This window comes from Catenuloplanes atrovinosus, assembly GCF_031458235.1.
GTDB classification, from domain to species: domain Bacteria; phylum Actinomycetota; class Actinomycetes; order Mycobacteriales; family Micromonosporaceae; genus Catenuloplanes; species Catenuloplanes atrovinosus.
In genome coordinates, this window is sequence record NZ_JAVDYB010000001.1 from 1721587 (window position 1) to 1776663 (window position 55077).

The following is a 55077-nucleotide window of genomic DNA, read 5'->3' on the forward strand; positions in this document are numbered from 1 at the left end:
GTCCGCCCGCTTGCCGGTCGCCGGGTCCAGCCGCACCGTCTTGATGCCCGACCAGAACGACCCGAAGCTCAGCCACCACGCGCCGCCGGCGTCCACCACCAGGTGGGGATCGATCGCGTTGAAGTCGTTGCCGGTGTTGCTCTCGATCACCAGCCCCTGGTGCGTCCAGCTCCCCGACGCGCCGGTGGTGGAGGTGGCCAGGAAGATCGCCGACCGGTTCGAGCCGAACGTGGAGGCCGAGTAGTACAGGTAGTACCGTCCGTTGCGGTAGGACAGGTCCGGCGCCCACAGGTTGCGGCTGCCCCCGGTGTAGGTCGTCGTCCACGACGCCCCGTTCGGGAAGACCTGCCCCGCGTTGCGGAACGTGGTCCGGTCCGCCGACGTCTTCAGCGCGATGTTGTCACCGGTGTGCGCGACCAGATAACCACCGGCCGGCGTCTTCACGATCGTCGGATCGTGCACCCCGATGTCACCGTTGACGACCCCTGGATTCGGGTACGCCGCCGGCGGCACCGTGGGTGTGGCCAGCACCGACGGCATTTCCGCCGCCTCGGCCCGCAGCGTGGCGAGCCCTCCGGTCGACAGCGCCGCCGCCGTGGCGGCCGCGAGCAGTCCCCGGCGGGCGATCCGGGACATGGGCATGGGTTTCCCCTCTCGGCCCGATCAAGTCCTGCGCGCCGGGTGGAGACCAGCCCGCCGGATAATCAGGCTCATCGATGTAATTGCCGCATGTTAGCGCTCACTTACGCGGGCCTGTCAAGGTTTCGGCCGTGTTGAGGCGCCATTCAGGCGATGCAGAACTCGTTGCCCTCGGGATCCCGCATCACCAGGTGACCGAACGTCCCGCCGTAGCGCTCCTCCCCGGTGACGGTCGCGCCCCGCGCGACCAGCCGCTCGGCCAGCCCGCGCGCCGCCGCCTCGTCCGTCACCGGCCCCGCCGGGCGGACATCCAGGTGGACGCGGTTCTTGGCACTCTTCCCCTCGGGCACCCGGAGGAAGGCGATCGCGGGTCCACGCCCGTCCGGGTCCACGATCGAGGCACCGTCGGCACCCTCGTACCCGGGCTCCGCGACGTAGCCGAGCGCCACCGCCCAGAAGGCGGCGAGCCGGTGCGGATCGGCGGCATCGAAACAGACGGTCCAGGGCGTCGCCATGTGCCCGACCATAGCGACCCACCGGGCCGGCCCACACTGGAAACCGCGCCCCACTCCCGTTTCCACCTCGCGGCCCCGGCGCCCGGGTGGCCGGTCGCGGCTGACCGCCGCCCGCCCCGGCCGCGCCCGCCGGCCACCCGCCACCCGATCTAGGCCATATTCGCGCGCGGAGATCAGAGCGCCGTGGTCGACGCGGATGGTGACGGCGAAGGGCGCCCCGCGGGACCGTGCGGGGCGCCCTCCGTCGGCGGCCGTGACCGTTGCGCTAGGGGAGCGTGTCCAGGTGCGGGCCGACCGTGTTGGCGAAGCCGTTGCCGTTCGTCACGTCCCAGTTGATCGACCACGTCATCGCGCCGCGGATGCCGGGGTACGTCCGCGGGGGACGGAACGAGCCGCAGTTGGTGGCGCGGGCCAGGCAGTCCAGGGCCGCGTTCACCACGGACGGTGACATCACCCCGCCGCTCGCGGCGCCCGGTCCCGCCGGGAGTCCGAGTGCGACCTGGTCCGGCCGGAGCCCGTTCTCCAACTGGATGCAGGCCAGCGCGGTCAGGAAGTTGATCGTGCCCTGGCCGTACGCCGCCATCTGGTCACATCCGAGCATGGAGCCGGAGTTGTAGAACTGGGTGTGCACCACCGTCAGGATGTCCTTGATCGCCAGGGCCAGCGCGAAGTAGGACCCCGCGGTCGACTGCATGTCGATCGTCTGCGGCGCCATCGTGATGATCATGTTGGCGCCGATCCGCGACCGGAGTGACCGCAGCGCCTGTGCCATGTACGTCGGGTTGAGCCCGTTCTCCAGGTCGATGTCGACCCCGTCGAACCCGTAGCTCTGCATGATCGAGAACATCGTGTCGGAGAACCGCGTCGCGCTCGCCGCGTCCGCGACGGACACCCGGCCGGCCTCGCCGCCGACCGAGAGGATCACCCGGGTGCCGCGCGCCTGCAGGGCGCGCACGTCGGCCCGGAAGTCCGCGTCGGAGTAGCCGCCCAGCGCGGTGGACAGTTGCGGGTCCACGCCGAACGTCACCGCGCCCGGCGTGCTGGTCGCCTCCGCGAACGAGACCGCCACCAGGTCGTACTGTGCCGGCGTGTCACGCAGCCGCAACTCCACCGCGTTGTTGACGAAGTTGTGCCAGTACCCGGTCAGGAAGTGCTTCGGCAGGGGCCCCGCGGGCGGGGGAGTGGTGGTGGGCGGAGGCGTGGTGGGCGGAGGCGTGGTGGGCGGAGGCGTGGTGGGCGGAGGCGTGGGCGAGGCCGTCGGGGAAACAGGGGGCGTCACCACGCCACCGCCACCGCAGGAGGCGCCGTTGAGCGTGCAGTTCGACGGGCTGCCGGGCCCCGCGCCGATCAGGCCGAACGTCAGCGACGCGCCGCCCGCGATCGTACCGTTGTAGGACTTGTTCCTGAACGTCCATCGGGTGCCGGCGGCGCTCACGTCCGCCTCCCAGGCCGAACTGACCGAGGTGCCGGCGGGCAGGTCGAACGCCACGGTCCACGAGGTCAGCGGCGTGGTGCCGCCGTTCGTGACGGTGACCTTTCCCTCCCATCCGGAACCCCAGTCCGACGTCTTCGTGAACGTCGCGGTGTTCGCCGCGGCGGACGCGGGACCGGCCGTCCACATCACCGCCGCACCCGCCAGAACCAGCGCGGACGCGGTGACCAGCGCCGCAAGCCGGGACCGTCTCATGACAGCCTCCCATGATCAAGGCGGTTGGGGGTCGACCGCCGTCACGGGAATTATTAGGAAGGTTAACAGTCAATGGGAAGACCGTTATGGATTTATTAGGGTTAACGGAAGATCTAGACGCCAGATGGGTACGCCTCCAGCTCGTGCACGTCCGAGTGCAGCGTGTGCAGCGGCCGTACGCCCCGGGTGGTGGCGAACCAGGCGAGATGGTCGTAGCGGTCGGCCAGCACGGTCGGCACGTAGTTGCCGAACGGCTCGCGCTCGGGCCGGTAGACCACGCCGATCGCGCGGTGCGGAATCGGGTCGGTGAGCAGCGCGGGCGGATCGTCCGGCGGGAACGGCAGCACCGCCTCGGGCGGCGCGTGCCGGGCCAGGATGCCCTCCAGCGAACCCTCGCGCCCGGCCGGGACCGGCAGTTCCTCGGCGGCGCCGCCCCACGACCGCCCCGCGATCACGGTGCCGGGACCACCCGCGACGCCGATCAGCGCCACCTGATCCGCGCCGAACCGCGCCCGGGCCAGGCCGCCGATGGTGACCTCGCCGGCCGCGGCCATGTCCGAGCCGCGCTCGTCCCCGACGTGCGTGTTGTGCGCCCAGACCACGGCCTTGGCACCCGCGCCGTAGTGCGCGAGCAGCCGGGCCAGCGTGGCGTCCATGTGCCGGTCGCGCACGTTCCACGAATCCGGGCCGCCGCGGACCATCGCCCGGTAGTAGGCCTCGGCACCGGCCACCACCTCGGCGTTCTGCACGGCGGCGAAGTCGGCGCCGGCCTCGGAGCGCAGCCGGGCCAGCAGCGAGACGACCTCGTCCTCGCAACTGGCCGGCACGAAGCGGGTGGCCATCGCGTACCGCTGCGGGTCCTCGCCGAACGGCTGAAAGCACCGGAACGCGGAGGCCGCCTCCGCCAGCGCGTCCGGCGCGGAGCGGCGCAGGTGGTCGAGGATCTCGCGCAGTGACTCCCACAGCGAGTAGATGTCCAGGCCGTGGAAGCCGACCCGCGCCTCCGGCTCCCGGGCGGCGTTGTGCCAGCGCAGCCAGCGGCAGAAGTCGGCCACCTCCTCGTTCGCCCACATCCAGGTCGGCCAGCGCTCGAACAGCGTCAGCGCGGCGCGCGGATCGCTCAGCCCGTCGTCGTGGCAGCGCACCGAGCGGTCGATGCGCGCGCAGTCCGGCCAGTCGCCCTCCACGCCGACGAAGCTGAACCCGTACCCGGCGATCAGGCGTTTGGTGATCTCGGCACGCCATCGGTAGAACTCGTGCGTGCCGTGCGTGGCCTCGCCGATCATGACCACCCGCCGGTCGCCGATCCGCTCCAGCAGCGCGTCCGTGCCCCCGCCCACGGCCAGCCGGATGACGTCCTCCGCGTAACTCATGCCGCCGGATACCCGCCGGGTGGGGCCGTTAACTAGGGTCATCCTTCGGTGAATCGGAGGACGGGATGAAGTTCGCGGCCAGAGGTCCGGCATGAGCGAGCTTGCGAGCGAATCATCGGCTCAGCGCCGACCACGCCGGGACCGCGGTGTGGCGGGAGGTTCGGCATGAGTTACGTGGTGACCGGTGGGGGCCGGGGGATCGGGCGGGCGATCGTGGAGCGGCTGCTCGCGGACGGGCATCCGGTGGTGGTGATCGAGCGGGACGCGGTGGAGTTGCCCGCCGGCGCGGTGGCCGTGATCGGGGACGCCGGAGCGGACGAGGTGACCGAGCGGGCCGCCGCCCGCGCCGCCGAGTTGGCGCCGCTGCGGGGCTGGGTGAACAACGCGGCCGTGTTCCGCGACGCGTCGCTGCACGAGGTGGGCACGCGCGAGCTGCTCGACCTGGTCACGGTCAACCTCGGCGCGGTGGTCTCCGGCGCGCGGGCGGCCGTGCGGGCCTTCCTCGCGGCGGGCACCGGCGGCAGCATCGTCAACCTCTCCTCGCACCAGGCGCGGCTGCCGGTGCCCGGATGCGCGCCATATGCGACCGCCAAGGCCGCGATCGAGGGCCTGACCCGGGCGCTGGCCGTCGACTACGGCCCGCACGGCATCCGGGTCAACGTGGTGGCGCCCGGCTCGGTCGACACCGCCCGCTACCGGGAGTTCGCGGATGCGCGGGTGGAGGCCGAGATGGCGCGCCTGCATCCGCTGGGCCGGGTGGCCGCCGCGGCGGAGATCGCGGACGCGGTCGCGTACCTGCTGTCGGACCGGGCCTCGTTCATCAGCGGCGTGACGCTTCCGGTCGACGGCGGCCGGTCCGTGCGCGGCCATGATCCGGAGCCGCCGCGGACTGCCGGGTAAACGTGAATCTGCCACACTGTGCCGCATGGCGATCTTGGTGCGGCAGGCGGACGACTCGGACGCGGAGCGGCTGGCGGAACTGCTCGGTCAGCTCGGCTATCCCACCGACGGCGCCTCGGTGGTGGGACGGCTGGCGTACTGGGCGGACGAGCCGTCCGCGGCCGTGTTCGTGGCCGTGGCGGACGGCGTGGTGGTCGGCGTGGCCGCGGTGCACGTGAGCCCGCTGCTGGAGGTGGACGGGCACTACGCGCGCCTGGTCGCGCTGGTCGTCGACGAGACCGTGCGGCGCGGCGGGATCGGCCGCGCGCTGGTGGCCGCGGTGGAGGCGTACGCGACCGCGTTCCGGTGCCAGTTCATCGAGGTCACCAGCGCGCGGCGGCCGGAGCGCGCGGCCGCGCACCGGTTCTACCGCGGGCTCGGGTTCGAGGACCTCAACGACCTGGCGTACCGCTACCGGAAGGCGCTGCCGAGCTAGCGGCCTGCTCGGCCGCGCGGAGCACCCGCAGCACGTTGCGGCCGGTCAGCGCCGCCAGGTCGGCCTCGGGCCAGCCGCGGTCCGCGAGTTCACCGAGCAGCCGGGGGTACGTGGAGACGTCCTCCAGGCCGTCCGGCAGCGTGGGGCAGCCGTCGAAGTCGCCGCCGAGCCCGATGTGCTCGACGCCGGCCACCTCGCGCGCGTGCTCCACGTGGTCGGCGACCTGGGCGAGGGTGGCGCGCGGGCGCGGGTGGTCCCGATACCAGTCGGCCAGCCCGTCGTCCTCCGGCGCCGGGCCGGGCAGGACCGGTTCCTCGCCGGCCCGGGGCGCGGGCGGCCACGGCACCTCGTCGACCGGCAGGCCGCGCCGGGCGCGTTCCTCGTCCGCGGCGCGCTCCCAGGCCCGTACCTCCTCGGAGACGAACGGCGGCACGAACGTCACCTGCACCACGCCGCCGTTGTCGCGCAGCCGCCGCAGCACCCGGTCCGGCACGTTGCGGCCGTGCCCGGTCAGCGCGCGGCACGACGAGTGACTGAAGATCACCGGGGCGGTGGCGACGTCCAGCGCCGCGTCCATCGTGGCGTCCGCGACGTGCGCGAGGTCGACCAGGACGCCGAGCCGCTGCATCTCGCGCACGATCGCGCGGCCCTCGCCGGTCAGGCCGCCGTGCACCGGCGGCTGGGCCGCGCTGTCCGCCCACGGCGTGTGGTGGTTGTGGGTGAGCGTCACGTACCGGACGCCGAGCCGGGCCAGGCAGCGCAGCACCGCGGGCGACGACGCCAGGCTGTGCCCGCCCTCCACGCCGATCAGCGACGCGATCCGGCCGCGCGACATCGCGTCGACGACCTCGTCCGCGGTACGGGCGAGCGTGAGCTGCTCCGGGAACGCCGCGACCATCCGGTGCACCGCGTCGATCTGCTCCAGCGTGGCCACCACCGCCTCCGGCTCCGGCAGGCTGGACGGCACGTAGACGGACCAGAACTGCGCGCCGACGCCGCCCGCGCGCAGCCGGGGCAGGTCGGTGTGCAGCCGCGGCAGGCCGGTGTCGAGGCCCTCCACGGCGTACCCACGCTGCACCCGCAGCTGCCAGGGCAGGTCGTTGTGGCCGTCGACCACCGGGGAGTCCCGCAGCACGCGGGCGACGTCCGCGGTCATCGGGACACCGCGTCCACCAGCGCGGCCACCCGCGCCGCGACCCGGCCGAGACCGTCGTGCGGCGGCCCGCCCGGCTCGGTCATGTAGGTGTCGCGGCGGATCTCCACCATCAGCGCGGACACGGCGGGCTCCTTCCGGTAGTGGTGCAGCGGCACGTACGCGCCGGCGAACGGCGAGTTGATCCCGGCGCCGGGGAACGCCGCGCGGGCCCGCTCGACCAGCCACGGCGGGGTGTGGTCGTCGTCCACGCCGAGGCAGATCTCCGGGCGCGGGCCGTCGGCGTGCAGCTCGTAGGGGAGCGGATCGGTCTGGTACGAGTGGACGTCCAGGATGACCACGCGGCCCCGCGCGTCGAGCCGGCGCTGCACCAGCGCGGCCATTCCCGCCGCGTACGGGTGGTAGTGCGTGTCGAGCAGGTGCCGGTCGCGCCGCGGGTCGTCGTCGCGCAGCCGCTCGCCGTGCGCCGTGCGGGTGTAGACCGCGCCCATGCCGACGCGCGCCATCTCCTCGGTCTCGTCCGGGAAGCGCTCCGGGTCCACGACCAGCCGGGAGTAGCGGTTGGCGAACGTCCACGGCGTGACCTCGGCCCGCTCCGCCGCGCGCCGCGCGATCTCCCGGGTGTGCGCGTCGGTGAGCAGGTCCAGCTCGCGCGCGAGCTCGGCCTCGGTCAGCCGCAGCCCACGCCGCGCCTCGCCGGTCATCGCGCGGGCTCCGTGCGGCACGTGCAGCACGACCGGCGACGCCGGATCGCCCTCCAGAAGATCGAAAACCGCCGGGGGTACGTCGCCGGAGATCACCCGTCGACGCTAGCCGACCGGGATGCCCCCGCGAAATGAGCCCAGCCTCCTAGGATGCGGGAGGGGTTGCGCGAATGAATGTGACCGATCGGGCGGGAGTCCTTGCGTTGCGTAGTCGGGCGGCGGAACAGTGGGGGGTGCGGCAGTCCCTCCCCGGCCGTGCTCGCGTTCCCCGACCGAGGAGGTCCCACATGCGCTCACCCGCCATCGACCTGACCGACCGGGTCAAGCGCGTCCTCGGCCTCGCCCACGCCGAGGCGACCGCGGTCCGCAGCCCCGTCATCGAGCCCATCCACCTGATCCTCGGCGTGCTCGGCGCGCGCGGCCCCGGCGCCCAGATCCTCCGCGACCTGGCCGGCGGCAAAGCCGTCGTCGGCGACGCGGTCCGGCCCCTGCTGTCCACCGGCACCGCCCCGTCCCCGGCCAACCTGCCGTTCACCGCCACGTCCGAGGCCGCCCTGAAACACGCGATCGACGAAGCCCGCCGCTTCGGTGACCCCCGCACCGGCACCGACCACCTCCTGCTCGGCCTCCTCCGCGTCATCACCGACCCCTCCACCGCCACCCCGGCGGACACGGCCCTGGGCGCGACCCTGGCCGCCATCGGCGTCGACCACGCCGGCGCGGCCCGCTTGGCGGAGGCCCGCCGCAGCTGAGTGCGTGGTCAGGCGGGGTCGGCGGGTCGTTGTGGACCGCGCTGGCGCGGTCTGCTTGGCGGGTCCCGGCGCGGCTGAGTGCGTGGTCGGGCGGGATCGGCGGGGCCTTCCGGGTTGCTCCTCGCGGCGGCAGGTATCCCGCCTCCCGGCGTCGATCATCGTCAGCTCTTGGGGCGGGCCGGACCCGGACTGCCCTTCGTCCGCCGAGTTTCTCCACCCGGGCACCTGTGGGGGAAAGGCCGGGGCGGTGCGGGTCGGGGCGGGCGCTCCGCGCCCGAAATTTCGGTATATTGGGGACGGCATTGATTGTCCAATGTGACTATGTGAGCCTCAGGCACGTTATTCCAGCCGAATTACGTGCCTGAGGCTCACAAAGTGAGCGATCCCACCTGTCCCGGGCCGATCATGCTGCCGCCAGACGCGATGATCGCGCCCGCTGAAGACCCAGCCACCTCGCCATCTTGATGGTGCTGGCGAATCGCTGCGCTGGCATCGTTGCCGCCGCCGCCGCGGCTGCCGCTGTCGCTGTCGCCGCCGCGGCTGCCGCTGTCGCTGTCGCCGCCGCGGCTGCCGCTGTCGCTGTCGCCGCCGCGGCTGCCGCTGTCGCTGTCGCCGCCGCGGCTGCCGCTGTCGCTGTCGCCGCCGCGGCTGCCGCTGTCGCTGTCGCCGCCGCTGCTGTCGCCGCCGCCGCCGCTGCTGTCGCCGCCGCCGCCGCTGTCGCCGCCGCCGCTGTCGCCGCCGCCGCTGTCGCCGCCGCCGCTGTCGCCGCCGCCGCCGCTGTCGTCGTTGCCGTCGCTGCCGTTGCTGTCGCCGTCGTCGCGGCTGTTGCCTTGCCGTTGCCGCCGACTGGATTCGAGCGTGGTGCTGTAAAGGGCGGAGAATGCGGCGCAGTCGCAGCGGAATCGCAGTCGACAGCGGCAGTGGCCATCGCTCGCCGCTCCCGCTTCTCCCTCTTCGTCACGCCACCGCCGGGCGCCACGTCACGCAGCCCCGCCTGGTTCGCTGCCCCCACCGCCCCGGCGCGCCCACCACGACCGCCACCGCGGCCTCCCTCCCCGTCGATCTAGGCCGAAGTCACGTGATCGGACACAACGCACAGGAACGCGCCGTAGACGACGCGGAAGCGGGAGGGTCAGCCGAGGAGGGGGAAGGTGGCGATGGGGTCCCAGCGGTATTCGGTGCGGAGGGCGTCCTGTTCGACCTCGACCAGGTGGATCTCGTCCAGCGTGAACGGGGCGCGGCTCGGGCGGACCTTGCGGCGCAGGAGGCTCTGGACCCGGCCCGAGTCGCCGCTGCCGTTGGCGTAGCCGAGGGTCAGGTGGGGTGGCATGGCGTCGAACTCGATGGCCTCGACGCCGATGGTGTCCTCGACCGCGGCCCGGATGCGGGTGTAGATCTCGTGGAACGGCTCGCCGGGCAGGTCGCCGTCGATGTCCAGGACCACGGCGTTGCGGGTGGCCAGCGCGGGCCCGGCGGTGAGTGTCATCGGTCCGAGACCCTCCAGGTACGTGCCGACCGTGCGGATCAGGCCGCGCCGCTGGCGGTCGCCGACCTCCTCGGCGGCCACGCCGGTGACCATGTGCAGCGTGATGTGCAGCCACTCGTCCTGCACCAGCGTCAGGAACGGGAACTCGTCGAGCACGTCCCGGTAGTCCGCGATCAGCGCGTCGAGTTCACCGTTGAGGTCCAGCGAGGGGATGAGGTAGAAGTGCAGACGCGTCTGCTCGTCGGGCCAGATGCGAGACCCCGACATGAATTTTTCCACTTTCACCACCCCCTAGCTGGGAAAACATGCCCTCGATTGTGCCCGTGGGGGCAGTGCGGGGGCATCACGCCGGCTCCTTGCCTCACGCAGCGTATGAGCGATACCCCATGACGGGCGGTCCGGGCCTCGCGGAGGTCGCCCGCGTCACTGTCACCCTGCACGTTCATCGGGTGCCCGCTGCGCATCCTCGGCATCCGCGGCGGCGAGGAGCGCCTCAAGCTGAGCCAGGTGAGCGGCGGCCATCGCGCGCAGGTGCGCGCTGCGCCGCGGGTTGTCACGGATAGCGATGAGCCGGGCGACCCAATCGCCACCCGCCGTCTCCGGCCCCGCCCCGGCATCAGGCCCACCGCCCGCGAGGCCATCGATGGTGCCAGGCGTCCATCGGAGGGCGGATTCAACGCGGCCTAGGGTGTGATCCTCGGTGTCGCGGCTTCCCGCCTCGATGGCGATCCACGTGGAGCGGCCGATACCGGCATCGCGTGCGGCTTGAGCGACGGATACGCCAAGGCTGATACGGCGTTTGCGCACGTGCTCGCCGATGAGGGTCCGCTGGTCGGGTGTCACGCATCGAATAATGCCCGTTTCAAGCTGTATCACGGTAGTGCGCCGTACGCCGCGATACAGGTTTAGACAGCTTTGTCCTTTGAAACGCACTCGTTTGAGACCAATCTCTGTATAAATCTATATCATGCTGTATCGACGTGTGTCGTGGAGGTCGAGCACGCCAGCCCTCGCGTCGACGGGACCAAGCTATGAGACCTGCGCAAACGCAGGTTCCTGTTCGTGACCGCGTTCGCGGTCGTCGCCGGCATCTCCCGGCAATACGTCTTTCACATCGAGTGCGGGCACCGGCGCACCGTCTCGCCCGAGACGTACAAGCAGATCATCGACGCCCTCGGCGTCGACTACGACACCCTCATCAAACCCGAGCCTGCGGCGGCAGCAGCACGAGCCGCACCGGCGCTGTCACCGACCGGCCGAAGCTGCCGCTGTTCATCCCCGGCGCGCCGGCTCCGTTCGTCTTCATGTTGCCGCAGGCGCAGTCGGGTGCCGGTCGCGGACGGCTCAGCGGCCGTTGGAGATCTCTTGGGTGCAGTCCTCCCGCGCGGCTCGTCGCGCCAGAGGCAGATCTGGATGGTGATCGGCTGTCCGCCGATAGTGGTGGCGACCGCGGGCGTGTGCACGTACCCCCGCTCGAACTTCGCCAGCGCGGTGGCGCAGCTACGCCAGCGGCCGTCGGGGTGCTCCACCGGATGCGGGCGCCGCCGGCGTGCGGATCGAGATCGTCGGACCCGGCCCATCCCCATTAGTAGGTCCGGCCGCAGTGCCGGGCGTAGCGGACGGAGCCGTTCATCTCGTCGAAGTCAAGGGTGGGACTGAGCCGGGTGGCCTGGTCGTCATCGAAGAGCACCGGCGTGTCCGCAATGCCGTCGTCACCGGTGGCACCCAGGCGGCACTCGGCGTCCGCAGCCGACAGTTCCTCGCCCTTCTTGTCGTCGAGGACGAAGAAGGCGCCGACGCCGGCGAGCCAAGTGGCGCAGCGAGGCGGCCTGTCGGCGCCGCCTCGGCGGCGGTGAGCCCGGTGGCGGGGTGTAGGCACCGTCCCGGGCGGTCTATCCCACGGCCACATTGAGCTGGGAGGCCAGCAACTGGGCGGCGTGGTGGACCTGTTTCACCACGGTGGCAACGTATCCGTTGATGAGGTGTCCATCGATACGCATTGTGTCAACCAGAGCTATCTGCCGCGAGGGATTCAACTCGACAGCATGCCCCGGCGCCACCGGTGGGCGCTCATGCTGCCCGCCGTCGGCGACGACCCGCGATAGGGCGGCGGTAAGAGATCGGTGGCCCTCTCCCGGCTACAGAGAGGGTCACCGATCTCTACGGATTCGGGTCAGATGTGCTGGGCGATCGTCGTGCCCGAGTGCCGGGCCGCCGCAGCTTGGTCAGCCGGCGTAGCGGCCCGGGCACCGCACGGACCGTGGGACGCCTCGACTAACAGGGATAGGCGTACAGGGCGTAGGAGGTGTTCGGCCCGATCAGGTGGACACCCGGCCCCAGGTCAGGTAGTTGATCGCGCCAAGTCTTGCCGTGATCGTCGGAACGCATCTGGGCCGTGCAGTAGCCGGGACCGGTGTACCAGCCCCCTGTCGTGTTCCAGCCGAACTGGCTGTGGGACCACATCTGCGGCTGCAGTCGTTCGTCGTATTTCCCAGGCACCTTGTAGACGCCGTCCTTCTGACCGATCACACCGACGGCGATGATGCTCGAGTTGCCGACGGAGTTGGTGACGTAGGAAGGCAGATTCGGCGGGGCCGCTGCCACGGAGCGGTGGAGGGCGGCGCGAGCGAGTGATGCCGCTGTCGCTTTCGCCGGTGCCGCCGACGCGGGCGATGCCACGAATATCGAGAGAGCCAGCGGGAGCACGAGCAGGGTCAGGCGTCTGATACGGGTCACCACAACCTCCGGATACGGGCTTCCCCTGACAGGAAGCCGATGATGACGACATGCCCGCTCTGCGCGCCGGCCGTAGCACCACGGCAAGCCGCAGAACTGAGCTGATCGAAGCATCGGCAGAGCCGGCAACTACCACAACAGACATCTGTCCCCCCCCCAGCCTGCATTTCTGTCTCCAGAAGACACATACCAGGCGGTGATCGTGGAGAACGTTACGGACGCGCGTCCACGGCCGCGTTCCTCCTCGCGTTGGAGCACGCCTGGTCCGCGATCCGTGCGCAGCACCCGCAGGTTCCCGAGGCCGTCATCGTTCCGGTCCGGCGTGGTGATCGCCGCGCGTGCGGCACCGCCCGATGGAGTAGTACGGCTGCATCACTACCCGAGCGGGCCGCCCAACCGCCTGCAGGCGCTGGACAGCCGCACGCCGGCGTTTGATGGCGGCCTCCTGCGCCGCCAGGTTTCCCCCAGCCTGCTCAGGACCGACTCGATATCCGGGGCTGCAACAATGCCTACCCACACTGGCTCGACTGGTACAACTACCACCGACCCCACACCGCACTCGGCGGCCACCCACCCGCCCACCGCGTCACCAACCTGCCGGAACAGCACACCTAGCTGCCGCCGAGACCGATCAAGAGCGACGACCATCCGGGAACGCAGAGTGACCACCGGCGGCCAGATAGCTCCCCGCCAAGTGGCCGCCGCTGGGGAATTCCCACTGGCCGCCGACAGCAGCCGGCGTGTTCCTCCTGGTGGCGTTCGCGGCCTGGCTCGGGCCGGCGATCGGTCAGGGCGAGGACCGCTGGACGCTGATGGCCGGGCTGAGTCTGCTGACCGCCGTCTGGCTGGGCGGCCTCCGGGGCGCGTGGAGCGGGTGCGGGGTGCGGCTGACCGCGCACGGCATCGACTACCGAGGGCCGGCGAGCACGCTCACCGTGCCGTGGGAGGCCCTTGACGCCGTCCACCCGGTGGAGTCGGTCGAGCGATTCGCCATCAGGCTGCGGTACGCCCGCCCCGACCTGATCCGCGCCACCGGCGTCGCGTTCGACCGGCGGACGATCCGGTTCGAGGGAGCGGACGCGCACTTCCTCGCCGCGGCGATCGACTGCTACGCCGCGCACCCGCAGCGCCGTGCACGCATCGGTACCCGGGACGCCCTCGACGAGCTGCGACGAAGCGTCCCACCGGCGCCACCGCAGGGGCCCCCGCCGGGCTGGGCGAGCATCGGCGCCGGTGTCCTCGTCTTCGTCGTCGCCTTCGCGGTCCAGGGGGCGCCGGTGCCGCGCTGGGTCACCTGGATCGCCGGCGGCATCGCCATCATGGCGGCCGGTCACTCGGTCCCCGCCGCCTGGACCCGCCTGCGCGGCAAGGCCTCCGCCCGCCAGGACATGCGGTGATCCCGGCTGTGTCCGGCTCGTGAAGCCCCGCGGTCCACAGCACTTGATGAGGCACTTTCACCAGGAGGACCGACCTCGGGGTCTCGGTGCGCGCGGGGACCGGCTACCGCAGGCCGTTGTCCTGGACGGTGCGGATCAGGGCGGTGATGTGGGCCGGGGGCAGGTCGGCGTGCCAACCGGTCAGGCGCAGCAGCAGCCGGATGCCGGCGTCGGCGCCGATGCCGGGCAGCGCGCCGGTGAGCAGATCGGCAGGCGGCGCGATCGGCGCGCGGCCACGGCACGCTGCCAACGACATTCCCGTTCCAGCGTTCTTATGACGGGCGGAGCAGGCCGCTTATGGCACGGCGGGACCCACCCGTTTCACTGCGGTAAAACGGGGTGTGCCCTCCGGTGGCGCCCTGGTACCGGCCAACGCGAAGTGCCGAATCAGCTCGTCCGGGTCGTCGAAGCCTGGCGATGCCGCCGGTGGGCGCGCGCCTGCTAGCTGACTTGGTGTCCGGCCCGGTCTACCGGCGCGTGCCCCCGCAGCGCCGGCGCCTTCGCCGCCGCCGAACGCGGCGTCGTCGACGTCGTACTGGCCGACATCTGCGGGACCGGCGACCGGTGACCGGCGGCCGTGATCGTCACGTCGCGGTGCCGCAGACATCGGCGAACCGGCCGGCGTCGATGTTGCCGCCGGAGATGATGACGCCGACCCGGGACGGCAGCCGCCCGGCGGCCCCGGAGAGGATCGCCGCCAGGCCGGTGGCGCCGCTCGGCTCGACCACGATCTTCAGGCGGTCGAACGTGAAACGCATCGCCTCCTGGATCTGGTCGTCGGTGACCACCGTGACCGCGGAACCAGCCGCCGGTTGACCTCGAACGTCAGCTCTCCCGGGACGCGCGCGCCCTGACCGTCCGCGATCCTGCGCGGCACATCGATCGAAACACGGTGGCCCGCCGCCAGTGAGCGCCTGGTGTCGTCCCCGGCCGCAGGCTTCACGCCCACCATGCGGATGCCCGGGTTAGCGGCCACGCTCATGACACCGAAACATCATCGTCCGCCTCGCGGGGCCACGTCTACGATTTTCGTGCCAGAGCCAGTATTCCGTGGCCGCTGACATACATCGGTCCGGAGTGCTCTGGATTCTACCGTTAAGCGGAGAAAGGCACGTCGAACCGATCTCCACGATCTGATCGGAATGACAGCATGACGGCTTCCGGGCTTAGTGCCGGCTCGAACACTCGAGACATCACCAGGAACCTTTGGCAGTCGGAACCCTCGTCTGCCGTTTGCCAGTACTCTTTTCCTAGGTCATCTTGAGCGGACAACTTTATCTGTCCGTTTAAAATATCCACGACCGGGACGGCGGCATTCGGATATGCAAAGCGGAGACGAAAGGAAGTCGTCCAGCACTCCAAACTGATGAGCGTCGCCCGATAACCACCGAATTCGGCCTCCAGTCCCGCAAGCGTGTGCACGGCGACAAGCGAGGGCGTCGGGAGAGCGTTAGCCATTCAGTCTCCAGGATACGAGCATCTCTGGGGCGCTATCCTACCACTACGGAAGGAGCGTGGAATCACCGGTTCCGCGCTCCACTCTCTGCGCAAGGTCAGATGCTGACGAGTACGGTAACGGTGTTGCTAACGGCCGTGCAGCGAATGGCTGCCGCGGCGATGGAGATACATTCCGAAGGATACGTGGACCAGACCCACCCGGTGGGCAGGGTCAGAGTCGCCGCCCCACTGACCCAGTATGTTCCCGCGCACTGCGTGCCAGCGCAGATATCGGCACCGGTGGAGTTGCCCAGGTTGCAGGCCGAGCAGGTGAAAGTCGCACCCTGCGCAATGTTGACGCCGTTCAGCCACAGCGTCGAGGTCACCTGGATCGCTGCCATCCACTGCCCGGGCGCGGTCGTGGTGCACAGGACTTTGGCCGACCATTCGGATTCGGTTGTCACCAGCACACCGTCGAGATACTGGGCGTGAATGTTGCCGGTGATGTCATTGTAAGTGCATCCACCGCCGGGCGGGTCCGTCAGGTCGGCAGCCGGCACGGCTGTGAACGAGGCGCCGGATAGGCCTTTGGCGACAATGGGAAAGGACACGGCTTCGGTCTCGTCGGAACTCTTCACGGGACTTGCCGTTACGGGAGTAGCGACGCCCATTATGAGCATCGCCACAGAGAGCATGGCTACGGACAGTCTTCGCACTGTTCCACCTCGACAGGTTGTTGACAGCGGTGCGGTGCGGCCGGCCATCAATAACGGTAACGGATTGTCTGATATGGATACAGGCTTCTATCGTTGGTTGGCAATGTTGAAGGACCGCAGGCGTGACAATGTGTCGACCACTTGATCACGCCGCAGCTTTTGTCGTCGCCCCGTGTCCGGCCAACACATTCCCCGCAGAGCACTCCTCTCCAATCGCACAGAGTGATGTAAGGATGCTTGTGATGCGTGTCACAGTCTCTTGGATTGGACCTTTACGTTCAATGTCGAATTACCGCTGCAACGGGACGGGTGTAGTACGGCACAGGTGGCACCAGCGCTGACCCGGCTTACGTGAGTGAGCAGCCCGTCCCGGTGGCACCATCTCATCGCTGCCGATCAATCAAGGCCAGACGGGCTCAGCCGCGGAGGCGCACGGGTATTTGCGATCACTCGCCAAAGACTCTGCGGTTGCTCAAAGCTGACCAGATCGCCACGCGTCGGTTCTCGGGGTGCCGTTCCTGCCCTGGCCATGCTTTGCCGGTCGGTGCCGCGCTGCCATGCACTCGCTGTGGACCCCTGCGACGTGCCCCGTTCGTCATGGTTCGACCGGTCAGGTACGGGCGGCCTCGGCCAGGTCGCGGATGGCGTCCGCGAGCTGCTGCGGCGCCCGCTCCACGGGCAGGTGCACGGACAGGTTCTGGGTGCCGCCGCCGGACAGGTCCGCGGTCACCCTGATCGCGAGCCGCGGCCGGGTGTGTCTGCGGCGGGGGATGAGCAGGCGACGGCGAGCAGGGTTGAGGCGACGACGGCGTGGGACGGCTTGCGCACGGGGGTCTCCTGCCGGACTGCCGCGCGCCCCGCCGGGCACTCCGGAGCCGGCGGGGCGCATGAACAGTGAGCCTTCTCCATACTGCGTAGCGGTTGGTCTCGACGTGGTGCAGAACGAGGATGGCCTGCACGATCGCGGTTCGCTCGGCGTGGGCGGCAACGCAGCTTGGCTAGGATCTTCCAAGTTCTGAGGACGGCGATCGCTCGCTCGCCGCAGGCTTGAATCGTCGCGTGCGCCCGGTCGACGACTTCTGCCGGCGGGACAGCTTCGGCCGGAATCGGCGCCGTTTGAACGGGGTGCGTACGCTGTCGCGGGCACCTCGGTATGCCTTGTCCGTGAAGTTCAAGTTCCCGCGGCCAGCCGCGGCATGGTGCGGTAGGCGGCGGGCCGGCCGGGGTGTCGGCCGGCCGGCGCGAACGTGTCTCAGTTTCCCCAGAAAATGTAGTTGGCGTTGTAGGGGACGCTGGTCTTCTGGCCATCGGTGCAGGCAGCGGACGGGGCCACGCCGCCGAAGGTGTTCATCCGCTGGATGTGGGTCACCCTGCTGAGGAATCCCGTTCCGGTGCGGGTCTTCACCTCGAGCAGCAGCTCGGGGATCGCGCCGGGGACCGGTGAATTGGCCACCGGAGCGGCGGTGATCAGGGAGCCGTCCGAGGTGGACTGCCAGCTCGGGCCGCCGAAGTGGTGAATCTTGCGGTTGGCGCCGTCGTAGAGCTCGGCCTCGGGGGTCGAGGAGCCGGTGAATTTGCCGCCGGAGCAGGTGTAGGTCTGGGTGCCGTTGCCGACCACGAACTGGCCGATGATGGTGAGGCCTGCTGGTGGCTGGAGCGACGGGCCTTCGGCGGCGGAGGCTTGGTAGGTGACCGCGGAGACGCCTGCCGCGACAACGGCGGCTGCGACGAAGGCCATCTTCCGCTTCAGTGTGCGCATGCCCATGGGTACGCACCGCCGGCTGAGATGGATCAACCGCATGCCCCACAAAACGGCGATTTTTCGTAGAGCGTCGCCGTATCCATGGCTGGGTCGCCTGGCCCGCTCGGCCAGCCGGGTCCGCTCGGTGGTGCCGGAGCGACGGTGCTGGTGCACCGGCAGGACAGGGACGTGCGTACGGCCCCGCCGTGGTCGGACGAGATCGACCCGGTGAACGCGTCGGTGCGGTTGTTCGCCGAGAGCCTGCGGGCACTCGACGGCGCCACCTGGACAAGCTCATCGACGAATACCTCGACATCGCTCGGAAAAGGGGGCGACGTCAGCGGCGAACCTGGTCGCGCTGTCCCTCCACCCGGGACGTACGCATCGGGATGCTGCGTGGATCGCCGTCGCTGCGATCCGGAGGCTCGCCGCACGAGCCGACACAGACGGGTGACCTCGAACGCGCGATTTCGGACCCGGCCCGCACCGACCGGCCGATTCAGAAGACTCCCTCGCAACCTTCAGTCGTGGGGAGTCATCGTCGTGTCAGGGGACTTCGACGGTCGGCCACGCAGCTGCCCGCCGGCCGGTGCTCCTTGACCTGAGGGAGCCGCCGCGCTGCTTCGCTGGCCATGCGAGCTAGGAGCGACGGCCCGCGCTCCGACCTGAAGGTGATCGAGCAGTCCGTGGCCGTCTATTCGGAGACCCCCGGCTCCTGAGCTCGGCGAGATCGAGCGGAGCGGCGTCTATGGCCGATCGGTTGAGACCTGGCGGAGGGCGGTGGGCGAGGGCCGTCGCGGCGCCGCCACCACCGCGACGCCATCCGTCTCCCGCGATTGGGTCAGCGGCCGGCGGTTGGCGGGTCTGAGATCAGATCGCCGGTGTCGCTGACCAGGCCGGGGGCCATATTGCCGCCGTGGGCCTCCTGTGGGTGGGGCTCGTCGGAGTCCGAGTCCGTGGCGGTCTCGCCCTCACCCGGGGTGCGGTGGCGGTTGATGGCGGCGGCCACGCTGGGCGGTCCGGCGACGCCGCCGGTGGTGGTCATGACGCCCGTATCCGCCGTTCGGCGGGACGCCAACAGGATCTGCCGATGAGGATCGCGATATCGGCGCCTCCGAGATGAAAACCGGCGGTGGTGGTGTGGTGGGGTACGACCTCGGCCGAGGGACCGCCTCGCCGACGAGCGCGTGAGATTCCGCGTGCCCGCCGCGACGCTTACTCGTGCCCAGGGCGACCAGGTGTTTCCAAATAATGTCCATGATCGGGGAGTCCGGTGCCGGCTTGCGCTGCCCGGCGAGCCGGTAGCCCCAGCGCTCGTACAGGGCGCGGACCCGGGGGTGGTCGTGCTCGACGGCGAGGGTGACGCGCTGCTCGGGGCGACCGGTGAGCAGGGAGTCGGGGACGGCCTGGGACGCGCCGGTGCTCCTCCACGGGTGCAGGACCATCAGTTCGAAAAGCACGAACGTGCGCTGGCCGTCTTCGGTGGCGAAGCCGGGGTCGGGGACGGGTGTGACGGTGAACCAGTAGCCGGTACCGTCCGGCCGGGTCGCCCCGTAGGCCTAGCCGACCGGTGCCGCGCCGTCGTAGCCGACTACGGCCTCCCAGCCCGGGGCGGCGTGCTGGCGGAGCAGGTCGACGAACCGGGCCATGGCGAAGAACGGATCCGTCAGCCGGTCGGCATACACCTGTTCGCAGACCACCACGAGCAGGTCCTCGATCGGGCCGGGTCGGTGTGGCGGGTGAAGGCCACAGCCGCTGCAGGTAGTGAGCCTGCTGACCGTGTTATACGCCAACGGCACCCGTCTCGAACGCGACTGACTGCTCCGGACAGACATCACGGCGCGGGCCAGTTGCTCGGCAGCACCTCGCCGTCAATGGCGGGGAGTGTTCCGTGCTCAACCGAGAGAGTGCGCCACATTTCATCAGCTTTGTCTCGGGTCAGGAAGAGGATGAGCCGGTCAGCCCGAGTGAGCGGATCGCCGGTCGGATAGGGCTCGGAAGGGTTGATGGCCGGCGTTGACAACACTCGCAGGTCGGCGAACCCCTCATCGTCGCCCTTCCATCCGCGCAACCCAACGTTCGACACTGAGTACACATTTCCCGCAACACCGTGGAAGTCGGCAGTACCGACTTTCCTCCCGATATCGGCGGTGATGACAAACTGTGCTGCTTCAAGTGCGTCGGCCGGGGTCTCGGGTGCGGGAGGCGTGGACGGTACGGCACTCACGGGCACGCCATCTCCTGAAAGCGGACCACCTTCTGATGTCCCGCATCCAGCTGTTACCAATAGAGCCACCAAGGTGACCAGAACCCTTGCGTTACGCATCCGTACTCTCCTCGGTCGGTAGCCGGCCAGTGGGTAACTGGCCGGCGACAATGCGACGGTCAGCCCTTGGCCAAGGTTCCCATGTTGTAGGTGGAGGTATAGCCGATCCAGCTGAAGTGCTTGCTTGTGCCAACGACGGCGGAGTGCACGCCGCGGGCGACGTCGCCGGTAGAGGAGGAAGCGACCGCTCCCCCGCTGTCCCCAGCTGCGCTGGCGTAGTTGGCCGCAACCTAGCCGTAGACCGCGCAGCTGCAGGTGTTACTGAAGTGACTGGCGTTGGTCGAGCTGATGGTGCCGCATCGAGGGAATTCCGAATTGCGGCCGAAAAGACAGGCGGTCGCGCCAACGGCGCCGAGTGACGAACCTGTCACTGTTCGAGCTTTAGTCGTGCTGTGTTGGTAGAGCCAGGGCTGTGCTCCGCCGGGAATGTCAATGAAACGCATGTCCGCGTGCGTGCCTGCGGACAGGGCGTTGATGCTGTTGATCGATCCGTAGAACGCGCCAGAATTGACTGAGCCGGATTTTCGGTCCCAGGCGCAGTGTCCTGCGGTCACGGCGCCACGGGCACCATTTCGCGTGACGATCCATCCGACGCTGCAAGCACTGCCGGTCGGCATGGTGATACCAACGCCTCCCCGCCGCGGCGAGTCACAAACGTTCCGGCTGGTGCACGCCTCGTCGACCGCATCGGCGTACTCGATGCGTGCGTTGATGCCCCGAGCCTGCAGCAGGTTGGTGATCGGTGTCGCGTTTGCCCCGCGTTTGAGCGACACCACCAGGCCGTTCGCCGGCCCTCGACGTAGCAGCTGCCACATGCAGCTTCGCCGCCGACACTCCCGTGCTCATGGCCGATGGTTCCACAAAAGCCATTTCTGAGGTTAGCGTCGGGGACCTCGTGTACGCGGAGGACCCGGTTGCCGGGACATCCGGAGCTTATCGAGTCACCGGCCTCTGGGCACATGAGGACAGCCTCGTTGACCTCCACCTATCCGAAGGAACTCTAACCACGACCGAGGACCACCCTTCTGGAGTGTGACAGACCGGAACTGGCAGCCGGCGGCGGAGCTTACCCAGGGGGATCGTCTGCAGGTCGTGGGAGGCAATGCTGCCTCTGTCGTCGGCATCAGCAGCGAAACGCGACATACAGCCACCGCCTACAACTTGACGGTCGATTCGCTTCATACGTATTTCGTGGTTGTCCGAACTACGCCGGTACTAGTTCATAATGCCAACTGCGGTAATCTGTGGGGTGGAAAGCAGGACGGTTGGCAGCATGTTCTCCACGAACATGTGAATGGAAGCCCGGGTGTAGTTGCGGGGAACACTACCTTTGCGGATTATTTGGATCCTGACGATATTGCTGACTTGGTCGAGAGTGCTGCGCAGCAGCGTGGAATTCCCAATCATGGAATCAACCCCGCCACGGGGAAGGTTCGCGACGGTACAATACATCAGGAAACTTCGGGTATCCAGTGGGCTCGCAGGGTGAAAATTCGGTGGAGGTCATTCTGAACCCTGGTGGGTCTCTCCGTACTGCCTTTCCGATATGGGGTGAAGATCAATTACTGAGTTCAAAATGAGCTGGAAATTTAGCGGAGTCGGTCACGCCGTCCTCTCTCTAAGTCTTCCAGGAGCTACCGTCGATGTGCATACCACGTATATCGGAGATGGGCTCGGATCGCTGGTGCAGTGCGCAGTGGATCTGAGTAAGGGCTCTAGCTCGGCGATCGCGTTTCTTCCTGTTGAGCCTGGGGGTACCTGTATATTTTTCGGCGGTGCGAAGGAAGAGGCGTACTTGCAAATCGTTCGTTTCGCGGACATGCATTCACCCGATCGACGGTGGAGCGGAGGGCGCCTAATCTGGGCAGGGATGGTGGGAGTGCGGCAATTCATCAATCAAGTCTCAGATACCGTAGAGGAAATGCTCGCTGATCACGGTGGTGCTACTCGTGCGGCATCATGGGCCCTGGCCCAACTCCCGATGGATCTAATTGAGGAACTCCGAGGCATCGGTCGGCCGGAAGCCTAGTAAAACTCTTTAGGCTTGACTGTTCTGGCCGGCCTGACGGGGTTTGGTGTGGCCCTGTGTCGCTCCGGGCGCCCCTGGGGTCTCCGAGCCCGGCTGAATTCCGCCGTGTCGGGCCCGGCGGGATCAGCGTCAAGCCCGCCGACCGCCGGGGACGACGGCGGAGGAGCACCAGGACGGCGACCTGCGGCACTCGTTCGCGCTGCGGCACGCTCATCAGCAGCAGCCCTTCGCGTCGGAGTCCGGACACGCGGCCGGGTCGACCGCCAGCACCAGGCCAAGCAGATCGCCCAGGGCATGCGCGAGGCGCGGGTCGGCCAGCTCGGAGCGGGTGCGCCGACCCTCCGGGGCGGCGACGACCAGGCCGCAGCCTCGCAGGCAGGTGAGATGGTTGGACAGGTGCAGATGACGGCGCCGATGACGTCCCACTGGTCGGGGGCGGAACTCGTCGATGACCATGCCCCAGGCCAGCGAGCCGGCGACGATGATGCCGCCGTCGGCGGCCAGGATTCGGCCGAAGTTGGGGTCGGGTTGAAAGGTGGCGACGAAGCCGTAGGCGCCGAGCGCGGCCGACGCCGGCGCCGATCCACAGCAGGCCCTTGTGCTCGCGGACGCCCTGCCAGATCAGCCAGGCACCGCCGATCTCGGCGAGCGCCGCGACGGCGAACAGCAGGATGGACCGGCTGATCGTCATGCGCGTATCGCAGCACACCGGCGGGTGCTGCGACGCTGGCAGGGCGGCGCCGCAGCAGCGGGTCGGCCGGGCTGGCAAAGGAACGGCCGTCGCCATGTTCGTCGACCGGCACGACGGCATTCTCGAAACCCTGGGCGAACTCACCGCAGGGACATTGGATTTTCAAATGCTGATCCCAGCGGACGAGGTCCGGGGGTGCACCGCGTTCACCACGGCGAACTGGTCGAGCCTCCGGCTAGCAGCGGATTCGTGCCGTCGATGATCACCTCTTCGGCGGTACGGGAGCCCGTGACCTGAGCCGGCGGAGCATGCGTGCGTCGGCGAAGCCGGTGGCGTGCGCGGCGGCTTCCACGGTGGCGCCGTGGGCGATCAGGTGCTGGGCGCGTTCCAGGCGCAGTTCCTGCTGGTAGCGCAGGGGCGTCAGGCCGGTCGCGGCGCGGAACAGGCGGGTGAGGGTGCGCGGCGCGACGCCGGCGCCGGCGGCCAGGTCGTCGAGCGGCAGCCGTTCGGTGAACCGCGCGTCGATGACGTCCTGGGCGCGGTGCACCGCGTCGCTGAGGTGGGCACGGTGCCGGAGCATGGCGCTGTGCTGGGCGTCGTCGCCGTTGCGGCGGGCGTAGACGACCATGGCGCGGGCGACCCGCGCGGCGGTCGCGGGGCCGTGCGCGGCGGCGACCAGGTGCAGGGACAGGTCGATGCCGCTGGCGATGCCGGCGGACGTGACCACCCGGCCGTCGACCGTGAACAGCACGTCGCGGACCACGGTGGCGCGCGGATGGCGGCGGGCCAATTCGTCCTGGAGCTCGTGGTGGGTGGTGCAGCGCCGGCCGTCGAGCAGGCCGGCCCGGCCGAGCGCGTCCGCGCCGGCGCAGACGCTGGCCACGGTGCCGCCCGCGTCGTGGTGGGCGCGCAGCCGGGCCAGCGTGGCGCCGGACAGCGGGCCGGTGCCGGCCAGCGTGGGCGAGGCGCGCCAGCCCGGGACCACGACCAGGTCGGCGTCCGGCCAGTCCCGTGCGGCGCGGATCGTGACGCCCTGGGCGGATCGGACGTCCTCCTGCTCGGCCACGTACCGCAGGTCGTAACCGGCGGTGTCGAAGACCTGGGCGGGGCCGGCCAGGTCGAGCAGGTGCACGCCGGGCACGAGCAGGAAGACGACCGTGGTCATCGGGTCAGGATCTCATCGAGGGTACGGATGGTGGCGAACCGCCCGGCCAGCGCGTACTCGGTGCGCTCGACGATCGCGTCGGTGCCGAGCGTGCGCGGGTCGGCCAGGATCTCGTCCCAGGAGCGGCCGGCGGGCGCGTCCCGGTGCGGGATCGGGAACGTGGCGGTCGCCTCGGTCACGAAGTCGACGTCGTATCCGAGGTCGGCGGCGACCCGGGTGGTGGTCTCGCAGCACTGCTCGGTCTGGATGCCGCAGACGGTCAGTGCGCGGCTCCCGGCCAGGGTGAGCCGCCGCTGGAGGTCGGTGCTGGTGAACGCGTTCCGGGTGGTCTTGGTCAGCACCGCCTCGCCGGGCAGCGGGTCGAGCCCGTCCATCGGGCGGACGTGCCCGGACGCCGGGTCGAACGGCCCGTCCGTGCCGGGCTCCGCGTGCAGCACCCAGACGACGGTCTCGCCGCGGTCGCGGGCGTCCCGGACGAGCCGGCCGGCCCGCGCGGCGATGTCCGGGACCGAGACGGCGGCCCAGCGTGGGCCACGGCGGAACGACTCCTGCACGTCGACGACGATCAGCGCTCTGTTCATTGTCCGATCGTGGCAGCGCCTGAGCTGCGCGGACAGGCACGATCGCGTCCGGCGGCGGACCGATCCGGCCACGGTTCCGCAGGGCGTGCCAGGGATGTCCCCGAGGAACGTCAGGGCCGGGCCCGGATGCCCGGCGTGGAGGCGGGCGGAAGGGTGGCTGGCATGAGGATATTGACCGCGCTCGCCGCGACCGTGCTGCTGCTCACGGCGACGGCGACGTCCGCACAGGCGGACCCGGGCACCGGCCTCGCGCTGCGGGAGCCCTCCGGTCCGTACCCGGTGGGTGCTCGTGATCTGCGCCTGGTCGACGAGGATCGGGCCGACCCGTGGGTGCCGGAGCGGCGCCGGGAACTGATGATCACACTGTGGTACCCGGCGGTGCACGATCGGGGCGTGCCGGAGCCGTACGTGACGGCGGAGGAGTCACGTCTGATCCTGGCCCGGATCGGCGCCCCGGGCCTGCCGCCGGAGCTGCTGGCCGGCGTCGGCACGCACGCCCGCACGGACACGCCGCCGAGGCGCGGGCGGCACCCCGTCGTGGTGCTCTCGCCCGGGTTCTCGTTCCCGCGCTCCTCGCTGACCGGGCTCGCGGAGGACCTGGCCAGCCGCGGCTACCTGGTGGTGGGCGTGGACCACACGTACGAGGCGGCCGCCGTCACGTTCCCGGACGGGCGGGTCACCACCTGCCTGGTCTGCGATCTGGTGGAGGGCGGGACCGTGAACGGCGGCCAGGTCGGCGAGAGCCGGGCCGCGGACGTGTCGTTCGTCCTCGACGACCTGGCGGCGCGGCGTGACGTGCCGGCCGACTGGTCCCGGGTGGCGATGGCCGGCCACTCCATGGGCGGCAACGCGGCGGCGCAGACCATGGTGCGGGACCGGCGCGTGGACGCGGGCGTCAACCTGGACGGTGGCTTCTACCCGGCGGTGACCCGGCTCGACCGGCCGTTCCTGATGGTCGGCGCGGAGGAGCGGCGGCCCGGGACGCTGGAGAGCTGGGACACCAGCTGGGCGAACCTGACCGGCTGGCGGCGCTGGATCACCGTCACCGGCACCACGCACAGCTCGTTCACCGACTACGGGCTGCTCGGCGAGCAGGCCGGGTTGCCGCTGCAGACGATGCCCGGTGCGCGGATCACGGAGATCACGACGGAGTACGTGGCGCAGTTCGCCGGCCGGCACCTCCGGGGCGAGCCGGCGCCGCTGCTGCGCGGGCCGCACCCGGACTACCCGGAGGTGCTGTTCTGGCGGCCGTGACCGGAACCGGCCGGGCGTTGCGGTAGGCGCCGGCGGCGAGGTCGTCGAGCGGCGCCGCCGGGCCCCGCGGCCGCCGGCCCGGCAGCTCCCGGGTGCGGGTGCCGCCGGGCCGGCCGCCCACGCCCGCATCGGGTGTCCCGCCGCGGAGCTACCCGGCATACCCCGCGGAACGGACGACCGGCGGATCGACGTGGCCCTACGTTCTGCGCCATGAGCGTACCGATGCGGATGATCGTCGCCGTGGCCGTCCTCGCGGCCTCGCTGCTGGGCCCGGCGGTGCCGGCGCGCGCCGACGGCGCGATGAGCGGCGCGGACGTGACCGTGGCGCAGAGCCTGGGCGCGCGCGAGCTGACCGTGGTCCTGCGCCGGGTGGCCGGCGTGCCGGGGCCGCTGCACGTGGACGTGATCACCCACGCCGGGTCGCCGGCCGGGACGCTGCGGCTCACCGCCGTACCCGCGGGTGAGGGCGTGCCGAGCGGGGCGGACCTGACGCTCCGGCCTGATCCGGGGCCGCACGCGGCCACCCTGGGCGTGGACCGGCCCGGGCCGTGGGAGCTGACCATCGGCGACGGCGAGCGGACCGCGCGGATCCCGTTCGTGGTGCACGCGCCGACCCTGAGTCCGGCCGAACGGTACGTCTACGGCGGTTTCGTCGCCGCCGGCCTGTGCCTCGCGATCGCGCTCGGCGTGGCGCTGGCCGCCCGCCGTCCGGAGTGGACGGCCGTGCCCGGTGCCGGCGTGGCCGCGGGTGTGGCGGTGGCCGTGGCGATGGCGCTGCTGTCCGCGTCGCAGCCGGCACCGCCGTCGGCCGGCGCGGACCTGGATCCGACCGTGGCTAACGCGGCCGACCCGTACGCGAACCCGCCGCGCGCGGTCACGCTGTCTCGTCCGCCGGTCACGCTGACGGTGCGGCAGCGCCCGCTGACCGCCGGCGTGCCCGCCACCGTGGACCTGGACGTGACCGACGCGGCGAACGGCCTGCCCGCGGACGACCTGATCGTGCACGACGGCGGCCTGATGCACCTGATGGTGGTCTCGCCGTCCGGCCGGCTGTGGCACCTGCACCCGATCCGGGTCGCGCCCGGCCGGTTCCAGGTGATGTTCACGCCGGACGCGGCGGGCGAGTACGCGGTCACCGCCGAGGTGGCCCGGCGCGGCGGCGGCGTGCAACTGCTGCGTGCGCCGTCCGGCCCGACCGCGGGCGGGGAGTCCGGAGTCGCGGTCGCGCCGCTGTCGATCCGGGAGAGCCGCGCGGTCGACGGCGTCGAGGTGCAGGTGGCGATGGCCGACCCGGTCGCGGGCGCGCCGGTCACGCTGCGCGCCCGGATCGGCGACGAGGCCGACCTGCAACCGTGGCTCGGCATGCTCGGGCACCTGATCGTGGTCGGCCCGCTGACCGGCGGCGCGGGCGACGCACCACTGTGGATGCACGCGCACGCGATGGACTCGGCGACCGCCATGCCCGCGCACGACATGGCCGGCATGGCGGGCATGGGCATGGTGCCGATGGCGGACGCGCTGGGGGAGTCGCTGCCGGACGAGACGGTCGCCGCGTTCGGCCCGGGCGTGGGCTTCACCATGTCGTTCCCCGAGCCGGGCCGCTACCGGATGTGGCTCCAGGCCGAGAAGGACTACCGGATCGTCACCGTCCCGATCGCCGTGGACGTGCGGCCCGCGCCACCGTCCGATGTGGACGGGCGCGAGCGGGTGGCCGCCGTGGCGCCGGAGCGGGCCCGGACCGGCGCCGCGGACCTGACCGTCACCGTCACCCGCCGGGACGGCACTGCGGAGACCGCGCCGCGCGTCGACGTCCAGGCGCTGCTGCCGACCATGGGGTACGCGAGCCCCGTGCTCACCGGCGTCGCGCAGGGCGGCGGCCGGTTCCGGGTCGAGAACGTACCCCTGATGTCCGCCGGCGGCTGGCAGTTGCGCATCACTCCGCCCGGCGGCACCCCGATGACCGTCCCGTTCTCCGTTACTGACTGATAAGTCAGTTCACTGGAAGGTGGTACTCCCATGTCCCGTCCATCCGCCGGCCTGATCGGCGCGGCCGTGCTGCTGTTCGGCACGTCCATGTCGCTGGCCGGGATCGCCTGGGACGTGCAGTGGCACGTCGACGTCGGCCCGGACACGTTCTTCACGCTGTCGCACCTGATGCTCTACGCGGGCAGCGCGATCGCCGGGCTCTCCTCGCTGGCCATGGTGCTGCGCGCCACGGCCGCGCAGCGCGCCGGCCGCCGGACCGACCCTGAGGAGGGCGGCCGCACCGTGCGGGTGCTCGCCTTCGACGCCCCGCTCGGCTACCTGGTCTCCGGAGCCGGTGCCGCCATGTTCCTGCTGTACGGCATGGTCGACCTGTGGTGGCACACCGTGTACGGCTTCGACGCCGTGCTCGGCTCGCCGCCGCACGTCGCGCTGTTCAGCTCGATCACCGTCACCATGGTCGGCGCGGTCATCGTGTTCGGCTTCGCACCCGGCCGTCGCTGGGGCCGCGCCGGGCTGGCGCTGTCGCTGCCGATCCTGATGCTGTTCAGCCCGCTGATGCTGGAGGCGGTCGAGGACCTGCCGACCGGCTTCAACGCGGTGCTGGTGGCGTCCGCGTTCTTCACCACGCTCTGCCTGGTGCTGGCCGCGGGCGTGTCGAGCCGCCCGGCGTACGCGGTGACGGTCGCGGCCACGCTCGGCGCGATGCAGCTCGTGCTCTGGTTCTTCGCGCCCTGGGCGTCGCGGGTCTACGCGGACTCGACCGGCCTGCCGCTGCGCGACAACCTGGAGGCGTCGCCGCCCGAACTGGCCGGTGAGGCCCCGATCTTCCTGCTGGTCACGGCGCTGGCCATCGCCGCGGTGCTCGCCTACGGCCGCCGGGCGTCCGCGTCGCCGCGCTGGATCCCGCAGCTGGCCGGCGCGGCCGGTGGCCTGCTGGTGGCCGTCTCGATGGACGCGCAGATCGCGCTGATCGGCAACGGCCCGCTCGCCGCGCCCGGCCAGCTCGTCGCGAACGCGCTCGCCGGACTGGCGGCCGGCGCGCTCGCCGGCTTCCTCGGCTGGCGCTTCGCCGGCATGCTGCGCGGCCCCGCGCACCCGGCCGGGACCGTCCCGCCCGCCGCCCGGATCACCCAGCTCCCACTCACCCACGGAGGTGCCGCATGAGGCCGAGAATCGCCGCCGCCGTCGCCGCGGTCGCGCTGGTGCTGCTGCCGGCGTCCCCGGCCGCCGCCTACGAGCCGGTGAACATCGTGCACACCGAGCAGGTGCAGGCCGGCCCGTACACCGTCACGATCGGCTTCTCCCGCTGGCCGCTGCGCTCGATGCAGTCGCTGGACTTCTCGTTCATCCCGGACGGCGGCATCGCGGACAAGACCGGCACGGTGCTGGCCGGTGGCGCGGCGGCCCCGTCCGACCTGACCGAGGAGCAGCCGCTGTCCCGGCACCCCCGCCGGCGCGACGTGTGGGGCCTGGACGTCTTCTCGATGGAGGCGCCGGGCGAGCACACGTACACGTTCCGGATCAACGGCCCGCTGGGCGAGGGCGTCGGCACCACCCGGCCGCTCACCGTCCTCGATCAGCCCGGACCGCCGCTGGCGCTGAGCTGGGCGATCTGCGCCGTGCCGATCACGTCTCTGGTGGTGTTCCTGGCCGTCGCCTGGCGCCGGTCCCGACCGTCCCGTCACCTGCCCGCGCTGTCCTGACGGCCGGCGTCACGCCCGCGCCGGCCGAGCGCCGGCGCGGGTTCAGTGACGCTTCTTCAGGACGGGTACGACGGCGAGGGCGAGCCCGGCGGGGACGAGGAGCCCGCCCGCCACGAAGTAACCGGCCCGGAGCCCCTCCGCGTCCGCGATGAGCCCGCCGGCCAGGGCGCCCAGACCGGCGAACCCGATGACGAAGATGCGGAAGACCGAGGTGGCCCGGCCCATCATCGCGTCCGGCACGCTCCGCTGGATCAGTCCGGAGCTGGTGACCGTGATCAGGACGGAGGCGAGCCCGATCAGGACCGCCGCGGCGAGCGCCACCGCGAGGACCGGGACGGCGCCGATGACGAGCCAGGCGATTCCCTGCAGGGACAGCGTCCCCGCGATGACGGCCATCGTCGGTACGCCGCCGAGCCGCCGCGACAGGCCCAGCCCGCCGGCCATCGCCCCGACCGCCATGGCCGCGACGACGAAGCCGTAGCCGGCGGGCCCGAGCCCGAACTCCCGGTCGGCGTAGAGGACCAGGGTGGCCGCCGCGACGTTGAAGCAGAAGTTGTAGAACGCTCCGACGACGCTGACCAACCGGAGATCGCGGTTGGCCCGGAAGTGGGCGATGCCGCCCCGCAGCGCCGCGACGAACCGATCCGTGGGCTGCGCGGGCCTGCCCATCGCGGGAAGGCGCGCGACGAACAGCGCGGACACCAGGAACGACAGCGCCGTGAAGAGGAACGGGCCCACCCGCGACCACGCGAAGATCATCGCTCCGATCAGCGGGCCGAGGAATGCCCGGCCGACGTTGTCGAGCGTCCAGAACCTCCCGTTGGCCTCGTTCAGCCGCTCCTCGTCCGTCCCGAGCAGCGCCGGGATGGTCGCCTGCGACGCGGAGTCGAAGAAGCTCTGCGCGGACGTGGCCAGGAAGATCACGGCGAGCACCGGCCAGATCGACACCTGGTCGGCCGCGATGGCGCCGGCGATCGCCGCGATGACGAGCACGCGCACCAGATCCGCGATGATCATCACGGCGCGGCGCGGCGAACGGTCCACCAGCGTCCCGGCGGGCAGCCCGATGAGCAGCCACGGCACGTAGATCGCCACCGTGGCCAGCGAGACCAGCAGCGGATCCGACGTGATCGAGGCGACCAGCAGCGGCGCGGCCGTGGCGAACGCCCCCTGGCCGACCATCGACACGGCGGTGGACCAGAACAGCGGCCGCAGCCCCGAGAGCGCGAGGTGGTCCGGGAACTTTGTCATGCACCACTATGGCAGCGTCCGATGTGGACCTGGGACCGAGCGGCCCGGGGCGGCCGGCGCGGAGCCGATGGGGTGATCCAGGCGTCCCGGCCGCCTGCTGCACGGCGGGTGCGGGGACGCCTGGATCACCGGGGCGCGGCGGAACGTCTAGCTGGGCGACTCGGTGCGGTCGGCGGACCAGGCGGTGTGGTACGTCCCGGCCCGGTCCACGCGGCGGTAGCCGTGCGCGCCGAAGTAGTCACGCTGCCCCTGGATGAGCGCGGCCGGTAGCCGCGGCGACCGCAGGCCGTCGTAGTACGCGAGCGCGGAACTCAGGCCCGGCACCGGGATGCCCAGCCACGTGGCGGTGGACACCACGCGCCGCCACGCCTTCTGCGCGTCCGCCAGCGCCTCCCGGAAGTACTCGTCCGTGAGCAGCGTCGGCAGGTTCGGGTCGGCGTTGTAGGCGGACCAGATCCGGTCCAGGAACCGCGCGCGGATGATGCAGCCACCGCGCCAGATCCGCGCCATCGCACCCAGGTCGACCTTCCAGCCGAACTCGGCGGACGCGGTCGCGATCTGGTGGAAGCCCTGCGCGTAAACCACGATCTTGGAGGCGTAGAGCGCCTTTTCGATGTCGTCGACCAGCGCGCGGGAGGCCTCCCGCGCGCCGGGCGGCGGCCCGGGCAGTTCCCGGGCGGCCGCGCGCAGCTCGGACTCACCGGACAGCGTGCGCGCGAAGACCGCCTCCGCGATGCCCGGGACGGGCGTGCCCAGGTCGAGCGCGGCCTGCACGGTCCAGCGGCCGGTGCCCTTCTGCTCCGCGCGGTCCAGCACCACGTCCACGAACGGGCGCCCGGTCTCCGCGTCGACCTGGCCCAGCACCTCCGCGGTGATCTCCACCAGGTAGGAGCCGAGCCGGCCCTCGTTCCAGCCCGCGAACACCTCGGCGATGTCGTCCGGCACCAGGTTCGTGGCCTTGCGGAGCAGGTCGTACGCCTCCGCGATGAGCTGCATGTCCGCGTACTCGATGCCGTTGTGCACCGTCTTCACGAAATGGCCGGCGCCGTCCGGGCCCACGTGCGTGCAGCAGGGCCGGCCGTCCACCCGCGCGGCGATGCCCTCCAGGATCGGGCCGATCTCCGCGTACGCCTCCGCCGAGCCGCCCGGCATGATGCTCGGCCCGTGCAGCGCGCCCTCCTCGCCGCCGGAGATGCCCGCGCCCACGAAGTGCAGGCCCTTCTCGCGCAGCGAGTCCTCACGCCGGATCGTCTCCGCGAAGTTCGCGTTGCCACCGTCGATGATCATGTCGCCGGGGGAGAGCAGCGGCGTCAGCTCGTCGATCACCCGGTCGGTCGGGTCACCGGCCGTCACCATGACGATGATCTTCCGGGGCCGGGCGATCGAGCCGACGAACTCGGCCGCGGTCTGCGCGGGCAGGAAAGCACCCTCGTGTCCGTACCCCTCGATCAGCTCCTTGGTCCGGTTCTCCGTCCGGTTGTGCACCGCGACGACGTGACCGTGCCGGGCGAGATTACGGGCGAGGTTGCGGCCCATGACCGCCAGACCGGTGACACCGATCTGTGCCAGCTCCGTCATGCTCTCTCATCCTCCGGGTCCTGTGAATCTGCAGCGGCCGACCTGGTTGCCGACACATACGGGTCCGCGTCGCCGCACAGTTCAACTTCGCCCGGAATATTCCACGCTGGGTTACTCGTTCGGGTGCTCCTCCTTCTCCAGCCGCCGGTACGCGTCTATCTTGCCGTCGATCACGCCCAGCGCCCGCCGCTGCTCCTCGATCTCACGCAGCACGTCCATCCGGTGCTCCTCCAGAATCCGCAGCCGCACACCCGCCGAGCCACGCCCGGCCGAGTCCACGAACCGCTGGATCTGCCGGATCGGCATCCCGGTGCGGCGCAGGCAGACCAGCACGTCCAGCCACCCCAGGTGCGCATCGGTGTAGACCCGCCGGCCCCCGGCGGTCCGCTCCACGTCGTTCAGCAGCCCCGACCGCTCGTAGTACCGCAACGTGTCCAGCGACAGGCCGGTCTTCTCCGCCGCCTCCGCGGGCGTGTAGGTGACGAGATCCATGAAGGACATTCTCCCGCTTCCCGGCGATCCGACGGTCCCACTCCCGGCGTGGTCACCCTGCGCATGCTCCCGCGGGCAGTGGCCACGCCGGAAGCGGGACCATCGGCCCTCAGTGGTTCAGTGCCGCGATGGCGCGCATCTCGTCGTCGGTCAGTGGGCCGCGGGCCTCGGCGGCGATGCATTCGTCGAGTTCCTCGCGGTTCTTGACGCCGAGGACGACGGTGGCCACGCCGGGGGCGGTCAGTGCCCACCGGTGGGCGAGCGCGGCCGGGGTCTCGTCGAGTTCGGCGGCGAGTTCGCGGAAGGGCGCGGCGCGGGCGAAGTCGACGGCGGCGGGGTGGTCCGGGGTCACGGTGCGGTCCAGGGCGGAGGCGAGCGAGCCGGCGGCCACGGCGCGGATGGCGATGACCGGGACGCCGGCGGTGTTGGCGGCCGCGACGATGTCCGGATTGCGGGGCGGGACGTCGGGGTAGATCCACATGTCGCCGTTCATGTCCATCGCGTTCACGATGACCTGCGCGTAGTCGGGGCGGTGCTCCTCGGCGCCGATCGCGGCGATGACGCAGTCCGGGTGCGCTACGGCGGTCAGGCCCCAGGAGCGGATCTTGCCCTCGGCGCGGAGCCGGTCGAACGCGGGGGCGACCTCGGTCGCGTAGCGGTCGTAGTCGAGCGTGCCGGCCGGGCCGGTGGTGCCGGCCGGACGCAGCTGCGTGTGCAGCAGGAACATGTCCACCGCGTCCCGGCCCAGCCGCCGCAGGCTGCCCTCCAAGCTCTCGATCATCCGGGCCACCGGGTCGCCGGGCGCGTCGTCGTGCAGTTGCGCCTTCGTCGCCAGCAGCGCGTCCCGCCCCTTGAGCGCCTCGCCGGCCACCCGCTCCGACTCGAAGTCCGGGCCGTAACTCGGGGCCACGTCGACCAGCGTTATCCCGGCGTCCAGCGCCGCGTGCACGGTCGCGACCGCCTCCGCGCGCGTGGTCTCGCCCCAGACCGCGCCGATCCCGCCGCCGCCCAGCGTGAGCGCGCTGACCTGCCCGAGCCGTCCGAAGTCCCTGGTACGCATGGTCTTCCTCCCGTTGAGGTGATCGCTGGGAATCGACGTTATGACCTGGAGCGCGCTCCAGGTCAAGCCACGTCGTGCGGGCGGAACTGGACGCTCACCCGGGGGCCGACCGGGCGGGCCGTCTTCGGGACCGCGTGCTCCCAGGTGCGCTGGCAGGAGCCGCCCATCACGATCAGGTCGCCGTGGCCGAGCGGGAAGCGCAGGCTCTCGCCGCCGCCGCGCGGGCGCAGCATGAGGATGCGAGGCGAGCCGAACGAGACGATCGCGACCATGGTGTCGGAGGCGGCGGACCGGCCCTTGGTGTCGCCGTGCCAGGCCACGCTGTCCCGGCCGTCGCGGTAGAGGCACATGCCGGCGGTGGTGAACGGCTCGCCCAGCTCCGGCGCGTAGTGCCTGGTCAGCTGCTCACGCGCGTCGGTGAGCAGGGCGTGGGGGAGCGGCTCGTCCTGCCCGTACCACCGGAGCAGGCGGGGGACGTCGACCTGCCGCTCGTACATCCGCACGCGCTCGGCGCGCCAGCCGATGTCGCCGAGCAGCGTGTCGAGCACGGCGTCGGAGCCGGACACCCAGCCGGGCAGGTGGTCGACCCAGGCGCCGCGGGTCAGCGGGTGCCGGACGGCGGCGCGCAGGTCGCCGAGGGCCGGCGCGGCGCCGGACGCCATGTCCAGCAGCGAGGGCTGGTGAGCGGTGGTCATGCCGCCGATCCTAGGCGCGTTAGAACACGCGTGCCAACGATCAGGCCGCGTCGAACGCCTTGGCCACCGCGTCGCGCACCCCCGCCAGGTCCGGCGCGTGCAGGCCGCGCTCGTCCGCCAGCCGGCGCAGCGAGGTCATGGACACGTCGGCCAGGCTGCACGCCACGAACGTGTCGAAGACGGACAGGTCGGGGTCCACGTTCAGCGCGAAGCCGTGCGTGGTGACGCCGCCGCGGATGCGCATGCCGATCGAGGCGAGCTTGCGGTGGTCGGGCGTCCACACGCCGACCAGGCTGGCCGCGCCCTTCGGCGTGTCCCGCCGCACCGCCTCGAAGCCGAGCGTGCCGACCGCGTCGATCAGCGCGTTCTCCACGAACCGGACGATGTCCACCGGGCCGCGCTGCCGCTCCCGCACGTTGACCACCAGGTAGCCGACCAACTGGCCCGGCCCGTGGTAGGTGGCGTGCCCGCCGCGGTCGACCGGCACCGTGGGGATCTCGCTGAGCGCGCCGGGCAGCTCGTCCGGCGGCGTCAACCGTCCGTAGGTGATCACGGGCGGGTGGGTGAGCAGGAACAACCGGTCCGGCGCGGTGCCGGCGCGGCGCTCGTCCGCCCACCCGGCCATCGCGGTGACCGCCTCGCCGTACGCCACCTCACCGAGATCCACCCGGACCAGCTCACTCGTCACGGCTCGACGCTACCAGCGCGGCCGTCGGCGCCTCATTCGTCGCGGAGGCGGGCGGGCACGGCAGCACCGGTAGCGGCGGCCACACGGGTCAGCGCCGGGCGCGGGCGGCCTGGCCGGAGGCGATCAGGTGCTCGGCCTGGGCCAGCGACTCCAGCACCAGGCGGCGGACGTGGGCGCCGTTGAGCCGGTAGAGCACGCGGCGGCCGTCGCGGCGGGTGGCGACCAGGCCGGCCAGGCGCAGCTTGGCGAGGTGCTGGGAGACGGCGGGCCGGGCGGCGGTGCCGAGCGCGGCGGTCAGCGCGGTCACGTCCCACTCCTCGTCGCGCAGGTGCCAGAGCAGGCGCAGCCGGGTCTCGTCGCCGAGCAGGCGGAGCGCGGCGACCGCGGCGTCGAAGACGTCCTCCGTCGCCGCGCCGTGGCCGTTGTGAGCCGCCGTCTCCTGCACAGGGGCGGCAGTTGCCGGGTAGTCGCGTGCGTACATGAGCACATATGATGCCACCCGCCGACGCGTACGACCACGAGGGGTAGTCATGATCCACGATCACGGTCACCGGCACCACCACCACGGCGGCGGGTGGCATCGCGTGCGGCACGTGCTCACGCCGCACTCGCACGACGCGGGGGACCGGGTGGACGCGAGCCTGGCCGCCAGCCGTACCGGCATGCGCGTGCTCTGGTGGTCCTTCGCCGTCCTGGCCGTGACCGCCGCGATCCAGGGCGCGGTCGTCGCCTGGTCCGGCTCGGTCGCGCTGCTCGGCGACACCGTGCACAACCTCGGCGACGCGCTCACGGCCGTACCGCTGGGCATCGCTTTCGTGCTCGGCCGCCGGGCCGCGAGCCGGCGCTTCACCTGGGGGCTCGGCCGCGCCGAGGACCTGGCCGGGTTGGCGATCCTGCTGGTCATCGCCGCGTCGGCGGCGTTCGCGGCGGCCGAGGCGGTCGACCGGCTGATCGATCCGCGGGACATGCGGCACGCCGGCGCGGTCGGGGTCGCGGCGCTGATCGGGTTCGCCGGGAACGAGGCGGTCGCGCGCTGGCGGATCGCGGCCGGCCGGCGGATCGGCTCCGCCGCGCTGGTCGCGGACGGCCTGCACGCGCGCGCCGACGGGTTCACCTCGCTCGCGGTGTTGCTCGCGGCCGGCGGTGCCGCGCTCGGCTGGCGCTGGGCCGATCCGGTCGCCGGGCTGGGCATCGCGGCCGGTATCGCCGCGGTGCTGGCGGTCGCGGTCAAGGAGGTCTTCGGCCGGATGCTGGACGCGGTGGACCCCGCGCTGGTCGACCGCGCGCACGCGGCGCTGCGCGCGACCCCGCGGGTCACCGGCGTGGAGCGGGTGCGCCTGCGCTGGCTCGGCCACAGCCTGCACGCGGAGGCGGAGATCGCGGTCCCGGGCACGCTGCGCGTCGATGAGGCGCACCGGATCGCGCACGACGCCGAGCACGCGCTCATCCACGCGCTGCCGCGGCTGGTGGCCGCCACCATCCACACTCACCCGGAGAATTCCGCTGAGGGCGGAAGGCATTCACCTGTCAGCGGAAGTGGTCCGTTTTGAGCCGTTCCCGCACTGTGAAAGATCTTCACTGCGGTAGGGTGAGCTATGCGGCAGAGCGCCTGCCCGAGCCACTGCATGGCGGCCCTCAGAAAGAGCTGAGGGCACAGCGAGAGCCCATGCGATCGCGGCCAAGAGGCTTACCTCAGCGCAACCCTGGGGACAAAACGGGCGCATCTGCCGCTGTGGTGCTGGTGTTTCAACAGTGCTGCACTGGTGGCGCTGTGGTTGAAGTGCTGCTTGTGCCGTACGTTTCAGCGGGAGTGCATGGGAGCCCGCAGTGAGGACGTGATGGGCATGTTTGAGCGGTTCACCGACCGAGCGCGTCGGGTTGTCGTCCTGGCTCAGGAAGAAGCCCGGATGCTCAACCACAACTACATCGGCACCGAGCACATCCTGCTCGGTCTCATCCACGAGGGTGAGGGCGTCGCCGCCAAGGCCCTGGAGAGCCTCGGGGTCTCACTGGAGGGCGTCCGCCAGCAGGTTGAGGAGATCATCGGTCAGGGGCAGCAGGCCCCGAGCGGGCACATCCCGTTCACCCCCAGGGCGAAGAAGGTGCTGGAGCTGTCGCTCCGCGAGGCCCTTCAGCTGGGGCACAACTACATCGGTACGGAGCACATCCTGCTCGGCCTGATCCGTGAGGGTGAGGGCGTGGCAGCGCAGGTGCTGGTCAAGCTGGGCGCCGACCTCAACCGGGTCCGCCAGCAGGTGATCCAGCTCCTCTCCGGCTACTCCGAGGGCAAGGGCGGGGCGGCCACGGCCGGCACCGCGCCGGGCGAGTCCGCGCCGTCGACCAGCCTGGTGCTGGACCAGTTCGGCCGGAACCTCACCCAGGCCGCCCAGGAGGGCAAGCTCGACCCGGTGATCGGGCGCGAGAAGGAGATCGAGCGGGTCATGCAGGTGCTGTCCCGCCGGACCAAGAACAACCCGGTGCTGATCGGCGAGCCGGGTGTCGGTAAGACCGCGGTGGTGGAGGGCCTGTCGCAGAAGATCGTCAAGGGCGAGGTGCCCGAGACGCTGAAGGACAAGCAGCTCTACACGCTGGACCTGGGCGCGCTGGTGGCGGGTTCCCGCTACCGGGGTGATTTCGAGGAGCGCCTGAAGAAGGTGCTCAAGGAGATCCGCACCCGGGGCGACATCATCCTGTTCATCGACGAGATCCACACCCTCGTCGGTGCGGGCGCGGCCGAGGGCGCGATCGACGCGGCGAACATCCTGAAGCCGATGCTGGCCCGGGGTGAGCTGCAGACGATCGGCGCGACCACCAACGACGAGTACCGGAAGTACATCGAGAAGGACGCCGCGCTGGAGCGCCGCTTCCAGCCGGTGCAGGTGGGCGAGCCGTCGCTGGCGCACACCATCGAGATCCTGAAGGGCCTTCGCGACCGGTACGAGGCGCACCACCGGGTGAGCTTCACCGACGGCGCGCTGGTGGCCGCGGCCACGCTGGCCGATCGGTACATCTCCGACCGCTACCTGCCGGACAAGGCGATCGACCTGATCGACGAGGCCGGCGCGCGGATGCGCATCCGCCGGATGACCGCGCCGCCGGACCTGCGCGACTTCGACGAGAAGACCGCGGAGGTCCGCCGCGCCAAGGAGTCCGCGATCGACGCGCAGGACTTCGAGCGCGCGGCCACGCTTCGCGACCAGGAGAAGCAGCTCCTGGCGCAGAAGGCGCAGCGGGAGAAGGAGTGGAAGGCCGGCGACCTGGACGTCGTGTCCGAGGTGGACGACGAGCAGATCGCGGAGGTGCTGGGCAACTGGACCGGCATCCCGGTCTACAAGCTCACCGAGGAGGAGACCTCCCGGCTGCTGCGCATGGAGGACGAGCTGCACAAGCGGGTCGTCGGCCAGCTCGACGCGGTCAAGGCCGTGTCGAAGGCGATCCGGCGTACGCGTGCGGGTCTCAAGGACCCGAAGCGCCCCAGCGGTTCGTTCATCTTCGCCGGCCCGTCCGGCGTCGGTAAGACCGAGCTGACCAAGGCGCTGGCGGAGTTCCTGTTCGGCTCCGAGGATGCGCTGATTCAGCTGGACATGTCGGAGTTCCACGATCGGTATACGGTGTCGCGCCTGGTCGGTGCGCCTCCCGGTTACGTCGGTTACGACGAGGGTGGGCAGCTGACGGAGAAGGTGCGTCGTAAGCCGTTCAGTGTGGTGCTGTTCGATGAGATTGAGAAGGCGCACCCGGATGTCTTCAACACGCTGTTGCAGATCCTGGAGGACGGCCGGCTGACCGATGGTCAGGGCCGGATCGTGGACTTCAAGAACACGGTCATCATCCTGACGACCAACCTGGGCACCCGGGACGTGGCCAAGGCCGTGTCGCTGGGTTTCCAGGCGTCGGAGGATCAGGAGTCGAATTACGAGCGGATGAAGCAGAAGGTCAACGACGAGCTGAAGCAGCACTTCCGCCCGGAGTTCCTGAACCGCATCGACGACACGATCGTCTTCCACCAGCTCCAGCAGGAGGAGATCCTGTCGATCGTGGACATCTTCGTGTCCCGGATCGAGAGCCAGCTCAAGAACAAGGACATGGGCCTGGAGCTGACGGACAACGCGAAGAAGTACCTGGCGAAGAAGGGCTTCGACCCGGTGCTGGGTGCCCGGCCGCTGCGCCGGACCATTCAGCGTGACGTCGAGGACAACCTGTCCGAGCGCATCCTCTTCAACGAGTTGCGCCCCGGCCACATCGTGGTCGTCGACTGCGAGGGCGACCCGGACAACATCGAGCAGTCCAAGCTCGTGTTCCGCGCCTCGGAACGCCCGGCAGAGGTGCCGGACGCGATCCCCGCGGACCTCGGCACGGCGGCGTCCACCGAGGAGTGACACCCCGGTAACACGCACAGACGAAGGCCCCCACCCTCCCCCCGAGGGTGGGGGCCTTCGCGCACCCCCCAGTAAGAACGTCTGTGGCTAGCCGGGCCCGAGGTAGCGGCGGGATGTCGCATATCCGCCGCTGTGGGTGTACGAGAGCTGTCCGTGGTGCAGGCTCGTCGCGTACATCGTCGGCATCCGATCTGTCGTACCGGCCGGCGCGTTCCCCCGCGCCGCTGTCCTGAAGAAGACATTGGCCGCTGGGATGTCCCGCCCGATGCGGGCTGGTGTCCCGACGTCCGGGAGCTTCCGGCACGCCCGCACGCCGAGCGGCGCCCGCGGCCACCGGAACCGCCCACCGTCTCGGGACATCCGTCCCATGGCTCCGGGTCGACGGCGGCGTGCAGGATGAGCCGAAGCCCCGTGACTGATCCGCAAACCATTCAGCTACAGGAGATCCGATGTCCACTGAGGCCACGCACGCGATCTTCGCGGTCGCCGCGAACAACGGCTGGGTGCACGTCTACCGCGACGTCAAGACGCTGCTCGCGGAGACCGACATGGGCGCGGGCCACGAGCCCACCGTCACCAACACGATCGAGTTCTTCAACGCCTCCGGCAAGCGCCTGCTGCCGGTCTTCGGCCGCGACTGGACGCTGACCGACCTGTCCGAGAGCGGCGACCCGGCCGACCCGGCCGCGGTCCACGCGCGCATCACCGCGGTCATCGAGAACACCAAGCGGATGATCCGCGAGCACGCGGACGACTTCCGCAAGGCGGGCTTCGACCCGGAGTCCACCATCGCCCAGCTGCCCGCCACCGCCGGCCGCTCGCTGTCCGACATCGCGGACGACCTCGAGCCGAACTTCGGCGCCCTCACCGACCCGCCCGCGGTCCGGTCCCTGGTCATGATGACCCAGGGCAGCGCGCTGCACATGCTGCTCTGCCACAGCTGGTAAGAGAGACACCCGATCACCCCCCACACCATCTGCATAGGAGTCACGTTGCCCAGGACCCGTGGTTGGCTCGGGACTCCGAGCGGCGCCATAGCCGCGGCGACCTTCGTCATCGCGGTGTTGTCCGTCATCGGCCAGCTCGTCAGCGACAATCCGTACGCGCTGAACTTCATCGGCCTGAACGCGGCGATCGCGGTCGCGTTCACCGCGGCCGGCATGCTGGTGCTCACCGGCGCCCCCCGGCACCCGGTGGGCCTGCTGATGACGGCCGGCGGCCTCAGCGCCGCGATCTCCGTGCTGGCCGGCTCGTGGAGCGGCAGCGTGGCCACGGTGTGGATCAGCAAGTGGCTGTGGTGGCCGCCGTTCGGCCTGATCCTGCTCGCGCTCCTGCTCTTCCCGGATGGCCGGCTGCCGAGCCGCCGGTGGCGGGCGGTCGCGTGGGCGCTCGCCGGGTCGGTCCTGATCGCCACGGTCGGGCTGGCGGGCGTCGCCGCGGACCAGCCGTACGCGTTCCTGATCGAGGTGAGCCCCGAGCTCACGACGGTCGGCCGCGCGTTCCTGGCCGCCGCGCTGGCCGGCGTCGCCGTCACGATGGCGCTCGGCATCGCGATCGTCGGATCGCTGTGGGCTCGGTGGCGCGTGGCCGAGGGGGACACGCGCCGCCAGCTCGCCTGCCTCATCCCGGCCGCGGTGCTCATGGCGATCGGCATCGGGCTGGACTCGGCGTTCGCGTTCCCGCTGGCATTCCCGCTGATCGCGGTCGCGGTGCCGATCGCGATGGCGGTGGCGATCCTCCGCTACCGGCTCTACGGGCTCGACCGCGCGGTCAACCGCACCACGGTCTGGCTGGTCATGTCGCTGCTGGTGCTGGTCACGTTCGTGGCCGTGGTCACCGCGCTGCGCCTGCTGCTGGTCGGCGACGAGGACTCCACCAACGCGTCGCTGGTCGCCACCGGTCTGATCGCGGTCGGCTTCGAGCCGGTCCGCCGCCGCGTCCAGCAGAGCGTCGACCACCTGCTCTACGGCGACCGGGCCAACCCGTACAAGGTGATCGGGGTGCTGCTCGACCTGCTCCGGCACACCGCCGAGTACGGCGACGTGCTGCCGCGACTGACCAGCGCGGTCGCGGAGTCGCTGCGCCTGCCGTACGTCGCGGTCGCGCTCAACGACGCCCAGGGCACCCGCATCGTCGCCGAGCACGGCGACCGCAGCGACCACCTGGAGACGTTCGCGATGCAGACGCACGGCACCGAGGTCGGCCGGCTGCTGGTCGGCCGCCGCAGCCCCGGCGCCCAGTTCACCCCCCGCGAACGCCGCCTGCTCGCCGACGTCGCGCTCAACGCCGCGATGGCCGCCGAGGCCACCCGCCTCATCCAGGACCTCCGCCAGTCACGGGAACGCCTGGTCATGGCGCGCGAGGAGGAACGCCGCCGCCTGCGCCGCGACCTGCACGACGGCGTCGGCCCCGCACTGACCGGCATCGCCATGCAGATCCGCGCCGCCCGCAAGCTCTCCGGCCCGTCCAGGGTCGGCGAGCTCCTCGACGGCCTCACCGGCGACCTCCAGATCTGCACCGCCGAGGTCCGCTCCCTGGTCACCGCGCTGCGCCCACCCTCGCTCGACCGTGGCCTGGGCGAGGCCCTGCGTGCCGAATGCCACCGCTTCGACACCGAGGGCCTGGAAGTGTCCTTCGAGGCCGACGGCGACCTGACCGGCCTCCCCGCCGCCGTCGAGGTCGCCGCCTACCGCATCGTCTCCGAATCCCTCAACAACGTCGCCCGGCACGCCCGCGCCGCCCACTGCCGGGTCTCCGTCACTCGAAGCTCCACACTGGACATCGAGGTCATCGACGACGGCGTCGGCCTGGCCTCCTCCGCCAACGGCCGCGCCGGCGTAGGCCTCCAATCCATGCGCGAACGCGCCGAAGAACTCGGCGGCGAATGCATCATCGCCTCCACCGTCCCGCACGGCGCCGCCGTCCGCGTCCACCTCCCCATCGCCGTCTCGGCCTAGCCCTCGACATCCATGCCATCTGCCCGCTTCCGGCGTGGTCGCGGCCCGCATGCTCATTGGTCAACATGGGTGGTGCCCGGGTCTGTATGGGTCGGGTAGCACCGGGTGTTCGTTGGGTCATTGCCTCTGCTTGCGAGATTTTTGAGGTCCTGCGGGAGTTCTGCGAGGCCTGACGGGCGCCCGGGGTGCCACCTTGACCGACGACAGAGCTATGCACCTTGTCGAGTGCCGGTCAATGAGCTTTCGGTGGTGGTGGTCCCCGGGAGCCGCCTGGTGTTTCCCCTGCTGCTGCAACAGCGAGGAATCCTGTGGTGAGTGTGGCAAAGACGGTGGTGTCGGGTCGAGTGCGGTGGGCGGGAGTCGACTGGGCGAAAGATGATCATGTGGTGTGTGTGGTCGACGAGGCCGGGCGGGTGGTGGAGCGGGTCACGGTGACGCACAAGGCGGCGGGGCTGGCCCGGATGGTCGGGGTGCTGGACCGGCATGAGGTGGACGCGGTCGGGATCGAGCGGGGTGACGGGCCGGTCGTCGATGCGCTGCTCGATGCGGGTCTTCCGGTGTTCGTGATTGCTCCGGGGCAGGTGAAGGCGTTGCGGGGCCGGTATGGGTCGGCGGGGAACAAGGATGACCGGTTCGATGCGTTCGTGCTGGCCGATGTGGTGCGCACGGACCGGGCTCGGCTCACGCCCCTGTGCACCGATCGGGATGACACGGTGGTGTTGCGGCGGTTGTCGAGGGCGCGTAAGGACGTGATCGGGCATAGGGTCGCGGCGGCGAACCAGCTACGGGCGCATCTGGACACCGCCATGCCCGGGACGGTCGGGTTGTTCGCGGACCTGGACTCGCCGATCAGTCTGGCGTTCCTGGCCGTGTTCACCAGCCAGGACGCCCTGGACCGGTTGACCGAGGCCCGGCTGGCCCGGTGGCTGGCCCGGCAGCGGTATTCCGGGCGGACGTCAGCGGCGGTGTTGCTGGCGCGGATCCGGTCCGCGCCCCGCGGGCCGCAGGGCCCGGCCGGGGCCGGGCTGGCAGGGATCACCGTCGCGCTCGTGGCGATCCTGCAGAGCCTCGTCGCGCAGATCAAAGCCCTCAGCACGCAGATCGGTGAGGCATTCGACGCCCACCCCGACGCGCCGATCTTCGCCGGCCTGCCGAAAGCCGGCACGATCCGCGCGGCCCGGCTTCTGGCCGAGATCGGTGACGCCCGCGGCCGGTTCCCCACCCCGAACGCGATGGCCTGCCTGGCCGGCGCCGCTCCCTCGACCCGCCAGTCCGGCCGATCGAAGGTGGTCACGTTCCGCTGGAGCGCGGACAAACACCTTCGTGACGCGGTCTGCGACTTCGCCGCCGATAGCCGCCACGCCAACCCATGGGCGGCGAACCTCTACCACCGCGCCCGCGAACGCGGCCACACACACCAGCACGCCGTCCGGATCCTCGCCCGCGCCTGGCTGACAGTGATCTGGAAATGCTGGACCACGAACACCCCCTACGAACAGGACAAACACGGCCAACTCCAACTCATACTCGACCAGAGACGTTGACACAGAGCAACTCCCGCGGGCACCGGTCGTCGCCAGCGCTCCTCCCTTCCGCTTCCGCCGTCCTCCCGCACCCCGCCCGGGCCTCGCCGGGCGCTCCGCGCCCGAAATGTCGCCATATTACCGGCGGAGTGGATCGTCCACTGTGACGATGTGAGCCCCCGGGCACGTGATTCGGTGCGAATAACGCGCTCCGGAACGCAACCGACAACCGGCATCACCCGATAGGGCGACGTTCGCCCGACCGGTTCCTATCCAGCCTCCCGAGGCGCACTGGCTTTCCTGCCGGTTGGTGGACGGCTCTTGTCTGTGGTGGCTGGGCGGCGGCCGGATCTCCTGCCGTTCAGGGCTGGCCTTGTGCGTGCCGGCCGGGCTGTCGCTGGACTGCCGCCGGTTCGGAGCGCGGGCACTATCCGCGGCCGGAATCCCGGCCGGATGGAGCATGGTGGACCGGTGTTCGCGTGAATCGGCCGCCGGTGGCCTTCGTCCGGAGTGCCTGCCGGTTGGGGGCCTCATCCGCGGGTAGATCGGCCGCCGCGGGGTCTCCGAGCGACCCGGCCGGAGAAGCCGCCGAATCCCGTCCCCGAAGCCGCGCTGGCCCCGAATGTCCCGAAGACGACAGTAAATGTGGAACCGGCTGGTGGCGGCCCCGGCCGCGACCGGGAAGGCAACCCCGCCGCTCACCGGAACACCCGGGAAAACGATGTTCCGGGTGGAATGACGCCTTGGGAGGAGGGGGCGGTTCCGATGTTGGCGGGGGGCGCACTATCGTCTTCTGCTTGTCGGAGGCGGGGACGTGGGGATGTGGGGAAACCGCCGGACGGAGGCAGGAAAACCGAAGGCGGCGCGCATGGCCCAGACGAAACGGGTGCTCGTGGTGGACGACCACCCGGTGGTGAGGCGAGGGCTGCGCGCCATGTTGGAGGGCGAGAGCTGGGTCTCCGAGGTGCTCGAGGCGGCGTCCGTCGCGGACGCGGTGCGGGAGGCGGTGGCCGGTCAGGCCGACGTGGTGGCGATGGACTTCGCGCTGCCGGACGGTGACGGGATCGAGGCTACCCGGCGGATTCTCGCGGCCCGGCCGGCGGCGCGCGTGGTGATGCTGACGATGACGGACGACCATGACGTGGTGGTGAAGGCGCTCAACGCGGGCGCGGCCGGCTTCGTGGTGAAGGACGACGATCCGGACGTGGTGATCGACGCGTTGCGTACCGCCGGGAACGGGGGTGTGGTCCTGGGGCCGTCCGTGACCGCGAGCGTGCTCGTCGGGATGGGCCGGGGCGGGGCCGCGCGTGAGTTGCCGGCGCCGTTCGACCGGCTGACGCCGCGGGAGCGGGAGATCGTGGGCCACCTGCTGACCGGGGAGCCGAACGCGGAGATCGCCCGCCATCTGACCGTCAGCGAGAAGACGATCCGCAACCAGCTCACCGCGGTCTTCGCGAAGATCGGCGTCACCGACCGGACCCAGGCGGTGCTGCGCGCGCGGGACGTGGGCATGCCCGCCGCGCACTGAGCGGCCCGCTGTAGTAGTACAGACAGCATCATGATGGCGCTCGAGATCGTTGTGGTGCTCGGTGCGGCGGTGTTGTTCTGCAACGCCGCCGCGAATCGGCTGCGCGTGGCGCCGCCGGTGCTGCTGTTGTTCACCGGCGTGCTGCTGGGCATGGTGCCGGCGTTCGGCGAGGTGCGGCTGCCGCCGGAGGTGATGCTGCTGCTGTTCCTGCCCGCGCTGCTGTACGTGGAGAGCCTCACCACGTCGCTGCGCGAGATCCGCAACAACCTGCGCGTCGTGGTGCTGATGAGCACGGTGCTGGTCGTGGTCACGGCCGGCGGCGTGGCCTGGATCGCGCACCAGCTCGGCCTGGACTGGGGTCCCGCCTGGGTGCTCGGCGCCGCGCTGGCGCCCACGGACGCGACCGCGGTCGGCGTGCTCGCGCGTGCGCTGCCGCGCCGCATGGTGACCGTGCTGCGCGCGGAGAGCCTGGTCAACGACGGTACGGCGCTGGTGCTGTACGGCGTGGCGGTCGCGGTCACGATCGGCGAGGAGACGCTCTCCCTGCCGCACGTGGGCCTGCTGTTCGCCATCTCGTACGCCGGTGGCGTGCTGGTCGGCCTGGTCGTGGCCGGCGTCGGCGTGTTCATCCGGCGGCGGCTGGACGCGCCCATGCACGAGAACATGGTGTCGCTGCTGACGCCGTTCGCCGCGTTCCTGGGCGCGGAGGCGTTCGAGGCCTCCGGCGTGCTCGCGGTCGTGGTGGCCGGCCTGGTGATGAGCCAGGTCGGGCCGCGCATGATGCGGGCGGACACCCGCCAGCAGGCGTTCTCGTTCTGGCAGCTGGCCACGTTCGCACTCAACGGCGCGCTGTTCGTGCTGGTCGGCCTGCAGATCACCGCGTCGGTACGGGACCTGCCGGCCGGCGGGCTCGCGGAGGGGCTGATCGCGGTCGGGGTGATCAGCGCCGGGGTGATCGGCGTCCGGTTCCTCTGGGGCTTCACCACGCCGTACCTGATCAGGGCCCTTGATCGTCGGCCCGGCCAGCGCGCGCGGCGGATCGGCGCCCGGGCCCGCGTGGTCACGTCCGCGGCCGGCTACCGCGGCGCCGTGTCGATGGCCGCCGCGCTCGCGATCCCGGTGGCGCTGAGCTCCGGCGCGCCGTTCCCGGACCGCGAGTTGATCATCTTCGTGGTGTCCGGCGTGATCGCGGTGACCATCGTCGTCGGCGGCCTGGCGCTGCCCGCGCTGGTGCGCTGGGCGCGGCTGCCCACGGACACCGAGGTCGAGCAGGAGACGCAGCTGGCCGAGGTGGAGGCCACCCGCGCCGCGATCGAGGCGCTACCGGAGATCGCCGAGCGGCTCGGCGTGCCCGCGCTGGCCGCGGAGCGGCTGCGCCTGGAGTACGAGCAGCACCTGAGCCGCCTGGAGTCCCGCGACAACGGCGAGTCCGAGGCGATGGACGCACTCCGGCTGGAGCTGGTCCAGTTCAAGCGTGCGGTCGTGGTCGGCCTGCGCGACGAGCGCCGCATCGACGACATCGTGCTCCGCCGGCTCCAGCTGCGCCTCGACATCGAGGAGTTGCGCCTGGCCAACCGCGGCTCGAACGATTGATGGGGGTACGGCCACGGCCGTACCCCGGGACGGGACGGCTCAGGCCGCGGGCGGAGGGGTGGCCGCCGCGCCGCCCGGCGCGGTGAGGGCCTCGCGAAGGCCGCGCACCTCGTCCGCGATCGCCAGCAGCGCGCGGACGTGCGCCTCCGCGATCAGACGGTCGCCGGCGGGATTGGCGGACGCCTCCTCCAGGATGCGGAGCGCCTCTTCGCGGTTGTTCCGGTGATCGACCATCGAAGCTCCTTAGGGCTCGTCCTCCCTCCATCCAAGCCCTTCGGTGGCCGGTACGCAGCCGGAGCGCCGATCATTTTTCGCGTCGTTCATCCCGGAAGGCCCGGCCGTCGCAGGTACAGCCACGCGTGGGCGCCGCCGTCCGCGGTGATGCGCCGGAACGCGGCCGGGTCCGGCGGTCCGTCGCCGTCCACGAGCGCGTCCCGGAACAGCGCGTCCGGCACCACGAGCGCGAACGCGGCGTCCCGGTGCTCGGCCAGCGCCGCCCGTACCGCCGCGGCCTCCAGCAGCGCGCCGAGCCCGTCCGCGGCCGGTGCGCCGCCCTCCAGCGTGCGGTGCAGCGCGAAGCGCAGCCGCGGGTGCGTGCCGGCCGCGGCCAGCGTGGTCAGCAACTCGGGCAGGTCCGTGTCCGGCGGCAGCGCGGCGTACCGGGCACCGCCGGGCGCGGGCAGCGTGCGGTGCGCGCCCAGGCCCGCCAGCACCTCCGCGGCCACGCCGCCGTCGACGTCCGGGCCGGCCGGCGCGGCGGCCAGCCACAGCGCGGTGCCGGGCGCGGGCGCGGCGGCGCCGGGCACCGGCACGGAGAAGCCCTGCGGGCGCGGCGGGCCGAGGTGACGCCGGCCGGTGCCGGTCAGGTCCGCCTCCGCGCTCAGGAAGCCGAGCAGTGTGGACACGCCGGCCGGGATCTCCAGCAGCGCGTGACCGGCCAGTTCGCGCGGCAGGTCCGGCGCGGCGCGGCGGTCGGCGAAGTGCCAGCCGAACCGGGATGTGCCGGCGCCGTCCACGGCCGCGCCCCACTCCGCGGACCGGAGCCGCCCGGCCACGGCGCGGCGCGCGCGCCAGCCGATCGGCGTGGTCGCGTCGCCGTCCGGCGGCAGGCCGAACTCGCCGGTGTCCGCGTGCACGGCGAGCGCGCGCACCGGGTCGGGGTGGCGCAGGTCGACGGCGAGCCGGGCCGCCGCGTACCGTTCGCCGCGCCGGACCGGGGGCAGGTCGAGCGGGAAGATCGCGCCGGCGAACCGGGCGCCGGGCGTGACGCGGGCGCGCAGCGGGGCGGGCAGCTCGGCGGCGGGCACCGGGTAGAGCAGTGGTCGTCCGCAGGCCGGCCGGACCGGCCCGGCCGCGGCCTGCTGTGCTGGGGATCTCGCCACCATTCGGGTGCCTCCGCGTCCGCGAGTCAGGCACCCGAGTGTGGCATCGCGCCGGACGCCGGAACAATGACCTGCGCGAATGACGGCCGAACGTCGTACCCATTCCGGCTCCCGGCCAGCATCTTCCATCGGCCACGGCGCGGCCGGGACCGTCAGGGCGTGTGTCCGGCGGATCCTCGCCGGCCTGCGGCGAGGTCCGGGCGCCGCCTGGCCGCACGTCGAACACCGGTGTGCGGACGTCCGCGCCGCACACCCGGACGACACCCGGACCTCGCCTCGGCTCGGCGAGATCCGCCAGACACGCCCTAACGCCGCAGCGTCGGCGCGAGCAGCCCGCCGGGTCCGCCGCGCCGGCCGCGCCCGCGGGACGGCGGGCCGAATCCGTCGTCGTCCTCCGCGTCCGTACCGTCGTCCGAGCGGGTCCGGCGCATCACGGTGACCAGCAGCGCGCCGCCGATCGCGGTCATCCCTACGCCGACCACGATGATCAGCGGGCCGAGCCCGTTGAAGAACGTGGTCTGCCCCTCCGCGGTGGTGAGGTCGACCCCGGCCGCTTGGTCCGCCGTCCCGGTGGCCGGTGCGTCGGTGTCGTCCTCCGCCGGGGTGCCGGTCTCGGCGGTCTCCTCATCGTCAGGGCTGGGCTCGGGTGCAACGGTGTCTTCCTCGTCTACGGTGCCGGCGTTGTCGTCCTGCTCGTCCTGCTCGTCGTCGTTCTCGCGCGCGTTGCCGGTGCCCTGGAGCACCTGGCGGATCTCGGACGCGCGGTCCAGCCGGTTACCGGCCGCGCTGAACGCCTCGCCGATGAACGCGACCCGCCCGTCCGGCGCGGTCCGGAAGAACGTGACCCGGTAGCGGACCTGGATCCGCTGGTTCTCGCAGAGCTGCGCGTTCGCCGGTACGACCGGCACGCTGGCCACCGCGTCGTCGGTGAGCTGCACCGTGTTCAGCGGGACCCAGACGTCGTTCTCGTTGACCGCGATCTCGATCTCGTCGCGTTCCAGGCCGCTGAGCTGCACGGTCATCAGCGTCTGGACGCGTACGCAGTCGTCGTCGGTGCGGGTCACCCGCAGCGTCGCCTCGCGGGGCACGTTGTCGGTCGCCAGGTCGTCGGAGATGCGCAGGTCGACCTGACCGGGTTCGGCGTGGGCGGGCGGGGCCGCCAGGACGACGCCGCCGGCCAGGCCGGCGAGCGCGGCGCCGACCCGCAGCAGCGACCAGCTTGGCCTCGCGGCCGCGCGTGTTCTGCTCGTCACGCGAAACGCCTCCTCCCCGTACGGCACGGTGCCGTCCGGTGTCCTCGTGCGGGCAGGCTCTGCGCCCCACCCGATGCGAGATACGGAGTGGCTCTCGGGAAGGTTCAAGCGTTCATACGGTCAGGCGGGTGGAAACACGACCGTAACGCGCAGTCCGCCGGATGGTCCGGGCTCGGCCGAGATCGTGCCGTCGTGGGCGGCCACGATGGCGCGGGCGATGGCCAGCCCGAGCCCGCTGCCGCCGCTGTGGTCGATCCGCTCCGTGGCCAGCCGGGTGAACGGCTCGAACAGGCGGGCCACCTCCGCGGCCGGGATCGGCACGCCGGTGTTGGTGACCGTGAGCGCGGGCCGGTCGCCCACCTCGACGTGGACGGTGCCGCCCGGCGCGTTGTACGTGATCGCGTTGTGCACCAGGTTGCGGACCAGCCGCTCCAGCAGCACGCCGTCCCCGTTCACGGTCCGCAGCCGCAGCGCCGGCACGAGCGTCACCGACCGTTCCGCGGCCGACGCCTCGTGCGCGGCGAGAACCGCGTCCGCGATCTTGTCCAGCCGCTCCGGCCGCCGCCCGGCCAGCCCCTGATCGGCCTGGCTGAGCACCAGCAGGCCCTCGATCAGCCGCTCGTTGCGCGTGTTCGCGGCCAGCAACTGGCTGGCCAGCAGCGCGGACTGCTCCGGGGTGAGCGGCACGGCCATGCCCACCTCGATCAGCGTGCGCTGCAACGCCAGCGGCGTGCGCAGCTCGTGCGAGGCGTTCGCGGCGAACCGGCGCTGTCCCTCGTAGCCGGCCGCGATCCGGTCCATCATGGTGTCCAGCGCGCGGCCGAGCCGGGCCAGCTCGTCCCGGGTGCGGCGCGGCGGGCGGATGCGGTGGCCCAGGTTCTGCGGGCCCACCTGCGCGATCGCCGGGACGATCCGGCGCAGCGGCAGCAACACCCAGTACGCCAGGAGCGGGAAGCCCAGCGCGTAGACGGCCAGGGTGGCGAGCAGCGGCGCGAACGCCCTGATCGGCAGGAACCGCTGCGCCTGCGCGCACAGGTTGGTGACGTCGTCGTACTCGTTGTTGCCGTAGAAGGTGTTCAGGCAGTTCGCGTCCAGCGCCTGGAACGGCGTCGGTAGCCGCCACCAGTTCGTGTGGATGATCGCGGTCAGCAGGATCAGCCCGGTGCAGAGCAGCATCAGCCGCCACCGTACGGTCATCGCCCGATCCGGTATCCGGTGCGCGGCACCGTGTGCAGGATCGCCGGCTCACCCAGCTTGCGGCGCAGCGTCATCACCGCCACCCGGATCACGTTCGTGAACGGGTCGGTGTGCTCGTCCCACACCTGTTCCAGCAGGTCCTCCGTGGTGACGGTCTGCCCGCGCGCCCGCATCAGCGCGTGCAGCAGCGCGAACTCCTTCGTGGTCAGCCCCAGCGGCCGGCCGTCCCGGCTCGCGGTGCGGGTGGCCACGTCGACCACGATCCCGTCCTGCTCCAGCACCGGCGGCAGCGCCGGCGCGGTACGCCTGCCCAGCGCCCGCACCCGCGCCACCAGCTCCGCGAACGCGAACGGCTTCGTCAGGTAGTCGTCCGCGCCGAGCCCGAGCCCCTCCACCCGGTCGTAGACGCCGACGGCCGCGGTGAGCAGCAGCAACCGGGTCTCCGGCCGCTCCCGGACCGCCCACCGGCACACGTCGTCCCCGGACCGGCCCGGCATGTCCCGGTCCAGCACCGCGACGTCGTAGCGGTTCACCGAGAGGCGCTCGTGCGCGCCGTCGCCGTCGTAGCAGACGTCCACCGCCATCGCCTCGCGGCGCAGTCCGAGCGCCACCGTGTCGGCGAGCAGCCGTTCGTCGTCGGCCACCAGTACCCGCACCGTCGTCACTTCCCGTTCCGTGTTCGATCAATGACAAGCATGTCAGAGGTCCCGGACCCACACGTCGTCCATGCGCTCCCCGGGTCCGAACAGCCGCTGCCAGGTCACCGGCCCGCCGAGCACCAGCGGTCCGAGAACGGCGGGTTCTCCGGGTGCCGCACCGCGTGCGCGCCGTGGCTGAGCAGCCACCGGGACCAGGTGTGGTCCGCCGGCACCCGCGGCGTGAGCGGGCCGTTCGGATCAGCCAGGTAGCGGCCCCCGACCGCCGCCACGTCCGGCGCGGGCGCCGCGGCCGGTACGCGGGCCGGCGCCTCGACGGCTGCTGCGCTCATGGCCGCCGAACATACGGACGGCCCGATAAGCCCGAGATAAGCTCGCGGTCAGACCCGGGTGGCCGGGCGCGGTCTCCGGGCCGCCAGCGCGTTCAGTCCCACGCCCCAGATCAGCGCGACCACCGTCCACCGTGCCCAGCCGGTCGCGTCCATCTCGCCGGAGAGCAGCGATTCCGCGACTGGGAACGGGGTGACCCACGCCGCCAGCGGCGCCGCCGGACCGGCCAGCGAGAGCAGAACCGACAGCCCCAGCGGTACGACGATGGTGGCGAGGCAGGCGAGCCAGGCCGGCCTGATCAGCACGCCGAGTCCGGTGCCGGTCAGGTTCGCCACGCACTGCACCAGCACGCCGCCGAGCAGGATCACGCCGGCGCCCGCCCACGGATCCGGCGCCGCCGAACCGGCCACGGCCGCCGCGACCACGGCCACCAGGTCGCCGAACAGCCCGGCCGACACCCCGGCGACCACGGCCGTGCGCACGTCCCGGCCGAGCAGCACGCCCAGGAACGGCAGCACCACCGACATGATCAGATGCGTCGGGTACGCCACGGCGGCCAGCGTGCGCTCGCCGGGCGGCAGCGCCACCGTCACCACGACCCCGACCAGCACGCCGATGAGCAGCGTGACCGCGACGATCCACCGCCGAGCCCCGGTCTCGAACATCCGCCCATGATGGCGGACCGCCCGCGGCTGGGCCAGACCGTTTTCCCGGTCAGCCTCCGGCGGCCCGGTACGCCTTGCCCGCCTCGGTCGGCGTGGTGGCGTCCCGGTAGAGGCCGTAGTCGACGGAGTCGCCGACCGCGGGCAGCGAGAACCAGGCGTACCGCTCCACATACGGCGCGGCCTCGAGCGCGCGCGTCGAGTTCGTGATGAACGCCGTGATCTGCGCGGTGCTCGGGAACCGGGGCGTGCCGGTGAAGTTCATCAGGCCGTACTCGGTGATCCAGATCGGCAGTCCGTAGCGGCGGTGGACGGCCTCGACGTACCCCATGAACTGGCCGGCCGCCGCGTCGCTGAAGTCCGCGCCGTACCAGTGCAGCGTGATGAAGTCGACCCGCAGGTTGCGCTGCCGGGCGCCGGTCATGAAGCGGTCCAGCCACCCGTTCGGGGTGTCCGCGCCGTAGGCGACCGCCGGGCTGCCCAGCCGCATGCCGGTCTGCTGGAGCGCGGGCCACAGGTCGAGCGCCTGCTCGACGCTCATGTTCGCCTGCTCGGCCAGGTCCGGCTCGTTGAAGCCGAGCAGCGTGGTCCCCTCGGACCTCGCCTTGGCCAGGTTCGGCGCGGTGGCCACGTTCTCGTCCCAGATCATCGGTACGTACTCGGCGTCGGCCGGCATCTGGTCGTTGTTCGTACCCCAGTTGTAGTACCAGGAGACGCCGACGTCGTCGATCGCGCCGGCGAGCCCGGGGAACTCCCAGGTGCTCACGCCCTTTTTCGCCACCGTGCCCGGCTGCGCCGTCGTCCGCCACACCTGGGCCGGGTCGCCGGTGCACGCCCAGATCCGCAGCCGGGTGCCGCCCGCGTCCAGGCACTTGCCGGAGCCGGCGTTGACCACCTCGGTGCCGCGCACGGCCCACGCCTGCGCGCCCGTGCCGTTGCAGGTGTAGAGCTGCACCGGTGCCCCGTCCGCCTGGGACGCCCCGGCCACGTCGAGGCACTTGCCCAGCGCCCGGACCGTCCGCCCCTCGAAGCTCCACTGCTGCGCCGCCGTGCCGTTGCAGTCCCAGAGCCGCACGGCCGTGCCGTCCGCCGGGTTGGCCCCCGCGACGTCGACGCACCGTCCGCCCGGCCCGGTGATCGGCCCGCCCTGCGCGGCCAGCGCGTTCGTGATCCCGAGCACTCCCAGCCCGGCCACGACCACGCCGGGCACCACAACGGCCAACACCCTCCGCACAGACATGACGGCACCGTACCGCCGCGTCCGCGAATGCGGGAGAGCGCTCTCTGATGATGGGGATTTCCCCCGCGACGGCGGCCGGGCCGGGCGGCCTAGCGGCGGCGGGCCAGGTGGGCGATGAGGTCGGCGTCGAGGTCGACGGTCGGCGGCAGCACACCGGCGATGCGGTCGAAGACCTGCTCCCGGCGCCGGTCCGGTAGTTGCAGGTAGGCCGAGATCGTGGACAGGTGGCCGAGGTAGTGCGCGGCGGTCACGGTCAGGCGGCGCGGGATCGTCTCCTGGCGGACGTCGGTGAACAGGCCGGAGCGCTCCAACTCGGTGCCGGGCCACTGCATCGCCCGCTCCGGCGGCGTGCCGTCCGGCGACGGGACCTCGTCGGTGTCCAGGTAGGGCGCGCGAGCCGCGCTCACCGCCCGCTCCACGGCCGGGTCGGCCAGCCGGACCGGGCCGCCGATCGAGGCGAGCACGCCGCCCGGCGCCAGCAGCGCGGCCATCCGCTCCCAGCGGCCCTCCGGACGCGTCCAGTGCAGCGCCGCCGCCACGTAGACCAGCCCGAACGTCTCGCCGAGCGGCAGGTCCTCGAACGCGGCGCGCACGGTGCGGACGCCGGCGGGCACGTGGCGGCGCAACTCGGCGAGCATCGCCTCGTCCGGCTCGGTCGCGGTCACGGCCAGGCCGGGGCGGGCGAACAGGCGGGTCGCCTTGCCGGTGCCGGCGCCGATCTCCAGGGCGGTCCGGATCGGGCCGCCCGCATACGTCGTGACCAGCGTGAACAGCTCCTCCGGGTAACCCGGGCGGAATTGCTCGTACGCCTCCGCCACCGACCCGAAGCTCAACGCCCGCACCGACATACCGGGCATCCTGCCACGCCGGCCCGGCCCCGGCGTACCGCATTATTCACCTGGAGCCGCTACGGAGTTGACCTCTTAGGCGTACATGACCCCTCACCGAACGTACTGATCACGCACTATCCTCATCGGCATGTCGTTGCTCGAGGCTCGTTTGGCGGCGCTCGGTGAGCTGTGGGCGGTGTGGGCGGCCCACGGACGCGACCTGGACGCCGCCCGCTGGACCCGCCCGACCCGGCTGGAAGGCTGGGACGTCAAGGCGCTCTTCGCCCACCTGGCCGCGTGG

57 protein-coding genes and 3 pseudogenes (2 of these 60 cut by a window edge) are annotated in these 55077 nt (G+C 71.4%); 21 read left to right on the forward strand and 39 right to left on the reverse strand.

Annotated features, from left to right (window positions below; translation table 11 throughout):
* From J2S41_RS07425 to J2S41_RS07440, 4 genes are all read right to left on the reverse strand, one after another.
* A protein-coding gene (locus tag J2S41_RS07425) for an arabinan endo-1,5-alpha-L-arabinosidase (RefSeq protein ID WP_310364708.1) crosses the window boundary here: on the reverse strand, positions 1-642 show its 5' portion. It extends 381 nt beyond the left edge of the window; 642 of the gene's 1023 nt are visible here — the first part of the coding sequence; the start codon lies at positions 640-642; its stop codon lies beyond the left edge, outside the window.
* A gap of 143 nt (positions 643-785) precedes the next feature.
* Positions 786-1154: a VOC family protein gene (locus J2S41_RS07430; protein WP_310364710.1), complete on the reverse strand. Its 369-nt coding sequence runs from the start codon at positions 1152-1154 to the stop codon at positions 786-788.
* A gap of 265 nt (positions 1155-1419) precedes the next feature.
* Positions 1420-2841: a chitinase gene (locus tag J2S41_RS07435; RefSeq protein ID WP_310364713.1), complete on the reverse strand. Its 1422-nt coding sequence runs from the start codon at positions 2839-2841 to the stop codon at positions 1420-1422.
* 113 nt (positions 2842-2954) lie between these two features.
* Positions 2955-4214 carry an erythromycin esterase family protein gene (locus J2S41_RS07440; RefSeq protein ID WP_310364716.1) on the reverse strand — a complete coding sequence of 420 codons (1260 nt, stop codon included), beginning with the start codon at positions 4212-4214 and terminating at the stop codon, positions 2955-2957.
* Between the two features lie 165 nt (positions 4215-4379).
* Here J2S41_RS07440 and J2S41_RS07445 point away from each other — a divergent pair, with 165 nt between their 5' ends.
* Both J2S41_RS07445 and J2S41_RS07450 read left to right on the forward strand, forming a co-directional pair.
* On the forward strand, positions 4380-5114 hold the full coding sequence (locus tag J2S41_RS07445) for an SDR family NAD(P)-dependent oxidoreductase (RefSeq protein WP_310364719.1): 735 nt from the start codon (positions 4380-4382) through the stop codon (positions 5112-5114).
* Between the two features lie 25 nt (positions 5115-5139).
* Complete coding sequence (locus tag J2S41_RS07450; protein ID WP_310364722.1) at positions 5140-5589, forward strand: GNAT family N-acetyltransferase; 450 nt, start codon at positions 5140-5142, stop codon at positions 5587-5589.
* On the opposite strand, the gene J2S41_RS07455 is transcribed toward J2S41_RS07450, so the two are convergent.
* Both J2S41_RS07455 and J2S41_RS07460 read right to left on the reverse strand, forming a co-directional pair.
* Complete coding sequence (locus tag J2S41_RS07455; protein WP_310364724.1) at positions 5546-6745, reverse strand: dipeptidase; 1200 nt, start codon at positions 6743-6745, stop codon at positions 5546-5548. The two genes, J2S41_RS07450 and J2S41_RS07455, sit on opposite strands and share 44 nt — an antisense overlap.
* Positions 6742-7542, reverse strand: coding sequence for an N-formylglutamate amidohydrolase (locus J2S41_RS07460; protein WP_310364726.1), 801 nt, complete (start codon positions 7540-7542; stop codon positions 6742-6744). The genes J2S41_RS07455 and J2S41_RS07460 overlap by 4 nt, the downstream gene beginning before the upstream one ends.
* A gap of 191 nt (positions 7543-7733) precedes the next feature.
* Between J2S41_RS07460 and J2S41_RS07465 the strand changes: the two genes are divergently transcribed.
* Both J2S41_RS07465 and J2S41_RS07470 read left to right on the forward strand, forming a co-directional pair.
* The gene (locus tag J2S41_RS07465; protein WP_310364727.1) at positions 7734-8198 is read left to right on the forward strand and encodes a Clp protease N-terminal domain-containing protein; all 465 of its coding nucleotides are present in this window, start codon (positions 7734-7736) and stop codon (positions 8196-8198) included.
* Positions 8199-8693: 495 nt separating this feature from the next.
* A complete protein-coding gene (locus J2S41_RS07470) occupies positions 8694-9068 on the forward strand; it encodes a hypothetical protein (RefSeq protein ID WP_310364729.1) in 375 nt (124 codons plus the stop codon).
* A 262-nt stretch (positions 9069-9330) separates the two neighbouring features.
* On the opposite strand, the gene J2S41_RS07475 is transcribed toward J2S41_RS07470, so the two are convergent.
* Entirely contained in the window at positions 9331-9951 is a 621-nt protein-coding gene (locus J2S41_RS07475) for a 2'-5' RNA ligase family protein (RefSeq protein ID WP_310364731.1), read from the reverse strand.
* 162 nt (positions 9952-10113) lie between these two features.
* Positions 10114-10527 (reverse strand): helix-turn-helix domain-containing protein, encoded by a 414-nt coding sequence (locus J2S41_RS07480; RefSeq protein WP_310364733.1) that lies wholly within the window; start codon positions 10525-10527, stop codon positions 10114-10116.
* Positions 10528-10746: 219 nt separating this feature from the next.
* Here J2S41_RS07480 and J2S41_RS39800 point away from each other — a divergent pair, with 219 nt between their 5' ends.
* The gene (locus J2S41_RS39800; RefSeq protein ID WP_374728116.1) at positions 10747-11343 is read left to right on the forward strand and encodes a helix-turn-helix domain-containing protein; all 597 of its coding nucleotides are present in this window, start codon (positions 10747-10749) and stop codon (positions 11341-11343) included.
* Here the strand turns inward: J2S41_RS39800 and J2S41_RS07485 are convergent.
* Together J2S41_RS07485 and J2S41_RS07490 are read right to left on the reverse strand one after the other, a co-directional pair.
* Positions 11270-11563 (reverse strand): hypothetical protein, encoded by a 294-nt coding sequence (locus J2S41_RS07485; RefSeq protein ID WP_310364734.1) that lies wholly within the window; start codon positions 11561-11563, stop codon positions 11270-11272. The genes J2S41_RS39800 and J2S41_RS07485 overlap by 74 nt on opposite strands.
* A gap of 395 nt (positions 11564-11958) precedes the next feature.
* Positions 11959-12420 carry a hypothetical protein gene (locus J2S41_RS07490; RefSeq protein WP_310364737.1) on the reverse strand — a complete coding sequence of 154 codons (462 nt, stop codon included), beginning with the start codon at positions 12418-12420 and terminating at the stop codon, positions 11959-11961.
* Between the two features lie 489 nt (positions 12421-12909).
* Between J2S41_RS07490 and J2S41_RS07495 the strand changes: the two genes are divergently transcribed.
* Together J2S41_RS07495 and J2S41_RS07500 are read left to right on the forward strand one after the other, a co-directional pair.
* On the forward strand, positions 12910-13035 hold the full coding sequence (locus J2S41_RS07495; protein WP_374728250.1) for a hypothetical protein: 126 nt from the start codon (positions 12910-12912) through the stop codon (positions 13033-13035).
* Positions 13036-13160: 125 nt separating this feature from the next.
* Entirely contained in the window at positions 13161-13817 is a 657-nt protein-coding gene (locus J2S41_RS07500) for a hypothetical protein (RefSeq protein ID WP_310364740.1), read from the forward strand.
* A 103-nt stretch (positions 13818-13920) separates the two neighbouring features.
* Here J2S41_RS07500 and J2S41_RS07505 read toward each other — a convergent pair whose 3' ends face one another.
* From J2S41_RS07505 to J2S41_RS07545, 9 genes and pseudogenes are all read right to left on the reverse strand, one after another.
* Positions 13921-14112, reverse strand: a complete 192-nt coding sequence (locus tag J2S41_RS07505) for a hypothetical protein (protein ID WP_310364742.1) — start codon at positions 14110-14112, stop codon at positions 13921-13923.
* A 328-nt stretch (positions 14113-14440) separates the two neighbouring features.
* A complete protein-coding gene (locus J2S41_RS07510) occupies positions 14441-14644 on the reverse strand; it encodes a hypothetical protein (RefSeq protein ID WP_310364744.1) in 204 nt (67 codons plus the stop codon).
* Positions 14645-15409: 765 nt separating this feature from the next.
* Entirely contained in the window at positions 15410-15931 is a 522-nt protein-coding gene (locus J2S41_RS07515; protein ID WP_310364747.1) for a hypothetical protein, read from the reverse strand.
* A 989-nt stretch (positions 15932-16920) separates the two neighbouring features.
* Positions 16921-17172, reverse strand: a pseudogene (locus J2S41_RS07520) (transposase family protein); the annotation flags it as partial.
* A gap of 89 nt (positions 17173-17261) precedes the next feature.
* Positions 17262-17774, reverse strand: a complete 513-nt coding sequence (locus J2S41_RS07525) for a DUF3455 domain-containing protein (RefSeq protein ID WP_310364750.1) — start codon at positions 17772-17774, stop codon at positions 17262-17264.
* A gap of 817 nt (positions 17775-18591) precedes the next feature.
* The gene (locus tag J2S41_RS07530; RefSeq protein ID WP_310364751.1) at positions 18592-18795 is read right to left on the reverse strand and encodes a hypothetical protein; all 204 of its coding nucleotides are present in this window, start codon (positions 18793-18795) and stop codon (positions 18592-18594) included.
* A gap of 514 nt (positions 18796-19309) precedes the next feature.
* Positions 19310-19453 carry a hypothetical protein gene (locus J2S41_RS07535; protein ID WP_310364753.1) on the reverse strand — a complete coding sequence of 48 codons (144 nt, stop codon included), beginning with the start codon at positions 19451-19453 and terminating at the stop codon, positions 19310-19312.
* Positions 19454-19584: 131 nt separating this feature from the next.
* Positions 19585-19977: a hypothetical protein gene (locus J2S41_RS07540; RefSeq protein ID WP_310364755.1), complete on the reverse strand. Its 393-nt coding sequence runs from the start codon at positions 19975-19977 to the stop codon at positions 19585-19587.
* A gap of 329 nt (positions 19978-20306) precedes the next feature.
* Entirely contained in the window at positions 20307-20891 is a 585-nt protein-coding gene (locus J2S41_RS07545) for a chymotrypsin family serine protease (RefSeq protein ID WP_310364758.1), read from the reverse strand.
* Between the two features lie 217 nt (positions 20892-21108).
* Here J2S41_RS07545 and J2S41_RS39805 point away from each other — a divergent pair, with 217 nt between their 5' ends.
* Positions 21109-21588, forward strand: a complete 480-nt coding sequence (locus J2S41_RS39805) for a polymorphic toxin-type HINT domain-containing protein (RefSeq protein WP_374728117.1) — start codon at positions 21109-21111, stop codon at positions 21586-21588.
* A 730-nt stretch (positions 21589-22318) separates the two neighbouring features.
* On the opposite strand, the pseudogene J2S41_RS07550 reads toward J2S41_RS39805, so the two are convergent.
* Positions 22319-22504: pseudogene (locus J2S41_RS07550) on the reverse strand (transcriptional regulator); the annotation flags it as partial.
* Positions 22504-22796, reverse strand: a pseudogene (locus tag J2S41_RS07555) (YnfA family protein); the annotation flags it as partial. The pseudogenes J2S41_RS07555 and J2S41_RS07550, both read right to left, overlap by 1 nt.
* Between J2S41_RS07555 and J2S41_RS07560 the strand changes: the two are divergent.
* Positions 22777-23058 (forward strand): hypothetical protein, encoded by a 282-nt coding sequence (locus J2S41_RS07560; RefSeq protein WP_310364761.1) that lies wholly within the window; start codon positions 22777-22779, stop codon positions 23056-23058. The pseudogene J2S41_RS07555 and the gene J2S41_RS07560 sit on opposite strands and share 20 nt — an antisense overlap.
* Here the strand turns inward: J2S41_RS07560 and J2S41_RS07565 are convergent, their stop codons facing one another.
* Both J2S41_RS07565 and J2S41_RS07570 read right to left on the reverse strand, forming a co-directional pair.
* Complete coding sequence (locus tag J2S41_RS07565) at positions 23059-23961, reverse strand: GlxA family transcriptional regulator (RefSeq protein ID WP_310364763.1); 903 nt, start codon at positions 23959-23961, stop codon at positions 23059-23061.
* A complete protein-coding gene (locus J2S41_RS07570; protein ID WP_310364766.1) occupies positions 23958-24542 on the reverse strand; it encodes an isochorismatase family protein in 585 nt (194 codons plus the stop codon). Before J2S41_RS07570 ends, J2S41_RS07565 begins: the two co-directional genes overlap by 4 nt.
* Before the next feature lie 162 nt (positions 24543-24704).
* On the opposite strand from J2S41_RS07570, the gene J2S41_RS07575 reads away from it, so the two are divergent.
* The 4 genes from J2S41_RS07575 (at position 24705) to J2S41_RS07590 (ending at position 29485) form a co-directional block, all read left to right on the forward strand.
* A complete protein-coding gene (locus J2S41_RS07575; protein WP_310364768.1) occupies positions 24705-25796 on the forward strand; it encodes an alpha/beta hydrolase family protein in 1092 nt (363 codons plus the stop codon).
* Between the two features lie 210 nt (positions 25797-26006).
* Positions 26007-27782 carry a DUF8832 domain-containing protein gene (locus tag J2S41_RS07580; protein WP_310364771.1) on the forward strand — a complete coding sequence of 592 codons (1776 nt, stop codon included), beginning with the start codon at positions 26007-26009 and terminating at the stop codon, positions 27780-27782.
* Between the two features lie 30 nt (positions 27783-27812).
* Positions 27813-28946, forward strand: a complete 1134-nt coding sequence (locus J2S41_RS07585; RefSeq protein ID WP_310364774.1) for a hypothetical protein — start codon at positions 27813-27815, stop codon at positions 28944-28946.
* Positions 28943-29485: a hypothetical protein gene (locus J2S41_RS07590; RefSeq protein WP_310364776.1), complete on the forward strand. Its 543-nt coding sequence runs from the start codon at positions 28943-28945 to the stop codon at positions 29483-29485. Before J2S41_RS07585 ends, J2S41_RS07590 begins: the two co-directional genes overlap by 4 nt.
* Positions 29486-29527: 42 nt before the next feature.
* On the opposite strand, the gene J2S41_RS07595 is transcribed toward J2S41_RS07590, so the two are convergent.
* From J2S41_RS07595 to J2S41_RS07625, 7 genes are all read right to left on the reverse strand, one after another.
* Positions 29528-30736, reverse strand: coding sequence for an MFS transporter (locus J2S41_RS07595; protein WP_310364778.1), 1209 nt, complete (start codon positions 30734-30736; stop codon positions 29528-29530).
* A gap of 147 nt (positions 30737-30883) precedes the next feature.
* Entirely contained in the window at positions 30884-32314 is a 1431-nt protein-coding gene (gnd, locus tag J2S41_RS07600) for an NADP-dependent phosphogluconate dehydrogenase (protein WP_310364781.1), read from the reverse strand.
* Between the two features lie 111 nt (positions 32315-32425).
* A complete protein-coding gene (locus J2S41_RS07605; protein ID WP_310364782.1) occupies positions 32426-32806 on the reverse strand; it encodes a MerR family transcriptional regulator in 381 nt (126 codons plus the stop codon).
* Positions 32807-32915: 109 nt separating this feature from the next.
* Positions 32916-33866 carry an aldo/keto reductase gene (locus J2S41_RS07610; protein ID WP_310364784.1) on the reverse strand — a complete coding sequence of 317 codons (951 nt, stop codon included), beginning with the start codon at positions 33864-33866 and terminating at the stop codon, positions 32916-32918.
* Between the two features lie 62 nt (positions 33867-33928).
* A complete protein-coding gene (locus J2S41_RS07615; RefSeq protein WP_310364785.1) occupies positions 33929-34561 on the reverse strand; it encodes an alpha-ketoglutarate-dependent dioxygenase AlkB in 633 nt (210 codons plus the stop codon).
* A 40-nt stretch (positions 34562-34601) separates the two neighbouring features.
* Complete coding sequence (gene lipB, locus J2S41_RS07620) at positions 34602-35249, reverse strand: lipoyl(octanoyl) transferase LipB (protein ID WP_310364787.1); 648 nt, start codon at positions 35247-35249, stop codon at positions 34602-34604.
* Positions 35250-35337: 88 nt separating this feature from the next.
* Positions 35338-35730 carry an ArsR/SmtB family transcription factor gene (locus J2S41_RS07625; RefSeq protein WP_310364789.1) on the reverse strand — a complete coding sequence of 131 codons (393 nt, stop codon included), beginning with the start codon at positions 35728-35730 and terminating at the stop codon, positions 35338-35340.
* A gap of 49 nt (positions 35731-35779) precedes the next feature.
* Between J2S41_RS07625 and J2S41_RS07630 the strand changes: the two genes are divergently transcribed.
* From J2S41_RS07630 to J2S41_RS07660, 7 genes are all read left to right on the forward strand, one after another.
* Positions 35780-36799 carry a cation diffusion facilitator family transporter gene (locus J2S41_RS07630; RefSeq protein WP_310364791.1) on the forward strand — a complete coding sequence of 340 codons (1020 nt, stop codon included), beginning with the start codon at positions 35780-35782 and terminating at the stop codon, positions 36797-36799.
* A 294-nt stretch (positions 36800-37093) separates the two neighbouring features.
* Positions 37094-39625, forward strand: coding sequence for an ATP-dependent Clp protease ATP-binding subunit (locus J2S41_RS07635; RefSeq protein WP_310376319.1), 2532 nt, complete (start codon positions 37094-37096; stop codon positions 39623-39625).
* A gap of 449 nt (positions 39626-40074) precedes the next feature.
* The gene (locus J2S41_RS07640) at positions 40075-40572 is read left to right on the forward strand and encodes a hypothetical protein (RefSeq protein ID WP_310364793.1); all 498 of its coding nucleotides are present in this window, start codon (positions 40075-40077) and stop codon (positions 40570-40572) included.
* A 114-nt stretch (positions 40573-40686) separates the two neighbouring features.
* Positions 40687-42582, forward strand: coding sequence for a sensor histidine kinase (locus J2S41_RS07645; protein WP_310364795.1), 1896 nt, complete (start codon positions 40687-40689; stop codon positions 42580-42582).
* A gap of 344 nt (positions 42583-42926) precedes the next feature.
* A complete protein-coding gene (locus tag J2S41_RS07650; RefSeq protein WP_310364796.1) occupies positions 42927-44126 on the forward strand; it encodes an IS110 family RNA-guided transposase in 1200 nt (399 codons plus the stop codon).
* A gap of 847 nt (positions 44127-44973) precedes the next feature.
* Complete coding sequence (locus J2S41_RS07655) at positions 44974-45633, forward strand: response regulator (RefSeq protein ID WP_310364797.1); 660 nt, start codon at positions 44974-44976, stop codon at positions 45631-45633.
* A 30-nt stretch (positions 45634-45663) separates the two neighbouring features.
* Entirely contained in the window at positions 45664-47226 is a 1563-nt protein-coding gene (locus tag J2S41_RS07660; RefSeq protein ID WP_310364798.1) for a Na+/H+ antiporter, read from the forward strand.
* 39 nt (positions 47227-47265) lie between these two features.
* On the opposite strand, the gene J2S41_RS07665 is transcribed toward J2S41_RS07660, so the two are convergent.
* The 9 genes from J2S41_RS07665 to J2S41_RS07705 all read right to left on the reverse strand — a co-directional run bounded on the left by J2S41_RS07665 (position 47266) and on the right by J2S41_RS07705 (position 54794).
* Positions 47266-47460, reverse strand: coding sequence for a hypothetical protein (locus tag J2S41_RS07665; protein ID WP_310364799.1), 195 nt, complete (start codon positions 47458-47460; stop codon positions 47266-47268).
* An 86-nt stretch (positions 47461-47546) separates the two neighbouring features.
* On the reverse strand, positions 47547-48611 hold the full coding sequence (locus tag J2S41_RS07670; protein ID WP_310364802.1) for a hypothetical protein: 1065 nt from the start codon (positions 48609-48611) through the stop codon (positions 47547-47549).
* Between the two features lie 302 nt (positions 48612-48913).
* Entirely contained in the window at positions 48914-49861 is a 948-nt protein-coding gene (locus J2S41_RS07675; RefSeq protein ID WP_310364804.1) for a hypothetical protein, read from the reverse strand.
* Between the two features lie 120 nt (positions 49862-49981).
* Positions 49982-51058 (reverse strand): sensor histidine kinase, encoded by a 1077-nt coding sequence (locus J2S41_RS07680; protein ID WP_310364807.1) that lies wholly within the window; start codon positions 51056-51058, stop codon positions 49982-49984.
* Entirely contained in the window at positions 51055-51714 is a 660-nt protein-coding gene (locus J2S41_RS07685) for a response regulator transcription factor (RefSeq protein WP_310376321.1), read from the reverse strand. The genes J2S41_RS07680 and J2S41_RS07685 overlap by 4 nt, the downstream gene beginning before the upstream one ends.
* Positions 51715-51818: 104 nt before the next feature.
* Positions 51819-52046 carry a hypothetical protein gene (locus J2S41_RS07690; protein ID WP_310364810.1) on the reverse strand — a complete coding sequence of 76 codons (228 nt, stop codon included), beginning with the start codon at positions 52044-52046 and terminating at the stop codon, positions 51819-51821.
* Positions 52047-52094: 48 nt separating this feature from the next.
* Positions 52095-52709: a hypothetical protein gene (locus tag J2S41_RS07695; protein WP_310364813.1), complete on the reverse strand. Its 615-nt coding sequence runs from the start codon at positions 52707-52709 to the stop codon at positions 52095-52097.
* Positions 52710-52758: 49 nt separating this feature from the next.
* Positions 52759-53946 (reverse strand): glycoside hydrolase family protein, encoded by a 1188-nt coding sequence (locus J2S41_RS07700; protein WP_310364815.1) that lies wholly within the window; start codon positions 53944-53946, stop codon positions 52759-52761.
* 89 nt (positions 53947-54035) lie between these two features.
* Positions 54036-54794: a class I SAM-dependent methyltransferase gene (locus J2S41_RS07705; protein WP_310364819.1), complete on the reverse strand. Its 759-nt coding sequence runs from the start codon at positions 54792-54794 to the stop codon at positions 54036-54038.
* Between the two features lie 130 nt (positions 54795-54924).
* Here J2S41_RS07705 and J2S41_RS07710 point away from each other — a divergent pair, with 130 nt between their 5' ends.
* A protein-coding gene (locus J2S41_RS07710; protein ID WP_310364822.1) for a maleylpyruvate isomerase family mycothiol-dependent enzyme crosses the window boundary here: on the forward strand, positions 54925-55077 show its beginning. The gene runs 474 nt beyond the window's last position; the window shows 153 of its 627 coding nt (coding positions 1-153); its start codon is at positions 54925-54927; its stop codon lies off the right edge, out of view.

Coding starts and splice junctions, on each gene's coding strand:
- J2S41_RS07430 (WP_310364710.1), bottom strand. CDS start 1,154: ATGGCGACGCCCTGGACCGTCTGTTTCGATGCCGCCGATCCGCACCGG.
- J2S41_RS07435 (WP_310364713.1), bottom strand. CDS start 2,841: ATGAGACGGTCCCGGCTTGCGGCGCTGGTCACCGCGTCCGCGCTGGTT.
- J2S41_RS07440 (WP_310364716.1), bottom strand. CDS start 4,214: ATGAGTTACGCGGAGGACGTCATCCGGCTGGCCGTGGGCGGGGGCACG.
- J2S41_RS07445 (WP_310364719.1), top strand. CDS start 4,380: ATGAGTTACGTGGTGACCGGTGGGGGCCGGGGGATCGGGCGGGCGATC.
- J2S41_RS07450 (WP_310364722.1), top strand. CDS start 5,140: ATGGCGATCTTGGTGCGGCAGGCGGACGACTCGGACGCGGAGCGGCTG.
- J2S41_RS07455 (WP_310364724.1), bottom strand. CDS start 6,745: ATGACCGCGGACGTCGCCCGCGTGCTGCGGGACTCCCCGGTGGTCGAC.
- J2S41_RS07465 (WP_310364727.1), top strand. CDS start 7,734: ATGCGCTCACCCGCCATCGACCTGACCGACCGGGTCAAGCGCGTCCTC.
- J2S41_RS07475 (WP_310364731.1), bottom strand. CDS start 9,951: ATGTCGGGGTCTCGCATCTGGCCCGACGAGCAGACGCGTCTGCACTTC.
- J2S41_RS07505 (WP_310364742.1), bottom strand. CDS start 14,112: ATGTCGTTGGCAGCGTGCCGTGGCCGCGCGCCGATCGCGCCGCCTGCC.
- J2S41_RS07525 (WP_310364750.1), bottom strand. CDS start 17,774: ATGGGCATGCGCACACTGAAGCGGAAGATGGCCTTCGTCGCAGCCGCC.
- J2S41_RS07530 (WP_310364751.1), bottom strand. CDS start 18,795: ATGACCACCACCGGCGGCGTCGCCGGACCGCCCAGCGTGGCCGCCGCC.
- J2S41_RS07545 (WP_310364758.1), bottom strand. CDS start 20,891: ATGTGGCAGCTGCTACGTCGAGGGCCGGCGAACGGCCTGGTGGTGTCG.
- J2S41_RS07560 (WP_310364761.1), top strand. CDS start 22,777: ATGGACCGGCTGATCGTCATGCGCGTATCGCAGCACACCGGCGGGTGC.
- J2S41_RS07565 (WP_310364763.1), bottom strand. CDS start 23,961: ATGACCACGGTCGTCTTCCTGCTCGTGCCCGGCGTGCACCTGCTCGAC.
- J2S41_RS07570 (WP_310364766.1), bottom strand. CDS start 24,542: ATGAACAGAGCGCTGATCGTCGTCGACGTGCAGGAGTCGTTCCGCCGT.
- J2S41_RS07575 (WP_310364768.1), top strand. CDS start 24,705: ATGAGGATATTGACCGCGCTCGCCGCGACCGTGCTGCTGCTCACGGCG.
- J2S41_RS07580 (WP_310364771.1), top strand. CDS start 26,007: ATGAGCGTACCGATGCGGATGATCGTCGCCGTGGCCGTCCTCGCGGCC.
- J2S41_RS07585 (WP_310364774.1), top strand. CDS start 27,813: ATGTCCCGTCCATCCGCCGGCCTGATCGGCGCGGCCGTGCTGCTGTTC.
- J2S41_RS07590 (WP_310364776.1), top strand. CDS start 28,943: ATGAGGCCGAGAATCGCCGCCGCCGTCGCCGCGGTCGCGCTGGTGCTG.
- J2S41_RS07595 (WP_310364778.1), bottom strand. CDS start 30,736: ATGACAAAGTTCCCGGACCACCTCGCGCTCTCGGGGCTGCGGCCGCTG.
- gnd (WP_310364781.1), bottom strand. CDS start 32,314: ATGACGGAGCTGGCACAGATCGGTGTCACCGGTCTGGCGGTCATGGGC.
- J2S41_RS07605 (WP_310364782.1), bottom strand. CDS start 32,806: ATGGATCTCGTCACCTACACGCCCGCGGAGGCGGCGGAGAAGACCGGC.
- J2S41_RS07610 (WP_310364784.1), bottom strand. CDS start 33,866: ATGCGTACCAGGGACTTCGGACGGCTCGGGCAGGTCAGCGCGCTCACG.
- J2S41_RS07615 (WP_310364785.1), bottom strand. CDS start 34,561: ATGACCACCGCTCACCAGCCCTCGCTGCTGGACATGGCGTCCGGCGCC.
- J2S41_RS07625 (WP_310364789.1), bottom strand. CDS start 35,730: ATGTACGCACGCGACTACCCGGCAACTGCCGCCCCTGTGCAGGAGACG.
- J2S41_RS07630 (WP_310364791.1), top strand. CDS start 35,780: ATGATCCACGATCACGGTCACCGGCACCACCACCACGGCGGCGGGTGG.
- J2S41_RS07635 (WP_310376319.1), top strand. CDS start 37,094: ATGTTTGAGCGGTTCACCGACCGAGCGCGTCGGGTTGTCGTCCTGGCT.
- J2S41_RS07640 (WP_310364793.1), top strand. CDS start 40,075: ATGTCCACTGAGGCCACGCACGCGATCTTCGCGGTCGCCGCGAACAAC.
- J2S41_RS07655 (WP_310364797.1), top strand. CDS start 44,974: ATGGCCCAGACGAAACGGGTGCTCGTGGTGGACGACCACCCGGTGGTG.
- J2S41_RS07660 (WP_310364798.1), top strand. CDS start 45,664: ATGATGGCGCTCGAGATCGTTGTGGTGCTCGGTGCGGCGGTGTTGTTC.
- J2S41_RS07665 (WP_310364799.1), bottom strand. CDS start 47,460: ATGGTCGATCACCGGAACAACCGCGAAGAGGCGCTCCGCATCCTGGAG.
- J2S41_RS07670 (WP_310364802.1), bottom strand. CDS start 48,611: ATGGTGGCGAGATCCCCAGCACAGCAGGCCGCGGCCGGGCCGGTCCGG.
- J2S41_RS07680 (WP_310364807.1), bottom strand. CDS start 51,058: ATGACCGTACGGTGGCGGCTGATGCTGCTCTGCACCGGGCTGATCCTG.
- J2S41_RS07690 (WP_310364810.1), bottom strand. CDS start 52,046: ATGAGCGCAGCAGCCGTCGAGGCGCCGGCCCGCGTACCGGCCGCGGCG.
- J2S41_RS07695 (WP_310364813.1), bottom strand. CDS start 52,709: ATGTTCGAGACCGGGGCTCGGCGGTGGATCGTCGCGGTCACGCTGCTC.
- J2S41_RS07700 (WP_310364815.1), bottom strand. CDS start 53,946: ATGTCTGTGCGGAGGGTGTTGGCCGTTGTGGTGCCCGGCGTGGTCGTG.
- J2S41_RS07705 (WP_310364819.1), bottom strand. CDS start 54,794: ATGTCGGTGCGGGCGTTGAGCTTCGGGTCGGTGGCGGAGGCGTACGAG.